The sequence below is a fragment of the Vicinamibacteria bacterium genome (assembly GCA_035570235.1).
GTDB lineage: Bacteria > Acidobacteriota > Vicinamibacteria > Fen-336 > Fen-336 > DATMML01.
Map to the genome: position 1 here is coordinate 1 of DATMML010000013.1, position 45,173 is coordinate 45,173.

The window sequence follows — 45,173 nt, forward strand, 5'->3', positions numbered from 1 at the left end:
TCGGTGCTCGCCTCCACCAAGCCGACGGCGGCGACAGTGTTCGGAAAATCGGACACGGGGGGCGGAGCCGGCGGATCCGTGCGCCGCCGCTGGGGCTGGGTCCGGGCGACGGAGAATGTCGCCCAAAAGGCGGCGACAAGACCGAGGAAGGGCAGGACAAGTCTCCTCATGCGAATGCCTCCTGGGGGGATGACTGCGCTTGGTCGGGGCTCGCCGTAAGGGAGGAGCCCTGGGGGTGGCTGACCTCGAGGATCCGCCCATCGTCCATGTGGGCGATGCTGTGGGCGTAGTGGAACACCCGCGTGTCGTGGGTCACGACGATCACCGCCCGGTCCGGGTGGACCGCGTTCGCGGCCAGCAGGCCCATGACGGCTTCGCCGCTGGCATGATCCAGGGCCGCGGTGGGCTCGTCACAGACCACGAGGCGCGGCTCGTGGACGAGCGCGCGCGCGATCGCCACCCGCTGCTGCTGCCCACCGGACAGGGTCGAGGGGAGGGCGCCGGTGCGGCTGCCGAGGCCGAGCCGCGAGAGAAGGGACTTCGCCCGGTGCACGGCCTCCGGGCGTGGGATTCCCGCCGCGAGCAGGGGCACGGCTACGTTCTCGGCCGCGGTCAGGGCCGGGAGCAGGTTGTACTGCTGGAAGACGAAGCCCACGTTCTTGCGGCGGAAGAGCACGCGCTCGGTGCCCGAAAGATCGTCCATCCGCGCTCCTAGGACGGCCATGTCTCCGGCCGTGCGGTCCAGAAGGCCGGCGATGACCGAGATCAGGGTCGTCTTGCCGCAGCCACTGGGACCGACGAGAAAGCTCAGCTCCCCGAAGTTCGCGCTGAAGTCGACCCCGCGCAGAGCCTCGATCCGGGTCTCCCCCTCCCCGAAGTGCTTGCGCACGTCACGGCACGACACGGCCAGGTCGGTAGTGGTCATGGCGCTCACCCCCGGAAGACCTCGGCGGGTTCGAGAACGAGGACCCGCCGGATGCTCAGGATACTGGCCACCGTGACCACGAAGAGAATGCAGGCCCCGGTGAGACCCACGCACTGCCACATGAGGACGATGTGACGAGTTGCTATCTTGTTGAGTGTGATCTCGAAGAAGGTGGCCGCCATGCCCGTGCCGATCGCGAAGCCGAGGCCGGCCACGCTCCCCGCCTGGAGCAGGATCATGCCGATGAGCCTCGGGTTCGTGACCCCCATGGCCTTGAGGGCACCGAACTGCTTCAAGTTCTCTACCGTGAAGAGGTAGAAGGTCTGGCCCGCCACCACCGTCCCGACCACGATCGCTACCGCGATGGTGATCCCGAAGTTGACAGGGATGCCGGTGTTCTTGAGGTAGTAGTTGACGCAGTCCCACATGAACTCCTGCGTCGTGCGGGCCCGGAGGGCGGTCAGGGCCCCGATGCGGGCGGTGAGCTCCTGGGGGCTCACCCCCGGGGTGGGACGTGCGATGACGAAGGAGAGCTGGGTCCGCTCCCGTCCCAGGAAGTTGACGGCCTCGCTGTAGCGCGCGTGCATGACGGGCAGGCTCGCAAACGGCGGCGAGGCGTCGGAGATGCCCACGATCGTGACCCGGTGGTCGTTCATCTCCAGGGTACGACCGAGTTCCAGCCGCTCGCCTGGAAAGAGCAGCAGGTATCCCGCCTGGTCCACCACCACGGAGTCCGGCTCGCGGAGGTGCTCCCAGGAGCCCAGGAGCATGTTCCGCGGAGCGCCGGCGAGGGTCGCGTCGTCGAGACCGATGAGGAACGACACCGCAAACTTCCCCCTCGGCGTCTTGGCGACCGGGTTGCCCTTGAAAAGCCGGGCCGCCCAGAGGACGCCCGGGACCCCACGGACGCGGGTCAAGTCGGTGTCCTTGAGCGCTTTGGTCTGTTCCCAATACTCGGTCTGCGGATCCATCACCCACACCTCGGCGTCGGTGACGTCGAGGATTTGGCTGGCCGTCCGCCTCAGGATATTGGCAAAGATGGAGGTCTGGTTCTCCAGAAGGAAGGTGCAAAAAGCGATGGCGAAGACCAGACCGAAGTACTTGGCCCGATCCCCGGTCAGCATCCGCAAGGCCACGAAGTTCATGAGGCGCCTCCCTAGAGGCTTACGTGTGTATATACACAGTAGTTCCCCAAAAAGACTCTTACTCAGCGGCCTTCCGAGCCATCCGGGTGAGTGCGTCCGGGCCCCGCGACCAATCCATCCCCTGTAGAGTTTGGAGGGCTTGCTCTTGGGCTCGTCTCCAGTGTGGGTAGAGTCGTTTCAGCAGGGCCCGCCCGGTCGCCGTTCCCCAAATCTCGGTCCGCCGTGAGTTTGAAGACGGGGCCACGCGGACCAACCGTCGGCGAACGAGAGGGCGAACATTCCTGAGAAGCGTTGTCCGGTCCAGCCCCAGCTCCTGGGCCAGCGCCGCCAGAGGCACCGACCCCTTTGCGTTCGCTGCCCACAAGATCGGGAGCTGAGTGGCGCGCAGGCCATGCGGCCTCAGCGCACGGTCGTAGAACTGAGTCAGCGCCCGCGCCGCCCGACGGAAGGCGAAGCACACGCAGCCGTTCATCTCCCGAAAATCAACCGGGCCCGAGTTCATTCCCACAACTGTGAATATACACACTTCCGATGGAGTGTCAAAGTACACTCATTAGATGCTGACACGGAACTGGGTCTCTGCCTCGTCGCGGCCTTTCATCAGAGGGGCAGGGCCTGCGCCATGGCCTCTGCAGGCCTATTGGCTTCGAGACTAGACGGGCACGGCCTGGCCCAGGGCGGTGAAGAGGACGAGGCGCTCCTTGACCGGGCGGCCCAGGGCCTGGGTGAGACCGCGTCCGTAGAGCTGGAGCTGGGGGGCATGGGAGGCAGCCTGGTCCAGGGCCTGAGCCGGCTCAATGGCGTCGGTCTTGTAGTCCACGACCACGAGAGAACCCTCCTCCTCGAAGACCAGGTCCACGATCCCCTCCAGAAGGTCCTCCTCCTCGGGGAAGAAGAGGGGAAGCTCACGCCAGAGTCGCACCGCGCGCCGCGCCCTCTGCATCACGGGGAGGGCCAGGGCCCGTGCCGCATGCTCGCCCGCCCGTCGACCGGCCTCCCGATCCAGGCCCAGGGTGGGGGCGAGCGACTCGGCGAGGGCCCGGACGCGCAACGGGGAGGCTTCCTCGAGGGGAACCCATTCCAGGACGCGGTGGACGAGGCGGCCGAAGTCGGGCCCCCCCGGGCCGGCCGCGGCCACGGGAGGGGGAGCCTCCTGCCGGGCCCGCCGCGTGACGGAAACAGGAACGAACGGCCGTTTGCCGGCGGTATCGAGGAGCGTGCGGCGCTCCGCCTCCCAGCGCGCGGCCACCGCGTCCCCCCCCTCGGCCGCGGAAAGGGCGAAGAGCTCGGTCCGGGCACTGGCCGCCTCCCCCTGGGGCAGGGTGTCCGCGTCCACGACCCGCACATCCGCGTCCGAGGCGGGGGGGAGGCGCGAAGAAAGGTCCTTCCAGAACTCCCCTACCCGGGCGTTGGCGGGCGGTTTGGGTATGACCAGCCAATCCCGGGCGCGGGTGCAGGCCACGTAGAGCAGCCGCCGGGCCTCCGCCCGAGCCTTCGCCTCCTCCTTCCTGACGAGGGCGTCCCAGCCTGGGGGCTGGCAGCCCCAGCGGAAGCCGATGGCGATCTTGCCCTCGTCCCATAGGGGCACCGTTTCCACGGGGGCGCCCGCGTTGTCGGCGGTATCGTACAGAGCGACCAGGGGAGCCTCTAGGCCCTTGGCGCGGTGGATCGAGAGTAGGCGAACGGTCGCGGGATCGCCGGGCCGCGTGGTCGGCAGGTCGGGCTCCTCGCGCGCGTTTTGGATGCGATCCGCGAGGAGGCTGGTGAAGCCCCGGAGGGTGAGCACCCCCAACTCCGCGGCTTGGCGGGCTAGGGCGGCCACCTTCTCCAAGTTCGCGACCTGGGCCTCCCCGCGCCTCGTCCCGGTGAGGGCGGCCAATATCCGCGTGTCCTGGTAGAGGCGCTCCAGGAGGGCGGGAACGCTCGCGCGGGTCCGTCGGTGGTGAAGCTCGTCCAGGAGCCGGAGGGCGGGGCCCAGGGACTCCGCCCCCGGCTTGCTCTCGTCCACCTTGCCCAGCCAGAGCCCGCCCCCCGCCAGCGCGTAGGCCACGATGTTGCGGTCGCTCACCCCGAGGAACGAGGAGCGCAGGGCGGCCACCAGCGACACCCGGTCCGATGGGTCGTCGATGGCGCGGAGCACGGCCAGGGCCTCGTGCACCTCCTGGCGGTCGAAGAAGGACTTCCCACCCTCCACGGTGAACCGCAGCCCCGCCGCTTCGAGGGCCTCTTCCAGGTGCCTCACCTGGGTGAGGCGACGAGCGAGGACCATGACGTCCCCGGCCCGGCTCCCCCGCGGTTCCCCCCCCGCCGCGTCCCGCACCGGATAGCCGCCGTGGGCGGCCTGGGCAATGAGGGCGGCCAGGGCCCCCGCTTCCGCGCGCAGGAGGTCCTCGCCGGAAGCGAAGGGGGCGTCGAAGCGGAGGGCCACCACCGCCGGCTCGTCGGGCAGGCCGGGGGGGGGATCAATAGGCTCGTAAGCCGGCTGATCCGTTTCCACCGAGGGCTGGATCAGATCGGCGAAGACGCGGTTGACGAAGCGCAGGATAGCCGGGCGGGCGCGGAAGCTCTGGGTGAGGTGGAGCACCGCCCGATCCTTCCCTGCGCCGGCTTCCTCCGAGAGCCGCCGGAAGAGCGAGACCTCGGCCCGACGGAAGCGGTAGATCGATTGCTTGGCGTCGCCCACCACCACCAGCCCGCCCGGCGCCGACCCCGCCAGGAGCTGGGCGATCTCGACCTGCAGGCGGTCGGTGTCCTGGAACTCGTCGATCAGGAGGAAGCGGAAGCGGGCGCGGAAATAGCGGCGGACGCTCTCGCGGTCGCGGAGGGCGGCCCGGGCCAGGAGGAGGAGGTCGAGGAAATCGACGAGCCCACCCTCTCTCTTCTTCTTGTCGTAGAGGACGAGCACGCCGCGGAGTGCCCTCACCAGCCTTCCGTGGAGGCCCGCCCCCCGGGCCGCGTTCCAGGCCGCGGGTCCGGTCCGGGTCCACTCTGCGATCTTCCGCGCCTCTTGGAGGGCCTCCGCCGAGGGCCAGCGCGGCTTGTGGCCGAAGTGCTTAGGGATCTCCCGGAGCGTCGCCAGGTGGGCGAGCAGAACCGTGCCCTCGCAGAATCGAGATTGCTCGGCGAAGGCTACCAGCTCTTGGAGGCGCGCGGCCAGCAGGTCCCCGGGGGCCACCAGAGCGGTGAGCTCCCTCGCCCGCGCCGCTTTCAAAAGGAGCTCCTGCCTCCAGGCTCCCGGATCAACGTCCGCCTCCGCGGCCACGGGCTCCAGGTCCCGCTGGTCGAGGAGGGTGCGCGCCAGGCCCCGCAAGGAGGTCCGCTCGTCGTAGGGGCCGATGCCCTCGAGGGGGATGCCGCGGTCCAGAGCGTCAACCAGCGTCGAGTCGCCGGCCACCAGACGCTCGGCCAGCCAGGCTTCCCAGGCGTCGGCGAAGAGAAGGTCCGTCTCCGCCTCGTCAGCCACGCGGAAGCCAGGAAGGACGCCGCAGTCCAGCGGACGCTCCTGCAGGAGGGCGGCACAGAGGGCGTGGATGGTGGAGATAGGGGCGCGCTCCAGCACGTCCAGCGCCTCCGCCGCCCGGGCGCGCTCGGGGGCGGGGAGGTCGCCCGCGCGCGCTCTCTCCAGACGCTCGCGCAGCCGCAGCTTCATGGTGGTGGCCGCGTTCTCGGTGAAGGTGACGGCCGCGATCTCGGTCAGGCGGGCCGTGCCCGAACACACCAGGGCCTCGATCCGGTCAACGAGGAGGGTGGTCTTGCCCGTGCCCGCCCCCGCTTCCACCACCAGGCTGGTGGTGAAGTCACTGCGGGCGCGCACGCGGGCTTCGTGGTCGACGGGCCGGAAGCTCATCCCATGTCCCTCAGGCGGAGGATGCGAATGAGCTGGGGGTCGCTCCCTTTGATCTGGCGCCGCCGCTCCAAGAGCGGCCGCGGCCCGCAGACGGCGGTGAAGTCGCACCAGGGGCAGGCGCTCGGCTCCTGGACGAAGAGGCCCTGGCCGATGGCCTCCACCAGGCCCCCCAGCAGGGCGCGAAAGCCTTCGCTGCGCACCACATCCGGGTCCACCGCCACCTGCCGGCCGCCGTCGACGTAGTCGAGGAAAGCCTCGACCACGGGGGCGTCGGGAAACAGTTGGGCGGCGGCGAGGATGTAGAAGGGAACCTGGAGCTGCTTGCCACCCCTGAAGATCCCCAGTTCATCCTTGGGTGCCTTGCCCGTCTTGTAGTCCCGCAGGACCAGGGTGCCGTCCGGGCGGCGGTCGATGCGGTCGATCTTTCCGGACATGCGCAACATCCGCCCGTCCCCGAGGTCGAAGGTGAGGGGAGCGGGGGCGTGAGGCTCACCCCCGCTCGGGCTCTGGCCCATCCCGAAGCTGACCTCGAAGTGGGCGGGCATCGCCCGCTCGTTCCCCGCCGCCTCCCGGGCCAGCCAGCCGAGGAGGGTCTGCCGGAAACGCGTCTTCTCCCTCTCCCAAAGGAGGGTGAAGCGGGGTGGACTCCCCGCCACGTGGGCAGCCAGCGCCTCTTCCGCCATCTCGATGAGGCGGGTCCGCGTCGCCTCAACGTCTTGTAGCGGAAGCTCTCCCCTATCCCGGCACTCGCGCAGGAACCGCTCCGCCACCCGGTGGAAGAGGTCGCCGCGCTCCAGCGGCTCCAGCCGTTTGCGCTCCTCGGGCTCGAGGGCCGGCTCCAGCCGGAGCACGTACTGGAGCAGGTACATGAAGCCGCAGCGGGAAAAGGTGGCGAGGCGGCTAGCGGAGATGGGGCCGGACGCGCTCAAGGGGTCGAGCTTACGGCGCGCCTCTTCGGGAAGGTCGGCGAGGAGGCCGTCGTAGATAGTGAGCCGATTGCTCCAGCGCCCGCGCACCGCCCAGCGCGACTGGCGGAAGAAGATCGAGCCCGTGGCGATGGCCTCGGCCGCGGGCTGGCCGCCCTCCCGGACGCGGAGGCGGTCGCGCTCCCCGGGGTCCAGAGCGGCGTCGAGCGAATCGGGCACGTCCTCTCGGACCAGGCCTTCCAGCTCGCTGCCCGAAAGGGCCCTCCCCGCGCGGGCGGAAGCCGCAGCCACGAAGAAGAGGGAGGGGAGGCGCTCGCGGCCGCTGCGGGGGTCGGCCCGCGGGTAGGTGAGGATGAGCCGCTCTCGGGCCTGGCCCACCGCGCGCTGGAAGAGCCGCCGGGCCTCCAGGAGGCGGTCCTGGGTGGTGACCAGGGCGCCCCCCGACCGCGCCGGGCCCGGCTCCGCGAAGAGGGATAGCTGGGCCTTGCCCGCCGTTTTTTTGCGGGCGGGAGGGGCCGCGGAGGGAGGGGGCGCGGCCTCGGCGAGCGCCTCCCTCTCGGGGTCGAGCAGGAACGGGTCCGGCCGGAGGACGCCCGGATAGCCCCCCTCCCCGAGCCCGGGGATGGCCACCACCCGGAAGGGGAGACCGGCCAGCGCGTCGAGGGCGCCCACGTGCACGGCCCCGCTTCCGGGCGGGTCGAGGGGGAGCCGCTTGCGCTCGAAGCGCGTCTCCACCACCGCCTCCACCTCGCTCCAGGCCACCCGCGCGTCGATCGTGCTCAGACCGGAGAGCTCCGTCAAGACCCGGAGCACCGCTTCCCGCTCCCGGTCGGGGTCGCCCCGCGGAGCCACCCACCGCTCGCAGACCCCCTTGAGCCTCTCCGACCATTCGCGCCAGGTGGCCTCCCCGGAGAGGGCATCCAGCTCCAGCGCGAGCAGCTCCACCATGCGCAGGAGGGCCTCTGCGTCGGCCGCGGTGCGGAGCCGGCGCTCCGCGCGGTCCGGATTCGCATCGAGCCCCGCCCCTTCCCGCTCCAGCTCCGCGAAGGAGCGGAGCCCGATGATCCAGCGCTCGAGCCCGGAGACGATCTGGGCATCACGGCTGACTTGGTCCCAGCGCGAGGGCCAGGCCCGGACCGCCTCCCCCAGCATGATCTCGAAGGGGATGGGGGCGAAGGTGAGCAGCTCCATCACCGCCTGTCGCGCCAGTCCGCGGGAGCGGAAGAGGAGGAGGAGGGAGCGCGCGCAGCGGCCAAAGCGGAGGGGCAGGGAGGGGTGGAGCTGGTGCGGAATGCCGAGCCGGCCCAGGAGGTCCGTGAAGAGGGGCGCGTAGGGGTCGGGGCGGGGAAGGAGCACCGCCATTTCTTCGAAGGGGACGCCGCGGGCCGCTTCGCGCAAGAGCCGCCGGGCGATCGCCCGCGCCTCGGCCGCCTCGCCGGGGCCGGTCACGAGCTCGACGGAGTCGTCGTCCGCGGGCGTCCCCGAGGGGGGTTCGAAGAGGCCCCCCCGAACACGGGCCAGGCCCGCCGGAAGAGGCGGGGGGGCAAGGAGGGCGAGGGGCGTGTCCTCCCAGGCCGACTCCACGATTCCCTCCTTCCCCGCCCAGGCCCGGAAGGAGGAGGCGAGGAGGCTGGGTGGCATCTCCCGCCGCAGGAGGCGCACCGGAAAAGCTCGCGCGAGCGCGGAGAGAAACTCCTTCTCTCCCTCGTCCAGCTCCAGGTCGTCGACGATCAGGATCTCCGCCCCCTTGAGCCAGTCTGCCCGGCCCAGGGCTTCGTGGGCCGCGGCCAGGACGGAGGCGGGGTCCGCGACCTTCCCTTCCCGCTCGACGGAAAAAGCGCGAAAGAGGCGGGCGAGGGTGCGCAGGCGGGGCGCGTCATCCGCCCCCACGTCCGCCCGCCCGGCCAGGGCCTCCAGCCGCTCGGGCGGGACGCGCGCCAGCCTGAGCTCGGCCAGGGTGCGGGCCAGGGCCGCGGCCACGGGTCCCCGGGGCACGTCGGGAGGGAGGGGGAATCCCCCCTCCGCGTCCCCGGCCAGGAGCTTCGCGGCCAGGCGTGTATCGTGGCCGTAGTCCCAGGCGCGAAGGCCGCGCCCGAGGAGGACCGGCTCCGCCAGCGCGCGCGCGAGGTCGAGGAGGCCCGAGCGGTAGTGGTCGGGCCCGGGCTCGGGGAAGCGGTAGAGCACCAGCGCGCGCCCGGCCGAGGCCAGCCGTCTCGGCAGCTCCGACGCCGCTGCCACCGAGGGAGCGACAAGCACGAAGGGACGAGTCAGGTCCCGCATGGCTTTCCCCGGCAGAGACGATAGATCTCGTCGCAAAGGAGACCCCCCGGCTTGAAAGTCTGAGCCACGAGGCTGCCAAGATGGGCCCAACTCTCGGCGGGGGGCGGGGGGGAGGTGGGGTCGGCGCGGGGAACCACGAGGAGGGTGGGGCGGGCGGCCGCCCAGGCGGTGATGGCGGGTAGGGCGGAGGGATCGCCCAGGTCCCAGTCCTCGAGCTGGACGCGGGGCTCGTTCCTGAACTCCAGGTCGAGGAGCAGCGGCGTCAGGCGGAGGGTGCGCGAGTGCGTCACGTGAGTCACGACCGTGATGCCGGCTGGGTACCGGGCCAGCTCCCCGCGCACGAAGGCCAGCGTGTCCCGTACCCCGTAGCCCGAGGTCCAGCCGGAGATGAACTGGTCCCGGTCCGGGGGGGGCAAGGCGGCGCGGGAGGGATCGTTCCAGAGGTCGTAGTCGAGCCGCAGCGCGGAGGCGATGGCGAGGAGGAAGAGAACGCCGAAGAGGGCACCCTGGCCGGCTATCGGCAGACGCAGCCGGTCGGCCAGGGAGTCGAGGAGGGAGGAAAAGGCGGCCGCCGCAAGCACGAGGAAAGGGACGCTCGTGAAGAGTAGATAGCGCGGGAGCCCACGAGTGATGCAGGCGGAGAAGGCCAGGAGGGGAAGAAGGGTAAGAAGGGCCAGGAGGAGGCCGGGCCGGGAGCGCCGCGCCGCCGCCATGACGAGGCCCGCGACCCCGAGGACGATGAGGGGCACCGTCCAGTAGAGGGAAAGCCAGCCCGCGGCCAGATGCAGATTCACGCCCAGTCTCTCCCGGAGGCCGATGTCCGTGTGCGTCGCCATCTCCACCATGAAGCTCATCTGGGCCCCCCTCGCCCAGAGCAGCAGGGGGTAGGCGACAAGAGCCACGGCCAGGGCGTGAGCGGCGAGGAGAGGCCGGACCATCGCCCGCGCGGGCCGGAGCAGGAGCACACTCACCACGGGAATGCCCAGCATGGGCAGCCCCGTGATCTTGGTGTAGACCACCAGGGCCATGACCAGACCGAGCAGCAGGCCCCCCCGGACGGTCGGGAACTCAACCAGCCGGAGGCTCAGGAGGAGGGTTGCGGCGCCGAGGGTGGAGAGAAGGGGATCGGCCAGGACCAGCCGGTCGTAGAGGAGCGTGAAGGGGCAAAAGACGTAGAAGAGCGCTGACACCAGGCCCACCCGCGGCCCGTAAAGACGGCGGCCGATCTCGAAGCAGGCCCAGAGCGTGACCGCGCCCATCGCCACGCTCAGGGCGCGGTCGCGGAGGAGCGGGTCTCCGCCCAGGGGTGTGAGAAGCGCGTCCAGCCACACGCCCAGGGCCCGCCCCCAGTCCCAGGGCCTCCACCAGGCCTTCTTGCCCTCCGCGATCAACATCGCCCAGCGGATGTGCAGGGCCTCGTCCAGGAAGATGGGGAGCGAGGTGAGGCGGAAGAGCCGGCTCGGAAAGTACAGCGAGTAGAGGAGAAGGGCGTGCGAACGGCCCAAACGCGCCTAGACCGAGCCGGGGTTGAGGCGCACGGTTTCCCCGAGAGCGAAGCCCAGGACGCAATAGCCCCAGAAGGCTACCGGAAAGACGCCCACGCAGCAGAGCAGGACCCCGAACTGGGCCACGAAGCCGGCCAGGAGGTGGAGCACGAGGGAGAGGGCGTAGTTGCCGAGGTTGGCCCGGATGAACTCGAACGTCTCGCGGAAGGCGAAGCCGGCCCCGAAGTCGTCCTTCATGACCACGCGCACGAAAGCAGCGGGCAGGTAGAGAGCGAGGGCCAGCATGAGGATCAGAAAGAGAGCGTAGAGGCCCGTAAAGCCTAGGCCCCCCAGGGCGGCCACCGCCCCGCCGGCATCCTCCGAGCGACCGGCCGCGGCGCCGAGCGAGATGAGGGCCAGGCAACCGACCCCGGCCGGGATGCCCACGATCAGCCCCACCCCCACCGTGTAGACGAAGTAGAGACCGACGAGCCTCACGCCGTCACCGAAGATCCCCCCCAGGTCATCCCAATCCGGCAGCGGCCGCGCTTCGCCCGCCGCCACCCGCTTCAAGAGGCGCGCCCAGTACCCGGCCACGAAGAAAGCGCCCACGATCAGAGGAGACAGGAGCGCGAAGAGGCCCCCGATCAGGATCTTCTTGATCCATTCCGGGTCCTCGAACACGAAGCGCAAGCACTGTGCGAAGTCGATCGTGGGGGGCCCGGTCGGGGTGACGGACGCGGTGGACATGCTGACCTCGATTGGTTGTCAGCGGCAGGCCGAGGCTATAACGTGGGCCGGCTCCGGTCAAACCGAGGTCGGGGGCGTCCTCTCTGGTACCAGCGTCCACAGACCAAGCGCGGCGACGCCGGCGAGGGCAGCGCCCGCAGCCAGCGCGGTCCCCGCCCCGAAACGTTGCCACAGCGCGCCCGTCAGGAGGCTGGCAAAGAGCGCCATGCCCCCCGTCACCGCGTGGTAGAGGCCGAAGGCCCGGCCGCGTTCGTCCGCCGGCGCCAGCTGGGCCACCAGAGCCCGCTCCGGACCCTCGGTCAGGGCCGGGAATAGCCCATAGAGACCGAACAGCAGCCAGATCGACCCCGCAGAGGTCGCACCTGCGAAGCCCGCGTAGGCTAGGGCGTAGACGAACCAGCCCGCGAGAATCGCCTCTTTCCGGCCCCGGCGGTCGGCTAGCACCCCGCCGTGGGTGCTGACTGCGGCTTTGACCACATGGTGGAACGTCCAGAGGAGAGGGATCAGGATCAAGCTCACGCCCGCCTCCTGGGCCTTGAGGAGCAGGAAGGCATCGGAGGAGTTGCCCAGGCTGAAGATGGCGAGCACGCCCAGGTAGAGGTGGAGCGATCCGCGGCGGGGAGGCTCGGCGCCTCCCGGTATTCCCGAAGCGGCGGGGGGAGATGAAATGGGCTGCCCCTCCCGCACCCCAAAGACCAGCACGGCCATGGCGAGGACCGCGGGCAGCGCGGCCAGGGCGAAAACCGTCCGCAGATCGCTCCCGGCCAGGAGGAGGGCGGAGGCCAAGAGGGGGCCGACCACCGCCCCCGTGTGATCGAGGGCGCGCTGGAAACCGAAGGCCCGACCCCGCTGCCCCTCGGCCGTGATCTCCACGACGAGGGCGTCCCGCGGCGCGCTGCGCACGCCCTTGCCCACGCGGTCGAGAAGGCGCACGGCCAGCACGTGGAAGGGGGCGGCGGCGAGAGCGACCAGCGGGCGCACCGCGGAGGAGAGGCCGTAGCCCGCCACTACCAGAGGCTTGCGCCGGGGCAAGCGATCGGAAAGAAGGCCGGAGGCGATCTTGAGCAGGCTCGCCACCGCCTCCGCCAGGCCCTCCACGAGGCCCAGGAAGGCCGGACTCGCCTTTAGGATCCCCGTGAGAAAGGCGGGCAGGAGGGGATAAATCATCTCGCTGCTGGCGTCGGTGAGCAGGCTGACGAGGCCAAGCATCTTGACCGGCCGGGGGAGAGGGGGGTCCACCGCGCGATTCTAGGCGCGGGCAGCCCGAACGGGGAGCCGCCCCCTCAGGCCTGGCCGGCCTCCCGGATGGCCCGATCCGTGTCCGTGACCACGAGGAGGAGAAAGCCCACGGCGAAGAGCGTGATCAAGGAGAGCAAGGCCTGACGGTAGGAGTTGGTCCCGCTCACCACGAGGGCAAAGATGAAAGGGCCGATCCAGGAAGTGCCGCTGTTGGCGATCTCGTAGAGTCCGAAGAAGGAGGCCTCCCGCTGGGGAGGGATCATGCACGAGAATAATGACCGGGAGAGGGCCTGGGAGCCGCCCAGCACGACCGCGATGACGGCCGCCATCCCCCAGGCCTGGGCCTCGGTCTGAAAGGCGGCGTAGGCGTAGACGACCACGCCCGACCAGATCGCGAGCGCCAAGAGGAGGGCGCTCTTGGCGCCGCTGAAGGCCGCGATGCGCTCGAAGAAGAGCGCACCCCCGAACCCCACGAACTGCACCATCAGCATCAGGCCGAGCAGGAAGGCTTCGTCCACCTCCCGGCCGCGGGCCACGAAGAGCTCCTGGGCGAAGAAGACCGCGGCCACGGAGATGACGGTCTGGATGCCGTCATTGAAGAACAGATAGGCGATGAGGTAGCTCCGCGTCCGCGGAAGTCGGCTGAGCTCCCGGAAAGTGCCCCTGAGCTCTGAGAGAGCCACGGCCAGATAGCTCCGGCCCAGCGGCCGGGCCCTCGCGGCCGCCCTCGCTCTCAGGCGGCGAAAGGTGATGAGGGAGAAGCCGACCCACCAGAGGCCGGCGGAGAGCAGGGAGAGGCGGACGGCGCGGCCCCGGGGGATTCCCAGATCGGGGGCGAAGCGCATGAAGACCAGGTTGGCGGCGAGGAGGAGCCCGCCCCCGAGGTAACCCAGGGCATAGCCACGGCTCGAGACGCGGTCGCGCTGGTCCGGGGGGACGATCTCGGGCAGGAAGGCGTTGTAGAGGACCGTGGTGGCGCCAAGGCTCAGGTTGGCCACGATGAAGAGGAGGCCGCCCCAGCGGAAGTCCAGACCCGCGCCCACGAAAAACAAGAGGCAGGTCGCCCCCGCCCCGATGTAGCCGGTGAGCACCAAGATGCGCTTCTTCGCGTGTGAATAATCGGCGATGGCTCCCAGCAGGGGCAGGAGGAATAGCTGGAGGAGGACGGACAGGGAGACGCACAGGAAGAAGAATGATTTGGCGGTAACGGTGCCGAGCAAGGAGAGGGCAAAGACCCGGCCATTTTCACCCACCGCCTGCTGCGCGAGGTCGGTCAGGTAGGGCCCGAAGAGCACGGTGGCGACGGTGGTCACGAAGCCGTGGAAAGCCCAGGCATACATCATCCAGCCGAAGACCTCCGGGCGTGGGCCGGCTTCGGTTGGCAGGACCTCGGAGCGGCTCGGGGGGTGCCCTTGGCCAGGGCCGGTCTCCGGATCCTTTGGCGTCACCTTGCGTCGTGCTCCTCTGAGAACCGGAGCGCCGCATACCCACTCACGGGGGCGGCGATTGCCATGACGAATCCTCCGACCGGCCCCGCCCAGTGAACGGCGAGGGCCGTCTCGGCGACCCAGAAAACCGGAAAGGTCAAAAGGCCCGCCAGCAGCTTGTAGGTAGCCGGTTCGTCGGGAGTGGTGGAAACGCGGTCGGAGATCCAGCCCGGCAGGCGATACGGGAGCCAGTTCAGGGGCACGCCAATGAGGTACACGGAGAGCCCTAGGAGAAGGCGGGCGGCCCGAAGCCAGGGCGCGGAGGGCTTCGACGGCGCGAGCGCCTCGGCCGACCAGCCGTCCCCACGGGTGACGAGGTCCAGGCCATCGGCGAGGCGTGTCGTGAGCGCGCGGACCGCCGCCCCCGGTTCGTCGCGGTACCGAGCGGCCTCCGACGCGGGGTCGATCGGAAGACCCACCCTCACTCTCACCCGCGAGCGAAAGGTCTCCTTGGCCTCGTAGCCCAGTCCGACGGGTACGATGCGTATCCCCAAAGGCCCGTAACGATCCTCCGCTTCGAGCACGATCCGCGCCGCTCCGGTTTTCAGGGGAAGGCGATGCCGCTCGTTGTGGCTCATGCCCTCGGGGAACAGTGCGATGTTGATTCCCGCCCGCAGGGCTTCGTGGCAGCGGGCGAAGGTCGCGAAATTCCCGGCCACGTCGACGCCCGGATCCTGACGACGGTAGACGGGGAGGGCTCCGATCAGGACCAGGAGGGGGCGCATGACGGGATGCGACCAGAGCGTGCTCTTGGCCAGCAGGCGAGGCCGCGCGCCCGGGAGGGCCAGCAGGAGGACCCCATCCACGACGGAGTTGTTGTGGTTCGCGGCGAAAACAAGCGGCCGATCGTGGGGGACTTGTTCCATTCCCACCACTTCGATCTTGCGGAAGAAGATGTGCTGGACGAGCCCGGCGAGGCCCACCACTGCCTTGTCCAGGCCGCGCCGCAGGTGTGGCCTTTGAGCTTCCGGCGGTCTCGGGTCGGCTGGCAGCATGGGGTCAAGACCGGCCGGACCGCTGCGGCCCGCCCCGGCCTCCGCGCCGCCGATATTGTGCATCAGGGCGGAGTCGGCGTCCCAGAGGCCGTTCACCATGGCTGCCGCGTCCGCCAAAACGTCGGCTAGGGACGCGGCTCGCGCACGTAGTGTAAGCTCTGTCGCCGAGGAGGATCCATGACCACACCTCGCCGTCGCTTCCTCGGCACCCTGGCCGCGGTGCCCTTGGCCCCCGGGGCGCTTGCCCTCCCCCAAACCACGCCTCCGCCGGCAGCGGCGTCACCCTCACCCTCTCCCCCCAGCCCTGTCGCGGAAGCCCTCGCGGAGGTGGCCCGCCGCCGCTACGGCGCCCATTTTGACAGCGGCGATTCTGAGGCCGTCCTCAAGCTTGTGGCCGAGAACCTGAAGGCGGCGGAGCGTCTGCAAGCGCGGCGGCTCGGGAATGCCGACGAGCCGGTGACGGTCTTTGCCGCCCGGCCCCGACCGGCCAAGAGCGGAGCCCGGCGGTGATCGGCGACGACATCCTGTTCTCTTCTGTCCGCGAGCTGGGCCTCCTGCTCAAGAGCCGGAAGATATCCGCCGTCGATCTGACGGAAGCCTACCTGCAGCGGCTGGAGACCATCGGTCCTAAGCTCGGGGCGGTCGTGACGGTGACACGTGAGCTGGGCCTTGCCCAGGCCCACAAGGCGAACCAGGAGATCCTGGCCGGAAAATACCGGGGACCCCTGCACGGCATCCCCTTCGGGGCCAAGGACCTCCTGGCTACGAAAGGCATCCCCACCACCTGGGGGGCGGAGCCCTACCGGAGTCAGGTCTTTGACGAGGACGCGACCGTGATCGAGCGTCTGCGCGAGGCGGGGGCCGTGCTCGTGGCCAAGCTGGCCATGGTCGAGCTCGCGGGCGGGATGGGCTACAACAACCCCGATGCCAGCTTCACCGGCCCCGGCCGCACGCCCTGGAACCTCGAGTACTGGAGCGGCGGCTCCTCGAGCGGGTCCGGTGCCGCCACCGCTGCCGGCCTGGTTGCCTTCGCGATAGGTTCCGAGACCTCCGGCTCGATCCTGACCCCCGCCACGTTCTGTGGACTCTCCGGCCTGCGCCCCACATACGGGCTTGTCCCCCGGCACGGAGCCATGGCTCTCTGCTGGACGCTCGACAAACTGGGACCCCTATGCCGCACCGCCGACGACTGCGGTCTGGTGCTGGCCGCCATCTCCGGCCCCGACCCCAAGGACCCCACCACCGAGGGCAGCTTCACCTACAACCTGCGCGGAGCGGAGGAGGGGGGGGCGGCCCGGCGCTTCCGGATCGGCGTGATCAAGGACGCGGACCTCGGGGCCGACCCCGACGTGAAGGCCAACTTTGCGAAGTCGCTCGAGACCCTCCGCACCTTCGCCACCCTGGACACGGATGTGCCCTTTCCCGACTTTCCATGGGGGCCGGCGGTGAAGGTGATCGTAGACGCCGAGGGTGCGGCCGCCTTCCGCGACCTCATCGAGAGCGGGGGTACCCAGAGCCTCCGGGCCAAGAAGGACCGCGTAGGGGGCTACGCGATGATGATGACGCTGGCGGTGGACTACATCCAGGCCTTGCGCGTGCGCGTGCCCATGCGGGCGGCCCTGGACGCTCTCCTCTCCCAGTACGACGCCCTGGTGGCCCCCACCCGGCGCGACGGCGGGCGCCGAATCGGGTACGACTTTGACCAGCCGCCTGCGGGGACGCCCTCCCCCAGCCCCTCGCCCGTCCCGGAAGGGCCCGTGGCCCCCGCCACCATCCCCGCCGGCAACTTGGTGGGAGTGCCCGCTCTCTGCGTCCCCAACGGCTTCGGCGGCCACGGCGTTCCCACCTCGCTCCAGCTCATCGGTCGGGCTTTCTCGGAGCCCACCCTGCTGGCCATCGCGGACCGCTACCAACAGGCGACGGACTGGCACCAGAGACGGCCCCAACTCCCCGCCTAAACATGCTCCTTAACCCCTCGCTCTGGGCGTCGCTCGTCCCCCGCGATCCGCGCCAGCGGAAGCCAAACCACTACCGGGAGATGTTCCGCACGGCGTGGGAGAACCGTGACCAGCTCCCCTTCGCTTGGCGCATCCTGAAGCACGGGGTGTGCGACGGCTGCGCGCTCGGCACCCGCGGCCTCCGGGACTGGACCCTCGAGGGTATCCACCTCTGCATGGTCCGCCTAGAGCTCATGCGTCTCAACACCGCGCCCTCCCTTGACCCGGATCGCCTGGCCGACGTGTCCCTCTTGGCGGACCTCGACTCACGGGCCCTTCGCGGCCTGGGCCGGCTCCCCGAGCCCATGATCCGCCGCCGCGGCGATCGGGGCTTCGGCGTGGTGGCCTGGGAGGAGGCGTGGGAAGCGGCCGCGGCCGCGATCCGGGCCGGGCCCCCGGAGCGGCTGGCCGTCTATCTGACCTCGCGGGGGATCCTGAACGAGCACTACTACGCGGCGCAGAAGGCGGCCCGGGCCATGGGCACCAACCACGTGGACAACTCAGCGCGCCTCTGCCACGCCGCCTCCACCGTGGCCATGAAGAGCACCCTCGGCCACGGGGCCTCCACCTGCTCCTACACGGACTGGCTCGGCACCGACCTCATTGTCTTCTTGGGCGCCAACCCCCCCAACAACCAGCCGGTGACCATGAAGTACCTCCACCGGGCCCGGCAGCAGGGGACGCGGGTGGCCGTGGTCAACACCTATGCCGAGCCCGGTCTCAAGAGCTATTGGGTGCCCTCAGTTCCGGAATCGGCGGTCTTCGGGACCCGGCTGGCCGAGCACTGGTTCGCGGTGGACACGGGCGGCGACCTCGCTTTTCTGCAAGGCGTGTTCAAGGTCCTGGTGGCCGAAGATTGGGTCGATAGGGAGTTCATCGGCAGGAGCACCCTCGGCTTCGAGGAGGCGAAGGCGAGCGTGGAGGCCCTGGACTGGGGGCTGCTCGAAAGCGGGAGTGGAACCACGCGCGCCGAGATGGCGCGCTTCGCGGAGCTCCTGCACCGGGCAGGGAGCGGGGTGCTCGTCTGGTCCATGGGCCTCACCCAGCACGCCCACGGCGTCGAGACGATCCGGGCCCTCCTCAATGTCGGCCTCGCTCGCGGCTGGGTGGGGCGGGAGAAGGTGGGCCTCATGCCCATCCGCGGACATTCCGGGGTCCAGGGCGGTGCCGAGGTGGGTTGTAGCCCTGCTCTCGAGGAGACGCAGCGGCGGCGGTTCGAAGAGGTCTGGGGTTTCGCCCTGCCTCGGGGGAGAGGCTTCACCGCCCCCGAGATGATGACCGCCGCCGACCGCGGGGAGCTCGGCGTCCTCTGGATGACGGGCGGGAACTTCCTGGAGACCCTGCCCGACCCTGGGGCTGCCGCCCGTGCCCTCGGGCGGGTGGGGACCCGGATTCACCAGGACATTGTGATGTCCTCCATGATGCTCCTCCCGCCCCGGGACACCGTGATCCTCTTTCCGGCCACGACTCGCTACGAGTCGGCGGGGGGTGGCACCGAGACCTCCAGCGAGCGGCGCGTGATCTTCTCCCCGGAAGTGCCGGGCCGCCGCATCGGCTCCGCGAAGCCGGAGTGGGAGGTCTTCGGAGAGGTGGCGGCCCGCGTCCGCCCGGAGCTTGCGGACCGGCTTCGCTTCGCCTCCTCCCGCGCCATCCGGGAGGAAATCGCGCGCGCGGTGCCCCTCTACGCCGGGATCGAGACTCTGGGGAGGGAGGGGGACGAGTTCCAGTGGGGCGGGCCCCGGCTCTTCGCGGACGGCACCTTCGCCACCCCCGACGGCAAGGCGCATTTTTCCGTGCTGGCCCCGAGCCCGCGCGGGCTCGGGGAAGGTTGGTTCTACCTTTCCACCCGCCGTGGGAAGCAGTTCAACTCCATGGTGCAGCACGAGGTCGATCCCCTCAGCGGAGCCGCCCGCCGGGACGTCCTCATCTCGGCGGAGGACGCTGCCCGCTTGGGCTTGAGGAATGGGGATCCCGTCCGGCTCGTCTCCGGGGGGGGCCATTTCCAGGGCCGTGCGCGGATCGACGCCATCAAGCCGCGCAACCTGGCCGTTCATTGGCCGGAGGCAAACGGTCTGCTCTCCCCCGCGGAGGTCGATTCCGCCTCCGGCGAGCCGGACTACAACGCGGTAGTCGTGCTCGAGAAGGGTTGAGGTCATGGACATCCCATCTCCGGCGGAGCTGCTCGACTTCCACGGCAAGGCCGTGATCGTCACCGGGGCCGGCCGCGGGCTGGGCGCGGGCATTGCGGCGCGCTTCGCCCAGGCCGGGGCCTCGGTAGTGGTGGGCTACCGGCAGAGCGACGAGGGGGCCCTCTCGGTGGTGGAGACGATCAAGGCCGGGGGCGGCCAGGCCGTGGCCGTACCCGCCGACGTCACGCGGAGGGCGGACGTGGAGTGGCTGGTCGACCGCTGCGGGGAAGCCTTCGGCCGGCTCGACGCCCTGGTCAACAACGCCGGGGTCTACCCCCTGGCCCCCCTCCTGGAGATGAAGGAGGAGGAGTGGGACCTCGTGATCGACTCCAACCTAAAAAGCGTCCATCTCTGCACCCAGGCCGCGGGCCGGGCGATGATGGCCCAGGGCCGGGAGGGGGCGATCGTGAACATCGCTTCCATCGAAGGTACGAACCCGGCACCCCTCCACAGCCACTACGACGCCGCCAAGGCGGGCGTTCTCCAATACACGCGGGCCGCGGCCCGGGAACTGGGCCCCCTGATCCGGGTGAACGCGGTCTCACCCGGGCTCATCTGGAGGGAGGGGCTAGATCGTGACTGGCCGGAGGGGGTCGAACGCTACCAACGGGCGGTGCCCCTGGGCCGCCTGGGCCGTCCCGAAGACGTGGCCGATGCCAGCCTCTTCCTGGCCTCCCCCGCCGCCCGCTGGATCACGGGGGCGGAGTTGGTGGTGGACGGAGGGGTCCTGACCCACACCGTCTACTGATGTCGAACAGCAGTTGAACACCGACAGCAACTGAACGCGGGGTTGTGAGTTTGCGTTGCTCTTGATGACTTTCCATAGGTCACGTGCCAGGAGGGGCCTACAAACCCTGCTGCCCGAGCGAAATCTGTCCAGGGGTTCACTCTCAAGCACGTCGGCTGTCCACAGGTCAAGGGGCGGGCAAACGGCCCGGAGCGGCCCAGTCCGGGGGCTTCGCTGGTGGTCGACAGCGGACGTCGTGGTCACAGGCCTCTCGGCGTGAAAGAGGGGTGACAAGCCATTGCGTGAAGCGGGCCATTGTGTAATCCTCTGTGTGGGGGAGGCTCGATGCCCACGAACCTAGCCATTGACGACCAGTTGCTCGAGGAAGCCCTCCGGGTTGGAGGGCGTCGCACGAAGCGCGAGACGGTGAATGAGGCTTTGACCGAGTACGTAAGAAGGCGTAAGCGCCGCAACTTCGTGAAGCTCTTCGGAACGATCGACTTTCGAACCGACTGGGATTACAAGAAGGCGCGACAGCGTTCGTGATACTCCTCGATACCAGCGTCGTATCAGCGATCCTGCGACGCCGCCGAAAGGGTGAGGGGGAGCAGGTCTTGGCCCGGAAGGTTGACGAGTTGCTGCGGAGCGACGAGCAAGTGGCCCTTCCGGGAATCGTTCTCCAGGAGCTGCTGAGTGGAATCGCGGAGCGGTCGCAGTACGAGAAGGTACTCACAGGAGTGCGGGAAAGCTTTTCCGTCGTTCTGGCCACCGAGGGTGATCACCTGAAAGCAGCTGACATCGTCAACACCGCATCCGCCAAAGGCATTGCGTTCACCACTCCGGATGCCCTCATCGCCGCTCAGGCGCTGAACCGTCGGGCCGCCCTGCTGACTACAGACGCCGATTTCGCCAAGCTGGCCAAGCTCGCTGGCCTCAAGCTTGCGTAGGGTACCCGGCCGGGGTTTGGCTCTTGGTCGACAACTGAGCCACTAAGGCCGGAAGAAGAGCCCCGCCCGGACGCGCAGGTCGTGCTCGGCCCTCCCCGTGAGGTAGTGATCGAGCACGAGCTGGTCGCCGGCCTCCAGGCGCGCTCCCACCCGGCCCAGGCTCAGCTTCAGCCCGGCTCCGAAGTTGAACGAGAAGTTGGTGCGCACGCGGTCGGGGGTGTCGAAGGAGATCCCGCCGAAGCCGGCCAAGAGGAACGGCCGGAGCTTCGCGCCCCCGAGGTGGTAGAGGAGGGCGGCGTCGTAGTCGAACGACGCTACCTTGTCCTCAACGGGCCGGATGGCCAGGAACGGGCAAGGCGCGCCGCCGAGGCAGCGGAAGGTGACCACGGTGCGCTGGGTCCGAGAGGGCTCCACTCCGAAGCCGACCTCCAGCTGGGCCTTGGCGCCGAGGTCGTATCCGAATCGAAACCCGAGGAGGAAGCCCACGCCCAAGGAAGCCGTCCGCGAGGTCTGGAAGTCGGGCGGCCGCAGGGGGGGAAAGGCCTCCGCAGGCGCCGGGCTCGGGCAGGCCAGGCAAATCGGGGTCCGGACGTCCTTCGTGACGTCGAGGAGCGACGCCCCGCCGAGGATCGTGACCTCGACCTTTCCTTCGGCGGCACTTGCGGCCGCGGTTACGAGCAGGGCGAGGACGAAGAGTCCGATGAGCCTTCGCACCCGCCCATCGTACCCGCTTCCGGGACTAGGCGGGCAGCCCGGCCTCGACGGGAGTGACCGCGGCCTGGTCCTGCTCCCCGGTGCGGATGCGGTAGACCTTCTCCACCGGGAGCACGAAGATCTTCCCGTCCCCCACCGCCCCCGTCTGTCCCGCGGCCAGGATCGCTCCCACCGTAGGCTCGACGAAGTGATCGGAGACGCCGATCTCCAGCCGCACCTTCTCGCTCAGCTCCATCTTGACCGTGGTGCCCCGGTAGGTCTCAACCCGGTCCATCTCTCCCCCATGGCCTTGCACACGGCTGATGGTGAGGCCCCGCACCTCCGCCCGGTAAAGAGCCTCCAGCACCTCGTTCAGCTTCTCGGGACGGACGACGGCCACCACCAACTTCATGCGCGGCCTCCCTCGGCCTTTAGGCGGCCCGCCAGGACCCCTGCCGGGGCCGGGCTTTCCGCCGTGAACTCGGACAGGATCAGGATGGCGCCCTCGTCTCGGGCATAGGCCTCCTCGCCATGCTGGCTCACGTCGAGGCCCAGGCCCTCCTCCCGGGTGGCCACCTTAAGGGGCACAACGAAGCTCAGCAACTTGAGGAGGCCCGCGGTCAGGACGCCGCTGAAGGCGATGGTCACGACCACGGCCAGGAGCTGAACGAGGAACTGCTTCGGGTTTCCGAAGAGCAGGCCGTCGGCGGTGCCGTTCCACGACTTCTGGGCGAGGAGGCCGGTCAGGAGCGCCCCCATCGTGCCCCCCAGTCCGTGGGCCGCCACCACGTCGAGCGAGTCGTCCAGACGCGTCCGCGCCCGCCACAGAAGCGCGAAATAGCTGGGCAGGGCGGAGATCCCGCCGAGCACGATGGCGGACATGGGGCTCACGAAGCCCGCGGCGGGGGTGACGGCCACCAGGCCCACCACGATGGCGGTGGCGGCGCCCACCGCCGTGGCCTTGCCCGTCCGCCGCAGGTCCAGGAGCGTCCAGACGCAGAGGGTGGCGGCCGGGGCCAGCATGGTGTTCACAAAGGCGAGGGCGGCCGAGGCGTTGGCGGCGAGAGCGCTCCCGCCGTTGAACCCGAACCAGCCGAACCAGAGGAGGCCCGCCCCCAGGAGGGTGAAGGGGACGTTGTGGGGAAGGATGGCTTGGCGGGCGTAGTCCTTGCGGGGGCCCAAGATCATAGCCGCCACCAAGGCCGCTACCCCCGCGTTGATGTGCACGACCGTGCCGCCCGCGAAGTCGAGCGCGCCCATTCCCCCCAGCCAGCCCCCTCCCCAAACCCAGTGAGCGATGGGGGAGTAAACGAGGAGAGACCAGATGGTGATGAAGGCCAGATAGGCGGAGAAGCGCATCCGCTCCACAATGGCTCCCGAAACCAGGGCGGCGGTGATGATCGCGAAGGTTGCCTGGTAGGCCATGAAGAGCAGGTGGGGGATTGTGCCCTGGGGTTCGAGCCCGACGCCCTGAAGGAAGGCCCGGCCCACCCCTCCCAGCCAAGGTGTGCCCGGGCTGAAGGCCAGGGAATAGCCGAGGACCACCCAGGCCAGACCCACAAAGCCGAGGGCGGACACGCTCATCATCAGGGTGTTGAGCGCATTCTTGGAGCGCACGAGCCCCCCGTAGAAGAAACCCAGGGCCGGGGTCATGAGAAGGACAAGCGCGGTCGAGACCATCATCCAGGCGGTGTCGGCGGCGTTCATGAGGGCACCCCCGCCCGCTTCCGACTCGCCGCTCCCCAACCCTGCTCACACAGCTGAAGCATGCTTCTCCCTCCTGAGACTCCTAACCAGTTCGAAGACGAGCAAAAAGCATGCGCGGGCGGCTCCCTAGAGTCCACCCACGCAACTAATAGTAAGACAAGAAGTTATCGACTTCTAGGTCCGTGAGGAGGCCGCACCCCCCGCCCCACACTTTCGTGGTATTCCCAACAATTCAACGACAGAAGTGTAGCCTTCGGCGACGCTCAGCCCTTGAAGCGGGCGGTGTCGATCCCGTGCTTGCGCACGCTGTAGGCCACGATGCGCTCCGTGGAGTCCAGAAGCCGCGCCGCCTTGGCCTTGTTCCCCCGCGCGCTCTTCAGGGCGTCGATGATGAGGTCCTTTTCGTAGCTGGCTAGGGCCTCGTCGAGCGAACGCCGGGGCAGGGTCCCCGAGACCTCCGCCGTCTGGAGGGTGGGCGGCAGGTGGTGGGCGTGGATGACGCCTCCCTCGCAGACCAGCACCGCCCGCTCGATGCAATTCTCCAGCTCGCGCACGTTCCCCGGCCAGTGGTAACTCATGAGCATGTCGATGGCGGTGGTGGCGATGCGCCGCACGTCCTTGCCGTGGGTAGCCGCGTATTTCTCCACGAAGTGATCGGCGAGGAGCGGGATGTCGGGCTTGCGCTCGCGCAGGGGGGGCATGTAGACGCTGAAGACGTTGAGGCGATAGTAGAGATCCTCGCGGAACGACCCTTCCTTGACCGCGGTCTCGAGGTCCTTGTTCGTGGCCGCCACCACTCGCACATTCACCTTCACCGGCTGCACGCCGCCCAGGCGCTCGAACTCCCGCTCCTGCAGGACGCGCAGCAGCTTGACCTGGGTGGAGCCCGAGAGCTCGCCCACCTCGTCCAGGAAGAGGGTGCCGCTATGGGCCAGCTCAAAGCGGCCCTTCTTCTGGGAGCGCGCGTCGGTGAAGGCCCCCGGCTCGTAGCCGAAGAGCTCGGACTCGATCAGGCTCTCGGGGAGGGCCCCGCAGCTCACCTTCACGAATGGCTTCTTGGCTCGGGGCGAGCTGTAATGGATGGCGTGGGCCACCAGCTCCTTGCCCGTGCCCGACTCGCCGCGGATCAGCACGGTGGTGGTGGTGCCCGCCACCTGCGCCACCTGCTCGTACACCTGCTGCATGGTCCGGCTGCTGCCCACGATGTTACGGAGGTCGTAGCGCTCCTGCAGCTCCTGGCGCAGCTTCGTGTTCTCATCCAGCAGGCGGCGACGCTCCCCTTCGATGAGCTTGTGGACCCGCACCGCCTGGCCGATCATGGAGCCCACGATCCCGTAGAACTTGGCCTCCTGGTCATAGTGGCGTTCCTCGTGGTAGGGCAGGGCCACGCCCAGGGCGCCCACCGTGCGGGTGTCGACCTTGATGGGGACGCAGACGAAGGAGAGCTCCCCCCGCCCCGACTTCTTGAAGACCCCGGTGCGGTTCAGAAAGAGGGGCTCGCGGCTCACCTTAGGCACCACCACCGGCTTGCCGCTCTGGACCACACGCCCGGTAATGCCCTCCCCCACCTGATAGCGGGCGGCACGGGCGGACCCCGCCACGCCGGTGGCCGCTTCCACCGCCAGCTCTCCTCCGCCCTCCTCCCGGAGAACGATGTTTCCGGAGAGGGTGCCGTGACTCTCCTCCAGGATCTCGAGCACGCGGCTCAGAGAGGACCTCAAGTTCAAGGTGGAGCCGAGGGTCTGGCTGACTTCCAGGAGATCCGAGAGCTTGCGGATGTCGGCGGGCGGGGGCATGGGCGTTGCGTCCCCATTATTGCACTTTACAGAAGTGATGCTCCCCAACCGGGGAGCGACAGGAATGTCTGCGACCCTCAGCGCCCCCGCGATCCCGGGGAGCCGAGTCCCAGCCGGCCCTTCCCGCCGGGGGCGGAGAAGCCCCAATAGGGCGAGGAGGAAACGCCGGAGGCCGTCGCCGAGCGGGCTTGGGTGAGGGCCTTGAAGAAGCCCTGGGCCATGAGGTCGTACCCAAGGTCGTTGGGGTGGACATCGCCCAGGGGACCATCCGCGAAGAATCGGCTCAGGTCTCCGCCCTGGGCCAAAAAGACCGCGTTCAGGTCGGCCAAGAGCGCCCCCTCCTGGAAGGCCAGGGCCTTGATGCCCGGGTTGATTTGGTTGATCCACAGGTTCTCGCTCGGGTTCACGGCGGGGTTGGTGGGGATGAGCGTGGCCAGCACGGGGAGGCTCTGGCTGGCCTTCACCTGGTCCACGATCGAGCGGAGGGAATCGAGGGTGTAGCAGTTCGCGATGGGGCCCACCTGGCAGGACTGGTCGTTAAAGTCGTTGGTCCCGTAGTGGATGAGGGTGTACGCGGGCCGATTCCGGCCCAAGCGGCCGGGGATGCGGTTCGCTCCGTCCTTGCTGAACGTCCCGTCCTTGCCTTCGTTGTTCACCTGGGCCCGGCCAAGGTAGGGCCCGAGCAGGTTCTGCAGACGCACGCGGTAACCATTGCCGTCGCTCGACCCGAGGCCATTGGTGATGCTGTCCCCGAAGGCCATGTAGACGTTGGGCTGGTTCGTGCCGATGGGAAGGACTACGGGCAGATTCACGACCCCGGTCTGCGGAACCTGGACGCCCACGGGAGGGCCGGGCACGAAGAACATGGGAAGGCTCTCGGTGCGGATGGCCACGGATTGGCTCCCCGCCTTCACGCCCATGACCACGGCCTGGCCCGTGGCGGCGGCGGTCTTGGCGGAGCCGACGCCCTGCACCACCACGTCCACCTGGGGCAGGCGCACCACCTCGGTCGGATCCAGCACCCCGTTGGCGTTCTCGTCGTAGAAGACGACGGCCGTCACCGGGTAGGTGGGCTCGCTCGGGGGAGAGGGCTGGGTCGGGGGACCGCCCGTGCCGCCGCAGCCGACGAAGCAAAGCTGGGCGAGGGCCAGCAGGGCGGGCCGTCGACGCACCATGGGGTGAACAGAGTACCACAGCGGGCGCCGCCCGCGGGGGGATTGGCCGCTTCGCCGGCGAGCGCGAGAGGAGCCCGGCCCGCCTCCACTCGTCACGCGACCCGTTCCGTCCACGGGGCGCGAACGTCTTCTCTTTGCCGCGCGCAGAACAGCATTCGGCGGGGGGAAGCGCGGCTCAGGCGCCGGCCGGCGCCTTGGCGCCACGCAGGACGAGGTGGGCCGGGCGTTCCGGGATGGGCAGCAGGCGTACCCCCACGTCGTAGCTGGGGTGCAACCGGCCCGGAGCTGGTTCCACCCGCACCACCTCTCCCCGCAGGCCCACCCGGGGAGAGTCGGCAGGGCGGATGACCAGGCTGACCATGCTCCCCACCGGCACCGGCCTCTTGAGGGTCATGAGCAGGCCCCCCTCGGAGACGTTCTTGATCCGGGCCGCGGCGCGCGGGCCGGGAGCCCCCAGGGTGACGGAGTGGTGGGCGGGCACGCGCAGGTGGCGCCGGCGCTCCCCCCGGATGAGGGTGATCCTGTTCTTTCCCGCCGCCTTGGCGCGATAGAGGCCCTCGTCCGCCTTCACGATCAGGTCCGCGGGGGTGCCCGCGTCGTCGGGGTAGGTGGCCACCCCCCCCGAGATGGTCACCTTCGGGACCACCTTCGCGCGGCGGAAGCGCTCTTCGATTCGGCGCCGGACCCGCTCCGCCACCACGTAGGCCCCGGTGCCGGAGGTCTCCGGCAGGATGACCGCGAACTCCTCCCCTCCGTAGCGCGCGGACAGATCGATCTCGCGCACGCTGTCCCGGATGATGGCGGCGGAGCGGGCCAGGATCCGATCTCCCTCCACGTGACCCCGGCTGTCGTTGACGCGCTTGAAGTCGTCGAGGTCGAAGAGGGCGAGAGAGGTCTTCAGATCGTGGCGCTTGGAGCGCATTATCTCCTGGCGCAGAGCCTGCAGGAAGTAGCTGTGGTTGAACAAGCCGGTCAGGCCATCCGTCACCGCCGAGCGCTCGGTGCGCGCGTAGCTGGAGATCTCGATGACCTTGGGGTTCTTGAGCTCGCGGTCGATGTTGAGGAAGTAGTCGAGCAGGGCCACCCGCAGCCCGGCGTCACGGCCGAGCCGGATGCGCAGCTGCTCGCGGTGGCTCTGCAGCCGCCGCCAGTGGCGCTGGGCCTCCGTCTCCGAGAAGTTCAGATGGGTGAGGATGTTGAGGATCGACGAGTAGAGGGGCGTGCCCCGGGCCCGCTGCTGATCCAGCTCCGCCAGCAACTCCTCCTCGTGGGGGGGGCCGGCTTCCAAGGCATCGAGCAGCGCCTGCCGGAAGGTCGAGGGATCGACCGGGGTCTTCAAGCCTTACCACCTTTTTTCGCGGGGCCGAGAACGCCAGACTGTATGATAGGAGTCGTCCGTTTGTCCAGCCCTCGGAGGTACCCCTTGAGCCCAGTCCTGGCCGCCCTCCTAGGTCTCCTCGCCGCCGTCAGTGCTCCCCCGGCCGAGATCTACTTCGAGCAGGCCACCCTCACGAGCACCGACGGCAAGGCGGGCGGCCCCGGGGTTCAGTCGAGGGTCTGGTGCTCCGGCAAGCGCATGCGGCTGGAAGCGGGAGACGCTCCCGCGGGCCCCGCCTTCCTGCTCCGCCTCGACACCGGAAAGGCCTATCGGCTCGACCCCGAGCAGAAGGTAGCGGTGGTCATCGACGTGGAACGGCTGCGGGCCCGTTCCCAACTGGACCTCTCCATGGCGGGGGACCTGATGGGGGGGGCGGACAACGGGCGGGTCCGCACCGCCGCCCTCGCCACGACCAAGACCATCGCCGGGCAGCCCTGCCACGGCTACCGCATCACCGCCCCCTCGGTGGTGATGGAGCTCTACGTGACCGAGGCCATCCCCGTCGGGGTGGGTGCGTTCGCGGATTTTCTGGAATGGTCCGGGGCCAACCAGTCGCTGGGGCCGCTGCTCACGGAGATCCGGCAGCTCCCCGGCTTCCCCATGCAGACGCGGTCACGAATCACGGTCGTCGGCCGGGTGCACGAGACCTCCTCAACCATCACCCGGATCCTGGTGGGCCCCCAGCCCCGCGAGCAGTTCGAGGTCCCCCCGGGCTATCGCCTGATCCCGGAAACGCCCGCGCCCTGAACCGGGCTTCGCGCAAGGAGATCGCCATGGCAATCCTCTTCTCCATCATCGGCAACGCGGTGGCGCTCTTCGCGACCACCATCGTCCCCGGGATCCGCTTCAACGGGGACTGGCTGCACCTCTTGCTGGCGGGGGCGCTCTTCGGCCTCTTCAACCTGATCGTGCGGCCGATTGCCTTGTTCCTCTCCATCCCCGTCCTCATCCTGACCATGGGCCTGTTCTACTTCGTCCTGAACGGGATCCTGCTCTGGGTGGCGGCTCAGTTCTTCCTGCCCGGCTACCACGTCTCGGGCATCGTGTCCGGAATCCTGGGCAGCCTGGTCATCACGGTGGTGAACTGGGCCCTGCACGCGATCTTCGGGCGGAGGTAGGAGCCCTTAGACGCGGCGGGCGATGGCCTCCGCGATCTCGGTGGTGCCCACGCTGCCCCCCAGATCGCGGGTGAGTCCCTTGCCCTCGCTTAGCACCGCGAGCACGGCCGCGCGCACCCGCTGGGCGGCCTTCAACTCCCCCAGGTGCTCCAGCATCATGACCCCGGAGAAGATCAGGGCCATGGGGTTGGCCTGATTGCGCCCCGCGATGTCGGGGGCGCTGCCGTGCACGGCCTCGAAGACCGCCGCCCTCTCCCCCACGTTCGCCCCCGGGGTCATGCCCAGCCCGCCCACGAAGCCCGCGCAGAGATCGGACACGATGTCGCCGTAGAGGTTCTCGAGGAGGAGGATGTCGAAGCGGGTGGGGTCGAGCACCAGCTGCATGCAGCAGTTGTCCACGATGATCTCGTCGTAGGTCACTCTTGGAAACTCGCGAGACACGAGCCGGCAGCAGTCCAGGAAGAGGCCGTCGGAGAGCTTCATGATGTTGGCCTTGTGGACCGCGGTCACCCGCTTACGGCCGTGCTTCTGCGCATGCTCGAAGGCGAACAAGGCGATGCGCGTGGAAGCCCTCTCCGTGATGATCTTGATCGACTCCACCACCCCCGGCACCACCACGTGCTCGATCCCGCTGTAGAGGTCTTCCGTGTTCTCGCGGACCACGATCAGATCCACCCCGTCGTAACGGCTCTTGACCCCGGGGAGGGTCTTCACCGGCCGCAGGTTCGCGTAGAGGTCCAGGGTCTTCCGGAGCTCCACGTTGACGGAGCGGTGGCCCTTCCCCACCGGAGTCTCCGTGGGCCCCTTGAGAGCCACGCGATTGCGACGGATGGAGTCGAGGACGCGCGCAGGCAGCGGGCTGCCGTGCTCGCCCACCGCGCACGCCCCCGCCTGCTCCGTCTCCCACTCCAAGTCGAGGCCCGTAGCGGAGAGGACGCGCACCGCGGCCGCCGCCACCTCCGGTCCGATACCGTCTCCCGGGATCAGGGTGATGCGGTGGCCCATATCAAGCCACCATGTCGTCCTGCAGGAGCCGCAGGACCTCGTCCGTTGTCGCCGCCCGCTTCAGGATCTTGAGATCCTCGAGGCTGATCTTGCCCCGGGCGAGCAGGGTGTTGCGCATCCAGGACAGCAGGCCGTCCCAGTAGCCATCGTCCCCGGCCAGGATGACGGGGAAGGGCTTCACCTTGCGGGTCTGGATGAGGGTCACCGCCTCGAACAGCTCATCCAAGGTGCCGAAGCCGCCGGGGAGGATCACGAAGGCCTTGCTGTACTTCACGAACATCACCTTCCTCACGAAGAAGTATCGGAAGGAGACGGTGGTTGTGAGGTAGGCGTTGGGCCGCTCCTCGTGGGGGAGCTCGATGGCGAGGCCGACCGACTCGCCCCCTGCCTCGAGGGCCCCCTTGTTCGTGGCCTCCATGTCCCCGGGGCCGCCCCCCGTGATCACGGTGTGGCCGGCGCGGGCCAGGGCCTGGCCCAGCTCCTCGGCCCAGCGGTACTCCTCGCTCCCCGGCTGGCTCCGGGCGGAGCCGAATACCGTGACCGCCCGGGGCACCTGGGAGAGCGTCTCAAACCCCTCCACGAACTCCGCCATGATGCGGAAGATCCGCCAGGTGTCCTTGACCGCGAAGTCCAGAAGGTACGGCCGTTGCTCCAAGCTCCACTCCCACAAGGGATTCCGCGATGATAGGCGACGCCGCCCTCGGAAATCAAACCCCGTTCCGGGAACCCTTTTCCGCCGCCGGGCGTTAACGGGGTGGGTGGCTGGCTACCCGCCGGCCAGGGAGGGCGCATGAGAGGGGGGGGCATTCTCGGGGTGGTGCTGGCCGCGGGCCTGGGCACGGCCTGCTTCGTGGAGGTCCATAAGGTGTCGGACCCGCGGGCGGCCTTTGAAAAGGCGAGGGCCGAGGCCCAGCGCTATCAGGGCCGGCCCGGTCCGGGGCACGAGCTGAACGTCCTCGCCTACGATGGCCACGACGGCGAGCTGGTCCAGGTCTCCCTCCCCCTCTGGCTCGTGCGTAAGATCGACCGCGAGGGAGGGGACCTCGAGCTGGACGGTTCGGAGGGGCGCGTGAAGGAGCATCTGCGACGCCACTTGCGGCTCCGGGACATCGAGAAAGCCGGGCTCGGCGTCTTGGTGGAGGTGGAGGAGGAAGAGAGCGGCGACCAAGTCCTCGTCTGGCTGCGCTGAAGGGTGCGGTCATGGTCCAATGGAGCCGAGCACGAAGGGAGAGCGGGTGCGTTCCCCGGGAGGGCTCCCGAGTCGATGGAGCGGTCAGCGGGCGACGACCGGCCCCTCTCCGACCGGGACCTCATGGTCCGGCTGGCCGCGGGGGACCGCGAGGCCCTGCCCCCGCTCATGGAGAGGCACTACCGGCGCTTGTACCGGATCGCGCTGGCCTACCTGCGGAACCCCGATGATGCGCTCGACGCCGTGCAGGAGACTTTCGTGAAGGCCTTTCAGAATGCGGTCCGGTGGGACAGGGCGTCCGAGGTCGGCCCCTGGCTCTCGCGGATCGCCGTGAACCACGCGATCGACCGCTACCGGAGGGAGAAGCGGCGGCGGCAGACCTTGACCCCTTTCGATGACGAGGCCCGCGAGCTGCCGTCCACGGACCAGCCCTCGCCGGAAAGGACGGCCCTCGGCCGGGAGCTGGGGGTGAGGATCGCGGCCGCCCTGCGCGCCCTGCCCGAGAGGCAGAGGGCGGTGTTCGTCCTGCGCCACTACGAGGAGCACACCCTCGAGGAGATCGCAGGAGTCCTAGGGCTCAGCCTGGGGACGGTCAAGAGCAGCCTGCACCGGGCCATCAGGCGGCTGCGCGAGCGGCTGGCGGGCTTGAGCGCATGATGTTCGAGCACCTGCGGGCGCGTCGCCGGCTCCCCCTCCTGGCGGCCGGGGTCTTGGACGGCCCCGCCCGCGGGGCCACCCTCGCCCACGTGGCTTCCTGCTCCTCCTGCCGGGGAGAGCTCGACGAGTTGGGAGCCGTCCTCCGCCTCCTCGCCTCGGATCTCAAGCCCGCCGAGCCTCCGCTCTCCTTGTCCCTGCTCGTGGCCCGGGTGGGGTCCCGCCTGGACGAGCTGGACCGTGGCCCCGGGACGGTTCGACCCCGGCCCTGGGTGGTCGCGTCCTGGGCGGGGGCGGCCGCCGTGGTGGCGGCGGTGGCGGCTGTGGTCTTCCTCCTTCCGGGGCGTCCCCGGGGCGGGAACGAGCGTCCGCTCGTCTCCGAGGACACGCTCCAGCGGCTCGAGCGTAACGTGGCCCGCGAGCAGGCCGCGCGCTACCTGGGCGAGGCGCAGGACGTGCTGGTGAGCGTGGCCGCCGCCCCGCCCCCCTGCGACCGCGAGAAGGTGGACATGGGGGAGGCCTCCGAGCGAAGCCGCAAGCTTCTGACCCGAGGGGCTCTGCTCGTGGACCCGGAGGGGCCGGCGGTGGCGAGCGCCCGTCCTGTGCTGAATGACGTCGAGCAGGCGCTCAGGCAAGTGGCCGCGCTCGAGTCCTGCGTGAGGGCGCGGGACGTACAGAGAGTTCGGGAGGACCTGGCGCGGCGTCAGCTCCTTATGAAGATCCGGCTCATGAAGCGGGAGCTCGAGGGATGAAGGCGCCCCGCCCCGCCCTCGCCCTCCTCCTGCTCGTCCTCGTGGCCGCGGCCCCCGCCCACGCCCAGGTGGACGCGGAACGGCTGCGGGCCGCCAAGACGCTCTTCTTCGACCGCAAGTACGCGGAGGCGCGCCAGGCCTGGGCCACGCTCGCGGAGGTCAAGGGCCCCGATGCGGAAGCCGCCGTCTTCTGGATGGCCCGCTGCAGCGAGAACCTGGGCGAATCCGCCCGGGCCCTGGCCGAGTACACCGCCTACCTGGACCGCCGGCCTGCGGACCGCGCGCTGTCTCAGGAAGCGCGCACGAGCCGGGTGGGCCTCGCCGCCCGGCTCTACAAAGGGGGGGAGAAGGGGCACCTACCCATCCTCAAGGAGGCGTTGGGCGATCCGAGCAAGACCGTGCGCTACTACGCCGCCTTTCAGCTCGGGGGGCTGGGCCCGGACGTGGGCCAGCCCGCGGTCCCCGTGCTCAAGCGCATCTTGGAGGAAGAGAAGGACGAGGACCTCGTCGAGCGCGCCAAGCTCTACCTCCTGCGGCTCGACCCCGGGGCCTTGACCCGGGCGCGCCCGGTTCCGGGCCTCGGCGAGGCGGGCTGGCTCCGCGTGCGCATCTACAGCCGCGGCCAGTCCCGGCCCGAGGTCTCCATCAACCTGCCCATGGCCCTGGCGGAGATGGTCTTCAAGAGCCTCCCCGACGAGGTGCGGACCGAGCTCGGACATCGGGGATATGAGGCCGGCAAGTTCTGGGAACAGCTCAAGAAGCTGCGGCCGGCCGAGATTTTGAGCATCGAGGGCAAGGACGGTGACCGGGTCCAGATCTGGATCGAGTGAGAGGGAGGAGGAGATCACATGTCTATGGTGCGGTTGGGTAGAGTGCTCGTGGCGGTGGGGGCCGCGCTCATCCTGGGAGGGGCGGTTGCCGCCGACGATGATCTGGCCGTGGTGAAGCGAGCCACCACCGGGGAAGCCCAAGCGGCTCCGGAGGGGGAAAAGGCGGGGCCGGCGCCGAAGGGCAACGCGGCCGCGCCCCAGTGGCTGAAGGTCAGGATCGTGGAAAAGAACGGCAAGAAGTCGCGGGTCTCGGTCAACGTGCCGCTGGCCCTCGTTCATGCCCTCGGCGACGAGTGCCCCATCGATTGGCACTTGAAGGCGGGCCGTCAGGGGGAGACTCGGAAGGTTCGCTTGTCCGAGGTGCTCAAGGCCTTGCAGTCCGGCCAGGACATCGTGCAGATCGAGGACGAGGAAGCCACGGTCAAGGTCTGGGTGGAGTAGACTAAAAGACGACAGCCCTGTCCCCGAGACGCAACGAATACCGAGGACGCGCTTGGCCTAAAGTGTTGACAGGCTTGAGACTGGACCGTGGGAACGGCCCTTGCAGCCTCTCGGGTATGGACGACGTTCAGGAGGTGCTCTCATGACGATCACGACCCTTGCTGGAGCCGTGGTCCTTTCCGCCGCTCTCGCCGCCCCGGCCTTGGCCGAGGCCGGCGATTACTACTATGCCCGCCCCTACGGGGCGTATTACGCCGCCCCCTATCGGGTCCACCGATACGGGTACTATGGGCCCTACGGGTACTACGCTTACCCGTACCGCTACTACCGCCGGGCCTACGTACCGCCGCCGCGCCCGTTCTACGCGTACCGCAACCCCCGGCCCCGATTTCACTTCGGCGTCTGGTGGTAGTCGGGCCGCGCAGGGGTCACGAGGCCGGCGCGTAGTAGCCGAGCTTGTGGCGGATCTGTAGGTCGTCCCGCTCCGGGGTGCGGACGACGATCCTCCGCCATTTGCCGTCCTTCCGCCGGTTGGAGGAGACGTAGCCGAGCGAGTACTGGGTTCGGAGTTCCTCCGCGATGCGGTCGTAGACGGTGTCCAGCTCCGAGAGCGAGTTGGGAAAATGGACCTGGCCGCCGGTCTCGCGGGCGAGGGCGGTGAGCAGGTACTCGGCCTGGCTGAAGGCCTGGCGGGCACGGTCCTGCGGCCGGTTGGGGCGCAGGCTGATGCAGTAGACATTGATCTCGGTCTTACGGGCCAGGTCCAGGACCTGCTCGTCGCTCACCAGGGAGGCCGTGTCCTCGCCGTCCGTGAGCAGCACGACCGCCCGCCGCCGCAGCTCCCCCGCCTTCTTCTGCTTGCCCAGGTCCTTGAGGGCGATGTAGATCGTGTTGTGCAGCGCGGTGGGGCCCGAGGCCGAGGTACTGTTGATGGCCTTCTCCAGGAGGGCATGGTCGGACGTGAAGTCCTGGAGCACGGTGGCCCGGTCGTTGAACTGGACAACCTGCGCGCTGTCCTGGGGGCGGAGGGTCTTGATGAAACGGATGGCCGCCTGCCGCGCGGCGGGCAGCTTTTCGTCCATGGAGGCGGAGACGTCTATTAGGAGGGCCAGGGAGATGGGCAGGTTCTCGTGGGTGAAGAGAGAGAGGTCCTGGCGCACCCCGTCTTCGAACACCGCGAAGTCCCCCTCCTTGAGGTCGGTCACGTAGCGGTTGCGGCCATCGGTCACGGAGATGTTCAGGTTGATGACCTCGATTCCGACCTGGAAGGTGGGGGGCTGGGGGATCGTCTGCGCGGAAAGGGTGGCGGCCAGGATCAGGGCGGCCGAAGCAAAGCGGAGCCGCATTGGGTCAGCTGTGGTCGACGGTGGCGGGGCCGATCCGCACGCGCACCCCGGGCCGGGAAACCTTCACTTCTAGTTTCCGCTCCTTGATCTCGGGCACGGTCGCGTAGCGCAGCCGGTACTGGCCGCGCAGCGCCGCGCCCACCCTCTCCAGGGCGTGGCCAACGGCCAGGGAGGTGAGCACGGTCTCGTAGACCCCGCCCGTCTTCCGCGTCAGCTCGCCCAGGACATAGTCGTACCTGGCCAGACTCTCGAAACTCTCCCCCCCCTCGTCGATCTTGACCGCCATGAAAAGGGGCGCGTTGGCCAACGCCTGCTCCACGACCCGGAAGCGGTCCCGGCTGCTGAACTCGATGCCGATCTTGGTCACCGCCACTACCGCCGACCGCTCGCCTTCCTTCTTCTTGAGGTCCGCCGAGGCCTCCACGAGCGCGTCGAGGACCGTGTTCCCGCCCTGGGGTGGCACCCGCTTCAGAGCCTGCGACGCCTCCAAGGGGTCGGAGGTGTAGTCCACGAGCTTCAATGGCCGATCACCCGTGGTCCAGAGGGCGTATTTCGACCCCGAGGGCAGTCCCATGAGGAAAGCCACCAGCGGCTCCAGCACCTGCATCCGCAAGTCCGAATTCATGTTGGCGCTGGTGTCCAGGAGGACGGCGACGGTGAGGGGCCGGCGGTCGGGAAGGAGTCCCACGATGTCGCGGGCCAGGCCGTTTTCCAACACCACCACTTCCTCCGGGGAGAGCCCCTCGGCGGGCCGGCCCTTCTCGTCCGTGATGGTGACGAGGAGGGAGCGGACCATGGCCTGCTCCGTGCTCGCCGGGGGAGCCCCGGCCTGGGCCAGGAAGAGGCCGGCCCACAGTGCTAAGGACATCGTCTCACGACCTTTCTTGCGTCCTCCCCGCCCCCGCTCCTATCATCCACTATAGGTTCCGCCGTCCACCGCCGTCAACGCAGGAGGACTGGCCGTGCCCGTTCGGGCCGCCGTCATCACCGTCAGCGACGCCGCCTCCCGGGGCGAGCGGGAGGACGTCTCCGGGCGCGAGGCATGCCGCATCCTGCGCGAGGCGGGGCTCGAGGTGGAGGGTGCGCTCGTTGTCCCCGACGAACGCCCGCTGATCGCGGAGAGGATCCGGGCCGCGGCCCAGGGTTGCCGGCTCGTGATCACGACCGGCGGCACCGGCCTCGGCCCCCGCGACGTCACACCCGAGGCCACCCGCGACGTGCTGGACCGCGAGGCCCCCGGCCTCTCCGAGCTGATCCGAGCCCACGGCCTCAAGAAAACGCCCTTGGCGGCGCTCTCGCGGGGAGTGTGCGGGCTGGTCGGCTCGTGCCTGGTGGTGAACCTGCCCGGGAGCCCCCGGGGCGTGCGCGAGGGACTCGAGGTCCTGGCCCCCCTCCTCCCCCACGCCCTCGACCTCGTGCAGGGGAAGACGGACCACCCGGCTTGACGCCCCCGGGCCCCTTCTATAAGATCCAGCCGCTCTTGGACGCCACGCCGATCCGTTCCCGAGCCGGCCGCTTCCTGCCGGCGGAGCGCCGATGAAGTTCATCTACCTCATCCCCCTCCTGCCCCTCCTCGGTTTCTTGGTCAACCTCACCCTGGGCCGGCGCCTGGGCGGGAAAGCCCACGGAGAGACTGCCGGCCATGCCCATGGGGGCCCCTCGCCGATCATCGGCCTCGTGGCCTGCGGCACGGTGGCGCTCGCCTTCCTGTTCTCTCTCTACGCCGTCTTAGAGGCCCGGGGCGCCCCCGAGCACACGCTCGTGGAGACCCTCTGGGAGTGGATCCCCGCCGTTCCCGCCACCGGGGTCGCGACCCCCTTCCGGGTGGATTGGGCCTACCAGGTGGACCCCCTCTCCTCCGTCATGATCCTGGTCGTGACCTTCGTGGGCTTCCTTATCCACGTCTACTCGGTCGGCTACATGGGCCACGATCCCGGCTACGCCCGCTTCATGTCCTACCTGAACCTGTTCATGTTCGCGATGCTGACCCTGGTCCTGGGCGCGAATTACCTGGTTCTGTTCGTGGGCTGGGAGGGGGTCGGCCTTTGCTCGTACCTCCTGATCGGGTTCTGGTTCGAGAAGCAGAGCGCCTCCGATGCGGGCAAGAAGGCGTTCATCGTGAACCGCATCGGAGACGCGGGCTTTCTCCTCGGGGTGTTCCTGATCTTCGTCACTTTCGGGAGCCTGGACTTCCGGACCGTCATGGCCGCGGCCGCCCGCCTCCCTGTCGACCAGGCCTGGGGCGGGACCCTGACCGTGATCGGCCTCTGCCTGTTCGTGGGCGCCTGCGGCAAGAGCGCGCAGATCCCGCTCTACGTCTGGCTCCCCGACGCCATGGAGGGCCCCACCCCGGTGAGCGCCCTAATCCACGCCGCCACCATGGTGACGGCGGGGGTCTACATGGTCGCGCGGTCCTCGACCCTCTATGCCCACGCGCCCCGTGCCCTCCTGGTGGTGGCGTTGGTGGGGGCGGCGACCGCGGTCTTCGCGGCCTCCATCGGCCTGGTCCAGAACGACATCAAGCGGGTGCTGGCCTATTCCACGGTGAGCCAGCTCGGGTACATGTTCTTGGCCTGCGGGGTGGGCGCCTTCGCGGCTGGGATCTTCCACCTCATGACCCATGCCTTCTTCAAGGCGCTTCTCTTCCTGGGCTCGGGTTCGGTGATCCACGCCCTGGCCGGCGAACAGGACCTCCGGAAGATGGGCGGGCTCAAGGACCGGCTGCCCGTCACCCACATCACCATGTTCATCGCGTGCCTGGCCATCGCGGGGGTGCCCTTCCTGGCCGGGTTCTTTTCGAAGGACGAGATCCTGTATTCCGCCTTCAAGATCGGCGGCTACGGGCGGGTCGTCTGGGCGGTGGGCCTTCTGACCGCGGGGATGACGGCCTTCTATATGTTCCGCCTCTTCTACCTGACCTTCCACGGAACCTTCCGCGGGAGCCCCGAACAGGCCAGCCATGCGCACGAGTCGCCATTTTCGATGACGATCCCGCTCATGGTCCTGGCCGGAGGCTCGATTCTCGCCGGATACCTGGGCATGCCCGCGGTGACGGGTCTGCCCAACCTCCTCGAGGGCTTCCTGGAGCCCGTCTTAGCACCCGCCCACCATGCCCTGGGGGAGGTCTTCCGGGCGCAGGAGCACGGCCCGGGCATGGAATGGGTGCTGATGGGAGCGAGCATCGCCGTCGCCCTCATCGGAATTTTCGCCGGGCGCAGCTTTTACAAGGTTCGTCCCCAGATCGCGGATGGCCTGGCCGCCACCTTCGCCGGCGCCCACCGCCTGCTCACGAACAAGTACTACGTGGATGAGATCTACGGGGCCCTCTTCGTGCGCGGCGTGGCCCTGGGCGGCGGCCACGCGCTCCACGGCGTTGATCGCTACGTGGTGGACGGAGGGGACGGCGAGGTGCGCCCCGGCTTGGGCGTGAACGGGATCGCCTGGGCCACCCGCGACATCGTGGCCGGCTTCTCCGACCTCTGGGACCGGCATGTGGTGGACCGCCTCGTGAACCTGACCGCGGCCGTCCTCGACAACACGAGCTACCTCTTGCGGGCAGTTCAAGACGGCCTCGTACAGCACTACGCGTTGAGCATGCTCATCGGCGTCTTCCTCTTGATCGCGGCCGGCCGGTTCGTTCTCGGCCTCTACTAGGAGCCGTAGAGATGGACTTCTGGCGAGCGCATCTCCTCTCCATCATCACCTACACCCCTCTCCTGGGGGTCGCCCTCCTCCTCTTCCCCTATTTCCGGGGGAAGGACCAGGCGGTGCGGTGGCTGGCCAACGGTGTGGGCCTCTTGGGATTCCTGGTCAGCCTGCCCCTCTGGTTCTGGTTCGACCGGGGCGGCCCCGGGTTCCAGTTCGTCGAGAAGGGGGACTGGATCCCCTCTATCGGCGTCCACTATTTCTTTGGCGTGGACGGGGTGAGCACGCTCCTCATCCTGCTCACGACCCTGCTCGGGTTCATCGCCATCCTGTCTTCCTGGACCGCGATCACGGACCGCGTGCGCCAGTACTACATCTTCCTCCTCCTCCTCCAGACCGGGATGCTGGGCGTGTTCTGCGCGCTCGACATGTTCCTCTTCTACGTCTTCTGGGAGGTCATGCTCGTCCCCATGTACTTCCTGATCGGGATCTGGGGGGGCGCTCGCCGGCTGTACGCGGCCATCAAGTTCTTCCTCTACACGCTGGTGGGCTCGGTGGTGATGCTGCTGGGTATCCTGGCCCTGTACTTCCACTCCCGTAAGCTGCCCGCCTTCGCCGCCAGTGGTACCTTCGACTACACGCAGTGGCTGGCCATGGGCATCCCCCCCGACCTGCAGTACTGGGTCTTCCTGGCCTTCTTCCTGGGCTTCGCCATCAAGGTCCCCATGTTCCCCTTCCACACCTGGCTCCCAGACGCCCACGTGGAGGCCCCCACCGCGGGCTCCGTGATCCTGGCCGGGGTGCTACTGAAGATGGGCACGTACGGCTTCGTGCGCTTCTCGCTCCCCTTGCTGCCCCAGGCCACCCTGCAGGCCGTGCCCTGGATGGTCACGCTCTCCATCATCGGCATCGTCTACGCGGCTCTCGTGACCCTCGTTCAGAAGGACATGAAGAGGCTCATCGCGTACTCCTCGGTCAGCCACCTGGGGTTCGTGATGCTGGGCATGTTCGCCCTAAACCCCCTCGGTCTCGAGGGGAGCGTCCTCCAGATGGTGAACCACGGCCTCTCCACGGGCGGGCTGTTCCTGATCGTGGGGCTCGTCTACGAGCGGCGCCACACCAAGGAGATCGCCCAGTTCGGGGGCCTGGCCCACGTGATGCCTCTCTACGCCACCTTCACCCTCATCATTTTCCTGGCCTCCCTGGGCCTACCCCTCCTGAACGGCTTCATCGGGGAGTTCATGATCCTGCAGGGGGCCTACGCCGCGAACCCGGTCTGGGCTTACTGGGCGGTCTCGGGGGTTGTCCTGGGGGCCGCCTACCTGCTCTGGCTCTACCAGAGGGTGTTCTGGGGGAAGGTCAGCAACGACGAGAACGCCCACCTCAAGGACCTGAACGCCCGTGAGCTGGCCACCCTCCTGCCCCTGGTGGTCCTCTGCTTCGTGATCGGCGTGTACCCGAAGCCATTCCTGGAATTCCTGCACGCGCCCATGGCCCGCGTGGCCGCCATTGTCCAGCCCGGAAAATTCGGCCCGGGGGTGGCGCAGGCGGCCAGCCCCCTGCCCGTCACGCCCGTGGTCGAGCCGACCGTCATCCCCGAGACGGCGGGCCCGGGCCGGCCCTGAGGGTTCAAGCTGCGCGCTGTCGACACGGGAAAACGCGTGTCTCCGGCAGCTCCGGCGGGTTCCAGGGAGGTCCTTCGGGGAGCTGGGACGGCCATGAGCCTCTCTGCGGTATCCTGCTGAAGCTCTAGAGCTAACGCCGTCTTGCGCCTCCCGGCGGGCTGTGATAGCCTCCCCCGCTGTTGTTCGCTCGACGGCCCTCTGTGCAGGGGGCAGTTTGACGCCGGACAAGAAGGACGGGGATCGGGGAGACTGGGCGCGCGCTCTCAGGGACGTGGCGCCCTATCTCGGGATGGGGACGGCCCTGGCCGTCACCGTCCTTCTGGGGCTCGCCGGCGGCTACTGGCTGGATGGCCAGTTTGGGACCAGGCCGCTGTTCTTTCTCCTGGGCGGAGCGTTTGGCTTGTTCGCGGCGCTATACCACTTCTACAAGACAGTGACGGACCTTAACCGGTGAGTCTCGGCAGATACACGCTCGTCGTCCTCGCCCTCCTCGGCGCTGGGCTGGGGACGGCTTGGCTGCCCCTGCTGCGCGGCCTCGAGCCCCGCGCGCGCTGGGCGGCCCTCTTGGGCGGCGCCCTGGCCGCGCTCAACGCCATCACCGCCTATTTCCTCGTTCTCTGGTCGGCCTCGCGGCCGACGGGAGCATTCCTGAGGGCCATCCTCGGGGGCATGGTCGGCCGAATGGCCTTGATGCTAGCGGCGGTGGTGGGGGCGGTTCTGGGCCTGGGCCTGCCCAGCGTCCCTCTGACCGTCTCCCTGCTCGCCTGCTTCGTGCCATTCCTGGTCCTGGAACTGACCGTTCTCCACAAGCGGGCGACGGCGGCTCCATGATGAGCCTGCTCCTCGCCCTCCAAGCCGCGGGTCCGGAAGCGGAGCCCGCCGCCGCCGGCGCGCATGAGGGGCCGGCCGCGATCCTCATGCACCACGTGCTCGACCAGCGGCTGGCCCACGTCGTGATCGGCCCCCTGGACCTGGGTCCTACCAAGCACCTCCTCTTCTTCCTGGCCGTGGGCGTCCTCCTGGTGGCCCTCATGAGATGGACCCTGGCCAGCTACCGGGACGGCATCCCCCGGGGGATCGCCGCCTTCGTGGAGATCCTCGTGATCTACATCCGCGACGAGGTCGCGGAGAAGAACATCGGCCACGGGGAGGGACGGAAGTTCACTCCCTTGCTCCTGAGCTTCTTCTTCTTCATCCTTGCCGCAGCCCTTTTCGGTCTGCTGCCGTTTTCCGCCACCGCCACCGGCAACCTGAGCGTGACCTTGGGCCTGGCCCTGGTGGCCTTTCTGGCCATGCAGTACGCCGGCATCTCCAAGTACGGCGTTGTCCACCACTTCGCGGGCATGGTGCCACCCGGGCTTCCCGTCTGGCTCATCCCCATCATGATCCCGGTGGAGATCCTGGGGGTACTCTCCAAGCCCTTCGCACTGATGATCCGCTTGTTCGCGAACATGCTGGCCGGGCACATGGTGATCACGGCCCTCCTGCTCCTGATCCCCCTCATGTCCGTGATCAGCACCGCTTTCGGCGTGGCCATGATCCCGGTGTCGGTGGGCCTCGCCCTCTTCATCGATCTGCTCGAGATCCTGGTCGCTTTCATCCAGGCCTACATCTTCACGCTGCTCACCGCTATCTTCATCGGGATGTACGCGCATCCCGCGCATTGATCCCACGGAGAAACAACAGAACTCTCAGGAGGAACTAAGGACATGGATCCCAAGGCTCTGGCGTACTTCGCGGCCGGCATTGGCGCCGGACTCACCATCATGGGGGGAGGGGCGGGGATCGGCCGCCTCGCCGCCGCCGCCCTGGAGGGCATTGCCCGCCAGCCCAACGCCGCCGCCGACATCCGCGCGGCCATGATCGTGGCCGCCGGTCTGATCGAGGGGGTGACGTTCTTCTCCTTGATCGTGGCCATCCTTCTGGCCATCAAGTAGGCCACGATGATGGCAGCCGCCGTTCTCCTGCTCGCCGCCCCCGAGGGCGGGGGCGGGGGCCTGACCGACATCAACCTCGGCCTGACCATCTGGACGGGAGTGGTCTTCCTGCTCTTCGCCATCGTGCTCGCAAAGTTCGCGTGGCGGCCGCTGCTTGACCTGATCGAGCTTCGGGAGCGGACGGTGCGCGAACAGGTGCAGGGCGCGGAGAAGGCCCACCACGAGGCCGAGGCCCTGCTGACCCAACAGAAGGAGATGCTGCGGGAGGCGGGGCGCGAGCGGGAGGAGATGATCCGGCGGGCCCTCAAGGAGGTGGAGCAGATCCGGGCCGACCTCGTGGCCAAGGCCCGGGCGGAGGCCGAGCACATCCTAGCGCGGGCCCAGGAACGCATCGAGCGGGACACGAGCGCCGCCCTGCTCGAGCTCCGGGCCCAGGTGGCGGACATCGCGGTGGAGGCGGCGGGCCGCATCGTGAAATCCTCCCTGACCCCCGAGGTCCAGAAGAAGCTGGTGAAGGACTACATCGACACCCTGCCGCGAGCTTAGAGGGGGGGGAGAGAGCCAGGCATGTCTGAGGTCGGCACGATCTTCAAGGGCCTGTGCAAGCTCTTCCAGAAGGGGAAGGTCAAGACCGCGCGGACGTTCTATTTCTCCCTGGGCGACGACGAGAAATGGACGGTGTCTCTCACGGGGGAGAAGTGCGAGGTCAAGGCCGGGAAGCCGGATGAGGACGCGGACTGTTTCTTCAAGGCCACGGAGCAGATGTTCCTGGATGTCTGGAACGGGCAGTACACCCCCTCCGCCAAGGACTTCCTGACCGGCGCCATCAAGAGCAACAACCCCCTCCTCCTGAAGGAGTTCATAGCCGCCTTTCGCAAGTAGGCAGGACGGGCGGGGGCACGGCGCGCCTTCCCCCGCTAAGCGGCTCCGCTTCAGCGCTTCATGGTCATGGGGTCCCGCAGGGGCAGGGTCGTGACCCGGCCCCCGGGGGCCAGGGCCACGAGCTTCACGGGATGGCCGGGATCCCCGTGGTCGATCTCTTTCTGGTCTCCTACCACCAGGATGACGAACTTCTCGGGCCGGAGATATGCCCGGGCGACGCGCCGGACGTCGCCCGCGGTCACGGCCTTGATCCGATCGCGGTAGGTCGCCCAGTAACCGGGATCCCGGTGCGTGTACTCGTCGGAGGCGAAGATCGCCATGGCCTGGGCCGGGGAGGCGAAGCTGGAGGGGAAGGTCTCGATCAGGCTCTTCTGGATCGTGTCCAGCTCCTCCTTCTCCACCGGGGCCTCCCGGATCTTCCGAATCTCCTCCAGCACGAGGCTCGTGGCCCAGGCCACGGTGGGGCTCTTGGACTGGAAGGCAGCCCGGAAGCGGCCCGGGTAGTAGACGCCGAACGAGATGGCGGAGCCGGCGTCGTAGGCCAGGCCCTCGTCGGAGCGGACGGTCTTGGTGATGCGGGAGGTGAAGCCGCTCCCCCCCAGGATCTCGTTCATGACCTCGAGCGCGTAGACGTCGGGGTCGTCGCGCTTCACGGTAGGCAGGCCGATGGAGACCCGCCCCTGGTTCACGTCCTTTCCGACCCGGTAGAGGCCGGGGAGGGCGGGGGAGATCGTGGCCGGCACGGGGGGCACCACGGGCGGCGACCCCGGCCAGTGCGCGAAGGCCGCCTCCAGCTTGGCGATCATCTCCGCCCGGGAGAACGCACCCGAGACCGCGGCCACCATGCCCGCGGGGTGGAAGTACTTACGGTGAAAGGCCACGAGGTCGTCGCGGGTCACGGCCTTGACGGAGGCTTCGGTCGGGAAGCGGTTCGTGAAATGCCCGTCTCCGTTCAGGAGCACGCTCCATTCCCGCTCCTCGATGTCGCCGGAATCGTCGTTCCGCTTCCTCATGGCCTGCAGCTCCTGCTCCTTGGCCAGGGCCAGGCGGTCCTCCTGGAAGCGCGGCTCCTTGAGCATCTCCACGAAGGGGCGCAGGGCCTCGTCCAGGTTGTCGGACAGGCAGTTGAGGCTGGCCGAACCCGCGGTGGGCCCGATCCCGGTCCCGACCTGCGCGGCCAAGAGGTCCAGCTTCTCGTCGAGCTCCTGGGCGGTGAGGCTCTTGGTTCCCCCCCTCCGAATCAGGGAGCCGGTGAGGGCGGCCAAGCCCTCCTTGCCCGCAGGCTCCAGGTAGCTCCCCGTGCGTATGGTGAGGGAGATGGTGACGAGGGGCAGGGTCCGGTCCTCGGCGATGAACACCACCATCCCGTTGCCGAGCACGACGCGGTGGGGCGCGGCCGCGGGGGGTGTGAAGACAAGGGGCGGGAAGGTCAGCTTGTCCGGGTGGTCGGGGATGGTCTGGGGGGCCGCGGCCAGGGCGGCGGAGATCAAGAGGCTCGGAGTCCACGCGCTCATTGCGGTGCGCTCCCTGGAGCGGCGGAGTTCGCGGCGCCGCCGCCCTCCTTGCGGAGAAAGATGCCCACCGTCCGGTTCGCCCGGGTGAGGTACGCCCCCGCCACCCGGCGAAGGTCGTCGGCGGTGACGGCGTCCGCCCGCGCGGCCGCGTTGTTGATGTAGGCCCAGTCCCCCAGGCCGTCGTAGACCAGGAGTTGGATGGTGATGTAGGAGGGGCTGGACAGCCGCCGGTAAGCGTTGGCCTTGAATTGGTTCTTGACCTTCTGCAGCTCGGCCGCGGGCAGGGGCTCCTGCTGGAGCTTCCCGAGCTCCTCGTAGACCGCGGCCTCCACCGCCGCCGGCTCCTGTCCGTCCTTGACCACGCACTCCACCTCGAAGATGCCCGCGTACTTTCGGGGGTCGACGGAAGCTGAGACCTCGTTTGCGATGCGTCGCCCGAGCACGAGCCCCTTGTACAGGCGGCCGGTGCGCCCGCTGAGGACGTCGCTCAGGAGGTCCAGGGCGGAGGCGTCCTTGTGGACGAAGGGGACGCCCTTCCACCAGATGCG

44 protein-coding genes are annotated in these 45,173 nt (G+C 68.9%); 23 read left to right on the top strand and 21 right to left on the bottom strand.

Translation table 11 applies throughout. From position 1 onward, the window contains the following. Positions 1-166: 166 nt before the first annotated feature. From VN461_02025 to VN461_02065, 9 genes are all read right to left on the bottom strand, one after another. The gene (locus VN461_02025) at positions 167-925 is read right to left on the bottom strand and encodes an ABC transporter ATP-binding protein (protein ID HXB53527.1); all 759 of its coding nucleotides are present in this window, start codon (positions 923-925) and stop codon (positions 167-169) included. A 5-nt stretch (positions 926-930) separates the two neighbouring features. After that, on the bottom strand, positions 931-2,070 hold the full coding sequence (locus VN461_02030) for an ABC transporter permease (GenBank protein HXB53528.1): 1,140 nt from the start codon (positions 2,068-2,070) through the stop codon (positions 931-933). A 652-nt stretch (positions 2,071-2,722) separates the two neighbouring features. Then, positions 2,723-5,917, bottom strand: a complete 3,195-nt coding sequence (locus tag VN461_02035; protein ID HXB53529.1) for a UvrD-helicase domain-containing protein — start codon at positions 5,915-5,917, stop codon at positions 2,723-2,725. Beyond that, positions 5,914-9,123, bottom strand: a complete 3,210-nt coding sequence (locus VN461_02040) for a PD-(D/E)XK nuclease family protein (protein HXB53530.1) — start codon at positions 9,121-9,123, stop codon at positions 5,914-5,916. The genes VN461_02035 and VN461_02040 overlap by 4 nt, the downstream gene beginning before the upstream one ends. Then, on the bottom strand, positions 9,111-10,628 hold the full coding sequence (locus tag VN461_02045) for a glycosyltransferase family 39 protein (GenBank protein ID HXB53531.1): 1,518 nt from the start codon (positions 10,626-10,628) through the stop codon (positions 9,111-9,113). The genes VN461_02040 and VN461_02045 overlap by 13 nt, the downstream gene beginning before the upstream one ends. A gap of 6 nt (positions 10,629-10,634) precedes the next feature. Then, a complete protein-coding gene (locus tag VN461_02050) occupies positions 10,635-11,357 on the bottom strand; it encodes a DUF4013 domain-containing protein (GenBank protein ID HXB53532.1) in 723 nt (240 codons plus the stop codon). A 57-nt stretch (positions 11,358-11,414) separates the two neighbouring features. After that, positions 11,415-12,596 carry an MFS transporter gene (locus VN461_02055; protein ID HXB53533.1) on the bottom strand — a complete coding sequence of 394 codons (1,182 nt, stop codon included), beginning with the start codon at positions 12,594-12,596 and terminating at the stop codon, positions 11,415-11,417. A gap of 44 nt (positions 12,597-12,640) precedes the next feature. Then, a complete protein-coding gene (locus VN461_02060; protein HXB53534.1) occupies positions 12,641-14,044 on the bottom strand; it encodes an MFS transporter in 1,404 nt (467 codons plus the stop codon). Further along, positions 14,041-15,177, bottom strand: a complete 1,137-nt coding sequence (locus VN461_02065; protein ID HXB53535.1) for a lysophospholipid acyltransferase family protein — start codon at positions 15,175-15,177, stop codon at positions 14,041-14,043. The genes VN461_02060 and VN461_02065 overlap by 4 nt, the downstream gene beginning before the upstream one ends. Before the next feature lie 78 nt (positions 15,178-15,255). On the opposite strand from VN461_02065, the gene VN461_02070 reads away from it, so the two are divergent. The 6 genes from VN461_02070 to VN461_02095 all read left to right on the top strand — a co-directional run bounded on the left by VN461_02070 (position 15,256) and on the right by VN461_02095 (position 20,938). Beyond that, on the top strand, positions 15,256-15,588 hold the full coding sequence (locus VN461_02070; GenBank protein HXB53536.1) for a hypothetical protein: 333 nt from the start codon (positions 15,256-15,258) through the stop codon (positions 15,586-15,588). Continuing rightward, positions 15,585-17,036 carry an amidase gene (locus VN461_02075; protein HXB53537.1) on the top strand — a complete coding sequence of 484 codons (1,452 nt, stop codon included), beginning with the start codon at positions 15,585-15,587 and terminating at the stop codon, positions 17,034-17,036. The genes VN461_02070 and VN461_02075 overlap by 4 nt, the downstream gene beginning before the upstream one ends. A 2-nt stretch (positions 17,037-17,038) precedes the next feature. Next, a complete protein-coding gene (locus VN461_02080; GenBank protein HXB53538.1) occupies positions 17,039-19,225 on the top strand; it encodes an FdhF/YdeP family oxidoreductase in 2,187 nt (728 codons plus the stop codon). A gap of 4 nt (positions 19,226-19,229) precedes the next feature. Next, positions 19,230-20,012: a 3-oxoacyl-ACP reductase family protein gene (locus VN461_02085; protein ID HXB53539.1), complete on the top strand. Its 783-nt coding sequence runs from the start codon at positions 19,230-19,232 to the stop codon at positions 20,010-20,012. 324 nt (positions 20,013-20,336) lie between these two features. Next, complete coding sequence (locus VN461_02090) at positions 20,337-20,537, top strand: type II toxin-antitoxin system VapB family antitoxin (protein ID HXB53540.1); 201 nt, start codon at positions 20,337-20,339, stop codon at positions 20,535-20,537. Then, on the top strand, positions 20,534-20,938 hold the full coding sequence (locus VN461_02095; protein HXB53541.1) for a PIN domain-containing protein: 405 nt from the start codon (positions 20,534-20,536) through the stop codon (positions 20,936-20,938). The genes VN461_02090 and VN461_02095 overlap by 4 nt, the downstream gene beginning before the upstream one ends. Before the next feature lie 42 nt (positions 20,939-20,980). Here VN461_02095 and VN461_02100 read toward each other — a convergent pair whose 3' ends face one another. From VN461_02100 to VN461_02125, 6 genes are all read right to left on the bottom strand, one after another. Continuing rightward, the gene (locus tag VN461_02100) at positions 20,981-21,652 is read right to left on the bottom strand and encodes a hypothetical protein (protein HXB53542.1); all 672 of its coding nucleotides are present in this window, start codon (positions 21,650-21,652) and stop codon (positions 20,981-20,983) included. A gap of 25 nt (positions 21,653-21,677) precedes the next feature. Continuing rightward, a complete protein-coding gene (locus tag VN461_02105; protein ID HXB53543.1) occupies positions 21,678-22,043 on the bottom strand; it encodes a P-II family nitrogen regulator in 366 nt (121 codons plus the stop codon). Continuing rightward, positions 22,040-23,338 carry an ammonium transporter gene (locus VN461_02110; GenBank protein ID HXB53544.1) on the bottom strand — a complete coding sequence of 433 codons (1,299 nt, stop codon included), beginning with the start codon at positions 23,336-23,338 and terminating at the stop codon, positions 22,040-22,042. The genes VN461_02105 and VN461_02110 overlap by 4 nt, the downstream gene beginning before the upstream one ends. A 263-nt stretch (positions 23,339-23,601) precedes the next feature. Next, positions 23,602-25,134, bottom strand: a complete 1,533-nt coding sequence (locus tag VN461_02115) for a sigma 54-interacting transcriptional regulator (protein HXB53545.1) — start codon at positions 25,132-25,134, stop codon at positions 23,602-23,604. A gap of 77 nt (positions 25,135-25,211) precedes the next feature. After that, positions 25,212-26,309: an SGNH/GDSL hydrolase family protein gene (locus VN461_02120; protein ID HXB53546.1), complete on the bottom strand. Its 1,098-nt coding sequence runs from the start codon at positions 26,307-26,309 to the stop codon at positions 25,212-25,214. 175 nt (positions 26,310-26,484) lie between these two features. After that, positions 26,485-27,648 carry a diguanylate cyclase gene (locus tag VN461_02125; GenBank protein ID HXB53547.1) on the bottom strand — a complete coding sequence of 388 codons (1,164 nt, stop codon included), beginning with the start codon at positions 27,646-27,648 and terminating at the stop codon, positions 26,485-26,487. An 84-nt stretch (positions 27,649-27,732) separates the two neighbouring features. Here VN461_02125 and VN461_02130 point away from each other — a divergent pair, with 84 nt between their 5' ends. Beyond that, on the top strand, positions 27,733-28,434 hold the full coding sequence (locus tag VN461_02130) for a DUF4412 domain-containing protein (GenBank protein HXB53548.1): 702 nt from the start codon (positions 27,733-27,735) through the stop codon (positions 28,432-28,434). Between the two features lie 26 nt (positions 28,435-28,460). Beyond that, positions 28,461-28,805, top strand: a complete 345-nt coding sequence (locus VN461_02135; protein HXB53549.1) for a phage holin family protein — start codon at positions 28,461-28,463, stop codon at positions 28,803-28,805. Between the two features lie 6 nt (positions 28,806-28,811). On the opposite strand, the gene VN461_02140 is transcribed toward VN461_02135, so the two are convergent. Together VN461_02140 and VN461_02145 are read right to left on the bottom strand one after the other, a co-directional pair. After that, positions 28,812-29,810, bottom strand: coding sequence for an isocitrate/isopropylmalate dehydrogenase family protein (locus VN461_02140; GenBank protein HXB53550.1), 999 nt, complete (start codon positions 29,808-29,810; stop codon positions 28,812-28,814). Between the two features lies 1 nt (position 29,811). After that, complete coding sequence (locus tag VN461_02145; protein ID HXB53551.1) at positions 29,812-30,402, bottom strand: TIGR00730 family Rossman fold protein; 591 nt, start codon at positions 30,400-30,402, stop codon at positions 29,812-29,814. A gap of 198 nt (positions 30,403-30,600) precedes the next feature. Between VN461_02145 and VN461_02150 the strand changes: the two genes are divergently transcribed. The 6 genes from VN461_02150 to VN461_02175 all read left to right on the top strand — a co-directional run bounded on the left by VN461_02150 (position 30,601) and on the right by VN461_02175 (position 34,088). Further along, positions 30,601-30,999 carry a hypothetical protein gene (locus VN461_02150; GenBank protein HXB53552.1) on the top strand — a complete coding sequence of 133 codons (399 nt, stop codon included), beginning with the start codon at positions 30,601-30,603 and terminating at the stop codon, positions 30,997-30,999. A 75-nt stretch (positions 31,000-31,074) separates the two neighbouring features. Further along, entirely contained in the window at positions 31,075-31,656 is a 582-nt protein-coding gene (locus tag VN461_02155) for an RNA polymerase sigma factor (protein ID HXB53553.1), read from the top strand. After that, on the top strand, positions 31,653-32,405 hold the full coding sequence (locus VN461_02160) for a hypothetical protein (GenBank protein ID HXB53554.1): 753 nt from the start codon (positions 31,653-31,655) through the stop codon (positions 32,403-32,405). The genes VN461_02155 and VN461_02160 overlap by 4 nt, the downstream gene beginning before the upstream one ends. Further along, positions 32,402-33,235: a hypothetical protein gene (locus tag VN461_02165; GenBank protein ID HXB53555.1), complete on the top strand. Its 834-nt coding sequence runs from the start codon at positions 32,402-32,404 to the stop codon at positions 33,233-33,235. Before VN461_02160 ends, VN461_02165 begins: the two co-directional genes overlap by 4 nt. Before the next feature lie 18 nt (positions 33,236-33,253). Beyond that, on the top strand, positions 33,254-33,676 hold the full coding sequence (locus VN461_02170) for a hypothetical protein (GenBank protein HXB53556.1): 423 nt from the start codon (positions 33,254-33,256) through the stop codon (positions 33,674-33,676). Between the two features lie 142 nt (positions 33,677-33,818). After that, the gene (locus tag VN461_02175; GenBank protein ID HXB53557.1) at positions 33,819-34,088 is read left to right on the top strand and encodes a hypothetical protein; all 270 of its coding nucleotides are present in this window, start codon (positions 33,819-33,821) and stop codon (positions 34,086-34,088) included. Positions 34,089-34,104: 16 nt separating this feature from the next. Here the strand turns inward: VN461_02175 and VN461_02180 are convergent, their stop codons facing one another. Together VN461_02180 and VN461_02185 are read right to left on the bottom strand one after the other, a co-directional pair. Then, positions 34,105-35,022, bottom strand: a complete 918-nt coding sequence (locus VN461_02180; GenBank protein HXB53558.1) for a VWA domain-containing protein — start codon at positions 35,020-35,022, stop codon at positions 34,105-34,107. A 4-nt stretch (positions 35,023-35,026) separates the two neighbouring features. After that, entirely contained in the window at positions 35,027-35,890 is an 864-nt protein-coding gene (locus VN461_02185) for a VWA domain-containing protein (protein ID HXB53559.1), read from the bottom strand. A gap of 88 nt (positions 35,891-35,978) precedes the next feature. Between VN461_02185 and VN461_02190 the strand changes: the two genes are divergently transcribed. From VN461_02190 to VN461_02230, 9 genes are all read left to right on the top strand, one after another. Then, positions 35,979-36,467, top strand: a complete 489-nt coding sequence (locus VN461_02190; GenBank protein HXB53560.1) for a MogA/MoaB family molybdenum cofactor biosynthesis protein — start codon at positions 35,979-35,981, stop codon at positions 36,465-36,467. A gap of 91 nt (positions 36,468-36,558) precedes the next feature. Next, positions 36,559-38,676: an NADH-quinone oxidoreductase subunit L gene (nuoL, locus tag VN461_02195; GenBank protein HXB53561.1), complete on the top strand. Its 2,118-nt coding sequence runs from the start codon at positions 36,559-36,561 to the stop codon at positions 38,674-38,676. A gap of 11 nt (positions 38,677-38,687) precedes the next feature. Further along, positions 38,688-40,292 (top strand): NADH-quinone oxidoreductase subunit M, encoded by a 1,605-nt coding sequence (locus VN461_02200; protein ID HXB53562.1) that lies wholly within the window; start codon positions 38,688-38,690, stop codon positions 40,290-40,292. 214 nt (positions 40,293-40,506) lie between these two features. Continuing rightward, complete coding sequence (locus VN461_02205) at positions 40,507-40,746, top strand: AtpZ/AtpI family protein (GenBank protein ID HXB53563.1); 240 nt, start codon at positions 40,507-40,509, stop codon at positions 40,744-40,746. Further along, positions 40,743-41,123: a hypothetical protein gene (locus tag VN461_02210; protein HXB53564.1), complete on the top strand. Its 381-nt coding sequence runs from the start codon at positions 40,743-40,745 to the stop codon at positions 41,121-41,123. Before VN461_02205 ends, VN461_02210 begins: the two co-directional genes overlap by 4 nt. Next, on the top strand, positions 41,120-41,959 hold the full coding sequence (atpB, locus tag VN461_02215; protein ID HXB53565.1) for a F0F1 ATP synthase subunit A: 840 nt from the start codon (positions 41,120-41,122) through the stop codon (positions 41,957-41,959). Before VN461_02210 ends, atpB begins: the two co-directional genes overlap by 4 nt. Before the next feature lie 42 nt (positions 41,960-42,001). Next, on the top strand, positions 42,002-42,229 hold the full coding sequence (locus VN461_02220) for an ATP synthase F0 subunit C (GenBank protein HXB53566.1): 228 nt from the start codon (positions 42,002-42,004) through the stop codon (positions 42,227-42,229). A 6-nt stretch (positions 42,230-42,235) separates the two neighbouring features. Next, positions 42,236-42,775, top strand: a complete 540-nt coding sequence (atpF, locus tag VN461_02225) for a F0F1 ATP synthase subunit B (GenBank protein ID HXB53567.1) — start codon at positions 42,236-42,238, stop codon at positions 42,773-42,775. Between the two features lie 21 nt (positions 42,776-42,796). Beyond that, on the top strand, positions 42,797-43,111 hold the full coding sequence (locus VN461_02230) for an SCP2 sterol-binding domain-containing protein (protein ID HXB53568.1): 315 nt from the start codon (positions 42,797-42,799) through the stop codon (positions 43,109-43,111). 50 nt (positions 43,112-43,161) lie between these two features. Here VN461_02230 and VN461_02235 read toward each other — a convergent pair whose 3' ends face one another. Together VN461_02235 and VN461_02240 are read right to left on the bottom strand one after the other, a co-directional pair. Next, the gene (locus VN461_02235; protein HXB53569.1) at positions 43,162-44,625 is read right to left on the bottom strand and encodes a pitrilysin family protein; all 1,464 of its coding nucleotides are present in this window, start codon (positions 44,623-44,625) and stop codon (positions 43,162-43,164) included. After that, positions 44,622-45,173, bottom strand: a 552-nt coding sequence (locus tag VN461_02240) for an insulinase family protein (protein HXB53570.1), incomplete at its 5' end; no start/stop codon positions are given. The genes VN461_02240 and VN461_02235, both read right to left, overlap by 4 nt.

Excerpts from the sequence above, each read along its gene's own strand:
- VN461_02025 (HXB53527.1), bottom strand. The coding sequence starts at position 925 with ATGACCACTACCGACCTGGCCGTGTCGTGCCGTGACGTGCGCAAGCAC.
- VN461_02030 (HXB53528.1), bottom strand. The coding sequence starts at position 2,070 with ATGAACTTCGTGGCCTTGCGGATGCTGACCGGGGATCGGGCCAAGTAC.
- VN461_02035 (HXB53529.1), bottom strand. The coding sequence starts at position 5,917 with ATGAGCTTCCGGCCCGTCGACCACGAAGCCCGCGTGCGCGCCCGCAGT.
- VN461_02040 (HXB53530.1), bottom strand. The coding sequence starts at position 9,123 with ATGCGGGACCTGACTCGTCCCTTCGTGCTTGTCGCTCCCTCGGTGGCA.
- VN461_02050 (HXB53532.1), bottom strand. The coding sequence starts at position 11,357 with ATGTCCACCGCGTCCGTCACCCCGACCGGGCCCCCCACGATCGACTTC.
- VN461_02065 (HXB53535.1), bottom strand. The coding sequence starts at position 15,177 with ATGGTGAACGGCCTCTGGGACGCCGACTCCGCCCTGATGCACAATATC.
- VN461_02070 (HXB53536.1), top strand. The coding sequence starts at position 15,256 with ATGACCACACCTCGCCGTCGCTTCCTCGGCACCCTGGCCGCGGTGCCC.
- VN461_02080 (HXB53538.1), top strand. The coding sequence starts at position 17,039 with ATGCTCCTTAACCCCTCGCTCTGGGCGTCGCTCGTCCCCCGCGATCCG.
- VN461_02085 (HXB53539.1), top strand. The coding sequence starts at position 19,230 with ATGGACATCCCATCTCCGGCGGAGCTGCTCGACTTCCACGGCAAGGCC.
- VN461_02090 (HXB53540.1), top strand. The coding sequence starts at position 20,337 with ATGCCCACGAACCTAGCCATTGACGACCAGTTGCTCGAGGAAGCCCTC.
- VN461_02105 (HXB53543.1), bottom strand. The coding sequence starts at position 22,043 with ATGAAGTTGGTGGTGGCCGTCGTCCGTCCCGAGAAGCTGAACGAGGTG.
- VN461_02110 (HXB53544.1), bottom strand. The coding sequence starts at position 23,338 with ATGAACGCCGCCGACACCGCCTGGATGATGGTCTCGACCGCGCTTGTC.
- VN461_02115 (HXB53545.1), bottom strand. The coding sequence starts at position 25,134 with ATGCCCCCGCCCGCCGACATCCGCAAGCTCTCGGATCTCCTGGAAGTC.
- VN461_02120 (HXB53546.1), bottom strand. The coding sequence starts at position 26,309 with ATGGTGCGTCGACGGCCCGCCCTGCTGGCCCTCGCCCAGCTTTGCTTC.
- VN461_02135 (HXB53549.1), top strand. The coding sequence starts at position 28,461 with ATGGCAATCCTCTTCTCCATCATCGGCAACGCGGTGGCGCTCTTCGCG.
- VN461_02140 (HXB53550.1), bottom strand. The coding sequence starts at position 29,810 with ATGGGCCACCGCATCACCCTGATCCCGGGAGACGGTATCGGACCGGAG.
- VN461_02145 (HXB53551.1), bottom strand. The coding sequence starts at position 30,402 with ATGGCGGAGTTCGTGGAGGGGTTTGAGACGCTCTCCCAGGTGCCCCGG.
- VN461_02150 (HXB53552.1), top strand. The coding sequence starts at position 30,601 with ATGAGAGGGGGGGGCATTCTCGGGGTGGTGCTGGCCGCGGGCCTGGGC.
- VN461_02155 (HXB53553.1), top strand. The coding sequence starts at position 31,075 with ATGGAGCGGTCAGCGGGCGACGACCGGCCCCTCTCCGACCGGGACCTC.
- VN461_02160 (HXB53554.1), top strand. The coding sequence starts at position 31,653 with ATGATGTTCGAGCACCTGCGGGCGCGTCGCCGGCTCCCCCTCCTGGCG.
- VN461_02165 (HXB53555.1), top strand. The coding sequence starts at position 32,402 with ATGAAGGCGCCCCGCCCCGCCCTCGCCCTCCTCCTGCTCGTCCTCGTG.
- VN461_02170 (HXB53556.1), top strand. The coding sequence starts at position 33,254 with ATGTCTATGGTGCGGTTGGGTAGAGTGCTCGTGGCGGTGGGGGCCGCG.
- VN461_02175 (HXB53557.1), top strand. The coding sequence starts at position 33,819 with ATGACGATCACGACCCTTGCTGGAGCCGTGGTCCTTTCCGCCGCTCTC.
- VN461_02180 (HXB53558.1), bottom strand. The coding sequence starts at position 35,022 with ATGCGGCTCCGCTTTGCTTCGGCCGCCCTGATCCTGGCCGCCACCCTT.
- VN461_02185 (HXB53559.1), bottom strand. The coding sequence starts at position 35,890 with ATGTCCTTAGCACTGTGGGCCGGCCTCTTCCTGGCCCAGGCCGGGGCT.
- nuoL (HXB53561.1), top strand. The coding sequence starts at position 36,559 with ATGAAGTTCATCTACCTCATCCCCCTCCTGCCCCTCCTCGGTTTCTTG.
- VN461_02200 (HXB53562.1), top strand. The coding sequence starts at position 38,688 with ATGGACTTCTGGCGAGCGCATCTCCTCTCCATCATCACCTACACCCCT.
- atpB (HXB53565.1), top strand. The coding sequence starts at position 41,120 with ATGATGAGCCTGCTCCTCGCCCTCCAAGCCGCGGGTCCGGAAGCGGAG.
- VN461_02220 (HXB53566.1), top strand. The coding sequence starts at position 42,002 with ATGGATCCCAAGGCTCTGGCGTACTTCGCGGCCGGCATTGGCGCCGGA.
- atpF (HXB53567.1), top strand. The coding sequence starts at position 42,236 with ATGATGGCAGCCGCCGTTCTCCTGCTCGCCGCCCCCGAGGGCGGGGGC.
- VN461_02230 (HXB53568.1), top strand. The coding sequence starts at position 42,797 with ATGTCTGAGGTCGGCACGATCTTCAAGGGCCTGTGCAAGCTCTTCCAG.
- VN461_02235 (HXB53569.1), bottom strand. The coding sequence starts at position 44,625 with ATGAGCGCGTGGACTCCGAGCCTCTTGATCTCCGCCGCCCTGGCCGCG.